The organism is Bryocella sp. (assembly GCF_058498515.1).
Genome location: NZ_JBMHYI010000002.1, coordinates 1 through 56,318, shown reverse-complemented (window position 1 = coordinate 56,318; position 56,318 = coordinate 1). Strand labels below are relative to the sequence as shown.

Here is a 56,318-nt window from a genome sequence, read left to right as displayed (position 1 = left end):
GAACCGGCGTGGGGACATTTTCTACGGCTGCACGCGGTATCCGAAGTGCGACTTCACCAGCAACCAGAAGCTGGTGAGCGAAACGTGCCCGAAGTGCGAGTCGGCCTACCTGGTGGAGTATGCCAACAGCGAGGGGACGTTCCTGGTGTGCCCGAACAACCGCGAGATGCTGCCCAAGCGGCGCAGCCGCAAGGGCGACGAGGCGGAAGCGAACCTTCCGCCGGAGTGTGGGTACTCGAAGCTGGTTGGGCCGCCGAAGGCGAAGGAGAAGCCTGCGGAGTTGAAGCGGCCAGATGCGGACAAGACGCGTCCGGTGGTGGAAGCGGTGGCTTGATTGGCCGCTGGCGTGGAACGGACACAGCCTGCCCAAGCGGCAGGCTGTGTCGTCTCCCGTTCGGAGAAATCGTGATGAAGATCACGGGAAGTCTACAAGCTTCTGTAGGGACACGGGCGGGGACTTCCCATTTCCAGTAGGTTTGTGGCATACTTAGGGCAAGCCGCTGGGCAAAACCCGGCTCCGGCTTGTACCAGGATGTCAGCACCGCGGCTGACGCCATCAACTTATTGGAGAGATGGAAGGGGAGAATGGCCAAAGCAATTTGGAATGGACAGACACTGGCTGAGAGCGATCAGATTCAGACCGTTGAGGGGAACGTCTTCTTTCCGGAAGAGGCTGTAAACAGGGTATTTCTTCGGCCCAGCTCCACCAGCTCGACCCACCCGATGAAGGGTCTGGCTCGCTACTACACTCTGCTGGTCGACGGCCAGGAGAATCCCGATGCGGCGTGGTACTACCCGGATCCCAAGCCGGGCGCTCGCAAGGTAAAGCACCATGTCGCCTTTTGGCGCGGTGTGGAGATCGTCACGACGTAGGGCCCCGCAAGTTTCTGGATCTAAAGCAAAAAACGCCCCGAGTCCGGGGCGTTTTCCTTTTGCGCTGAAGGTGTTATTGAGCGAGCGACAGAACGATCTTGCCGAAGTGGGAGCCGGCCTGCATGTGCTCGAAGGCGGCGCGGTAGTCGGCGAGCGGGAAGACGCGGTCGATGACGGGCTGGATGTGGTTGGCTTCGATGGCGGCGAGCATGCGCTCGAACATGCCTCGGCTGCCGACGTAGATGCCGTTTAGGCGGATGGATTTGGCGACGATCGGGGTGGGGTCGATAGTGGATCCCTTGCCGGTGAGGACGCCGATGAGGGCGACGTTGCCGCCGGGGGTGACGGCCTTGAGCGATTGCGGCAGGGTGCCGGCGCCGCCGACTTCAACGACATGGTCCACGCCGCGCTTGCCGGTGAGGCGGAAGACTTTCGCGTCCCAGGCTGGAGTGGAGCGGTAGTTGATGGTGGCAGACGCTCCCATCGCCGTGGCGCGGGCGAGTTTTTCGTCGGAGGAGCTGGTGGCGATGACGCGCGCTCCCATGGCCGAGGCGAACTGCATGGCGAAGAGCGAGACGCCTCCGGTGCCGAGGGTGAGGACGGTCTGGCCGGCGTAGAGGCCGCCGCGCTCGATGAGGGCGTTCCAGGCGGTGAGGGCGGCGCAGGGGAGCGTGGCGGCCTGCTCGTACGTCAGCGAGTCGGGGATGCGGATGAGACCGCGCTCGGGGAGGATGCGCTCGGTGGCGAAGACGCCGTCGATGGGCCCGCCGAGGGCGGACTTGCCGGTGCTGGGCTGGATGGGGCCGTCCTGCCAGTCCTGGAAGAAGAGCGAGGCGACGCGGGCGCCGGGCTTGAGGGAGGTGACGGCGGAACCGGTGGCGAGGACCTCGCCGGCAGCGTCGGAGCCGGGGATGCGCGGCATCTCGAGCTTGGGGTTGTACTCGCCGCGGACGACCATGAGGTCGCGGTAGTTGAGCGAGGCGGCGTGGAAGCGGACGTGGACGTCGTTAGGGCCGAGGATGGGAAGGACGATGTCTACGAGCTTGAGGTTGTCGAGACCGAAGGCGGAGAGGCGAAGGGCTTGGGGCATTGAGCGGACTCCTACTCCGCGATTATCCCCCTTGGGGCGTCAGGGTTGTGCGTTGGGCGGAAGGTAGCGCTGCCACTCGGAGGACTCGGCGACGCGCTTGATGATCGCGTTGCGTTCGCGGAGGAGGCCGAGCATGTAGCGACGCAGGAAGAGATGCTCGGCGAGCGGGCCGAGGATTGGGAGTGGAGCTGCGATGCGGAAGATGTCCTTCATCTCGGTGAGAGTGGGCGAGAGGGAGCGGAAGATGTGGTCGGCCTGCATGAACTGGAAGATGCCTTCGACCATGGTGACCTGAAAGTAGGTGGGAGCATCGAGCGCGGTGGTCTCACTGGTGAGGTTTTGCCAGATGCCGAAGTGCTTTGCGCGCCAGGTAACGCGCTGGTGGAGGCCGACGAGCCCGGTGATGACGCCGTCCGTGGCGAGAGCCTGCTCACCGGAGTGGATGTTGGAGAGGAGGTGCACCTCGACACTGCGGGAGAGGTCAAAGCAGCGCTCGATGGGGGCGTGGATGAGGGTGGTCTCTTCGATGTGGATCATGGCGCCTCCGGCGTGCGTCGTCCATTTTTTTGAACGTGTTCAAATAGTAGGGTTGATGTTGTACGGAGTCAAGATGCGTCCATGCGGCTAGCGAAAGTCGCATTGGCAACCCAGTCAACGATCTGGATCGAATGTGGCAAGGAGGCTATGCTGAACACCTATGCATGTGAACTGGCTGGTTGTCGGCGTTGGGGACATTACGCGGAAGCGGGTGATCCCTGCGATTTTGGGTGAGCCCCGCAGCGTTCTTGCGGGCGTAGTGACGCGCGACGTGAGCAAGGCGGCGGCGTATCCGGGAGTGGCGGCGTGGACGACGCTGGACGCTGCGCTGGCGGCGGATTCGTTACTGCCGAGCTTCGATGCGGTGTACATCGCGACGCCGGTGGCGATGCATGCGGAGCAGGCGATCGCCGCGTTGGATGCGGGCAAGCATGTGCTGTGCGAGAAGCCGGTGGCGATGAATTTCGCGGAGGCGCAGGCTATCGTCGCCGCTGCCGATCGCAGCGGGAAGCTGTTTGGCGTGAGTTACTATCGGCGGCTTTATCCGAAGCTGGCGCGAGCGAAGGAGCTCATTGCCGAGGGTGTGATTGGCAAGCCGGTGTTTGCTGAGGGGATCTATCACGGCTGGTTGGAGAGCGAGGAGCGTGGCTGGCTGCGCGATCCTAAGATGGCTGGCGGCGGCCCGCTGTACGACGTGGCTTCGCATCGGATCGATGCGTTGAACTTTCTCTTCGGCAAGCCAGAGCGGGCGGTGGGGATGCGGTCGAATGCGCTGCACGAGCTGGCGGTGGAGGATTCGGCGACGGCGGTGATCGGGTACGCCGCTGGCGTACACGCCGTAGTTGATGCGCGATGGAACTCGCGGGTACCACGGGATGAGTTTCGTATCGTCGGTGTGGAGGGTGAGTTGAACCTGACGCCGCTGAATGGGCCGACGCTGCGCTGGCCGGGCGGCGAAGAGACGCTACCCACGGCGGAGAATACGCATCTGCCATTGATTGCAGATTTTGTCGCGGCGGTTTTGGAGGGAAAGCCGCTGGTTGCTCCGGGGCGTGAGGCGATCTGGACGGACTGGGTGACGGAGCAGGTGATGAAGAAAGCGTGAGGCGCTTCCGGTGTGTCGCGCCGTTGGCGCTCAGATCATTTCCGGGCTCGAACACTTGCCGCGGCGCGATCATCCTGCGAACCCACATCTCAGAATCGAGATGTGGGGCACCCGACTTGCGCCGGCGGGAGAGTCGTCAGGCGCGTTGGGCGTTGAGCATCAGGAAGTCCATGGGCCAGCCGGGATCGACCCCGGCCTGTCGCACCAGTGTGGCTAACTGTGCGTAGTGACGGATGCCGTGCATGAGCATGTGGATGAGGATGTCGCGGCGTGTGGAACGCAGGCGGCCCATGGTGATGGTCTGGAACTCGAGGGGCTCGATCCAGGGATATGAGTCATCGGTGAGCAGCGGTTGGATGAGCGCCATTGCCTGGGTATGTGCGGCGAAGATCTCATTTGTTGTCGAGCAGGGAATTGCGCTGTAGTCGGTCTCCGGTTGCGATGCGAGGCGCTCGGCATAGCGGAGTTCTACGGCGACGATATGCTGCAGCACGCGGTTGACTTTCTCGGAGCTGCGGATGTCCGTAGGCAGCTCGAGCAACTCAGGATGCTGGTTGATCAGGTCCATCCAGCGTGCGTGGGTGGTCTCGTTCCAGAGAACGAGTTCGTCAACAGGAAGATTCAACATTGGATTTGTCCTTGGTGAAGATGAACCGCGAAGGTCAGGTCGCAGCTGCCTCGACGAGGGGCGTTACCGCGGCGAGGTTTTTTAGCAAGTCCGCGGGGATGCTGTGGCGCGAAGCAAGATATTCGGGCGTGTTGATCGCGAGGTAACTGTTGCCGTCGGCAGCTTCCCAGGCGAGTGCCTTGAGTGGGAGGTCGATTGCGCTGGTGGGCGCGGCTAACATCACCGGCGTGCCGGCTTTGGGATTGCCGAAGATGAGTACGGCGCAGGGTGGCATGTGGAGGCCCGCTTCGGCGGCGAGCTGGCTGTGTTCGATGCGTGCGAAGATGCGGACGCCATGCTGCTCGAGTGCGGCGGCGAGGCGGTCGAGGGTTTCTTTGGGAGGGTAGTGGCTCGGGATCGTGAGTAGACCATTGTCCTGAATGGGTGTCATGCAATGTTCTCCTGCAACGCGGCGGATCGGACCATCTTCGTTGTGAGGCACCTGATGCGGGCAAAAGAACAAAGAGACGCGATCGAGTTTCGAGCCGGGAGCTTTAGGTCGTGAGCTTGTTCGTCGCGGATCTTTGAATCAGACGCCAGCTGCGAGTTTGCCAGATGCCAGCGTGGTGTTAAGCGGGAACCCGGGTCCGAGAATCCGGACCCGGGCACGCGCGCATTGCTGTGATTATGCCTTAACGACGGTGCCGTTCTCGACCTTGACGGGATCGAGGAAGGGCATGGCCTTGCGGAGCTCGGCGCCGACCTTTTCGATGGGGTGGTTGCGGTCCTGCTGGCGGAAGGCTTCGAACTCCTTGCGGCCGTTGTTCTGGTCGTCGATGAAGCGCTTCGCGAACGCGCCGGAGCGGATGTCATCGAGCAGGCTGACCATCGCCTTCTTGGTGTCGGCCGTGACGATGCGGGGACCAGCGACGTAGTCGCCCCACTCGGCGGTGTCGGAGATGGAGTGACGCATGTACTCGAGGCCGCCGCGATACATGAGGTCGACGATGAGCTTGAGTTCATGCAGGACCTCGAAGTAAGCGAGCTCGGGTTGATAGCCAGCCTCGGTGAGGACCTCGAAGCCGCACTTGACGAGGGCTGCGGTTCCGCCGCAGAGGACAGCCTGCTCGCCGAAGAGATCGGTTTCGGTCTCTTCGGTGAAGGTGGTTTCGAGCACGCCGGCGCGTGTGCAGCCGATGCCCTTGGCGTAGGAGAGTGCGTTGGCGAGAGCCTTGCCGCTGGCATCCTGCTCGACCGCAACGAGGCCCGGGACGCCGCCACCTTCGGTGAAGACCTCACGTACGCGATGGCCGGGGGACTTGGGAGCGACGAGTGAGACGTCGACCGTCGACGGAGGGGTGATGGTGCGGAAGCGGATGTTGAAGCCGTGCGCGAACATCAGCGTCTTGGGCTCGCCATCCGAGCCTTTGAAGGCGAGCGCAGGTGCGATCTCTTCGTAGACCTTGGCGGCGGTCTGGTCGGGAACGAGCACCATGATGGTGTCGGCCCACTGCGCGGCGTCGGCCACGGAGACGACTTCGAGGCCGGCGTTCTCAGCCTTCTTGGCGTTGGCGGAGCCGGGGCGAAGGCCAACCTTGACCTGCACGCCTGAGTCCTTGAGGTTGAGCGCGTGGGCGTGGCCCTGGGAGCCATAGCCGATGATGGCCACTTTTTTGGATTGGATGAGGGAGAGGTCTGCGTCTTGATCGTGATACGTCTTTGCCATGTTCGCTTCGTCTTCTTTCTTCTGGGTTGAATCTATTGTCTCGTCCGCGCTGCCTGGTGGTAAAGGCGGCGGCTAGTCGAATTCGGTGGGGAGCTTGTCGTCGTCGGGCAGGGCATCGGGATCGAGGTCGAGGAGATCGGGACCTTCGTCGTTGAGATCGCGAGCGTCGGCCTTGGTGCCGAGGGCCTTGAGCACGCGGCTGGTGTGCATGCCGCGGCGCATGGCCATGCGACCGGTGCGGGAGACCTCGAGGACTTCGTAGCCGGTCTCGCGCAGGACTTGCAGGAGGCCTTCGATCTTGGAGGCGGAGCCGGTCATCTCGAGCATGATGGACTCAGGCGCGAGGTCGACGACGCGGGCGCGAAAGACGGTGGCGAGCTCGAAGATTTGCGAGCGTGAGTGCACACCGTGCGGATGGTTGGGGCCGGCGGCGACCTTGATGAGGCAGAGTTCGCGCACGACGGCTTCGGCGCGATTGACCTCATCGACGTCGATGGTGGTTTCGAGCTTATAGAGCGATGCGCGGATGCGGTGGGCGGCGTTCTCCGGCGCTTCGCAGACGATGGTCATGCGCGAGGCGTCGGGGCGTTCGCTTTCGCCGACGGTGAGCGAGACGATGTTGATGCTGAGGCGGCGAAAGAGAGAGGCAACGCGCGTGAGCACGCCGGGCTTATCGTCAACGAGGGCTACGAAGGTATGCAGCATAGAGACAGGGTCCAGGGGTTAGGGATTAGGGATTAGAAAAGCCGATGGTGCTCAGGGCTGGTTCGAGTCCCACAGTTCGGTTTGGTGGTTTTCGTCGTGGACGAGGGCGCCTATGGTGTGGTCTTTGTCATGGAAGCCGCCGAGGGTGAACTCGCCGGCGACGTGGTAGGACGCGCCGCAGGGGAGCGGCCCCTTGGTGAACTTTTCGCTGGCGCACTTTGCGCCGCGATAGATGTGGAACCACTCGATAGGATCGCGGGCATCGACGAGCTTTTGTGAGATATGGAGCTTGTCGAAGGTGTGGGCTTGCGCGGCATCGCGCAGTTGCCAGACGATGGCTTCGATCTGATCGTCGGTGGAGTTTTCAGGCGCGACGAGGGTGATGCCCATGGCGTCCTGATGGAAGACTTTGAAGGCGGGCGGTGCGATGGTGGGGCGCGCGGGGTAGCTGACGGTGGGCTTCGTGGGCATTGCAGGCTTGTTTGCTGCCGGAGGCGCGGAGCTGCAACCAGCAATGATCATCGTTGCGAGGGCGAGTGATGTGATCGCGAGTTGGTGATGTAAGCGAGTCATGCGTTAGAGAGTGATGCCATAGAGAACGTGACGGCGGCAGGCGCCTTCGGGGACGAGAGGATGATCGAAGTCGAGCTCGGGACGGTGGGTCATACCGAGCTTGATCATGACGTGGCGTGAGGGCTGGTTGGCGGGGATAGTGATCGCGACGACCTCGTGTAATGTGCCGAGGCCGCGGAGATGATCCATGATCGCCTGTGCGCCTTCGGTGGCGAGTCCTTTGCCGTGCGCGCTGGCGGCGAGGCGCCAGCCTACTTCGACGGCGGGCTGTGCGAGGCCGGGCACGGCGATGCGCATGACTTGTGCGCCGAGTACGCCGAGTAACTCGCCGGTGGCGCGGTCCTCGGTGGCGAATAGGGTGAAGCCATCGCGGGCGAGTTGCATGTTGTAGCGATCCATCGCGTCGCGGGTCTCTTGTTCACTAAAGGGCGCGTGGAAGTAGCGCATGACCACCGGGTCGGTGTTGATGGCGTGGAACGGCGCGAAGTCGCGCGGCTCCCAGGGGCGGAGGAGTAGGCGATCGGTGGCGAGTTGGAGGGTGGTGGGCAATGGGAGGCGCCTACTCGTCTTCCGCTGTTTCGAGGAGGGGGTCGTGTTTGGCTTGTGGGCGGCGAACCATCTCATGCAGGGCTGCGCCGGGGGCGATCATGGGGTAGACGCCGTCTTCTTTTTCTACGGCGAAGTTGATGAGGAAAGGTTTGCCGCTGGTGCGGGATTTGGTCACGGTGGGAGTTACTTCGGCGCGGGTGCTGACGCTGGTGGCGGCGATGCCGTGCGCGTTGGCGAGCATGACGAAGTCGGGCGAAAGGATGGGCGAGGCAGAGTAGTTCTTGTCGTAGAAGGTCTCCTGCCATTGGCGGACCATGCCGAGGAAGCCGTTGTTGATGATGGCGATGTTGATGGCGAGCTGCTCCTGCACGATGGTGGAGAGCTCGGAGGCGGTCATCTGGAAGCCGCCGTCGCCGGCGATGACCCAGACGTCCTTCTCGGGGCAGGCCATCTGTGCGCCGATGGCGGCGGGCAGAGCGAAGCCCATGGTGCCGAGGCCGCCGGAGGTGACGAGCGAGCGGGGCGACTCGTGCTTGAAGTATTGCGCCTCCCACATCTGGTGCTGGCCTACGTCGGTGACGATGATGGTCTGTTCGAGACGGCCTGCGGCCTGGGCCTCGCGCCAGATGTCGTGGATGACGTGGGCGGCGTAGAGGTGGCCGTTGTCGGGCAGGTTGATGATGTCGCGCACCGCGGCGTTGCCCTTGCTGGCGTTGATCTCCTTGATCCAGGCGATGTGGTCGGCTTTGAGTTCGCCGATCTCGGCGGTCATGAGCGGGAAGAGGAGGTTGAGGACTTCCTTGAGGTCGCCGATGAGGGCGACGTCGGCGCGTACGTTCTTGTTGATCTCGCTGGGGTCGATCTCAACGTGGATCTTCTTTGAGTTGGGCGAGTAGTGCGCGAGGTTGCCGGTGACGCGGTCGTCGAAGCGCATGCCGAAGGCGAGCAGGAGGTCGGCCTGCTGGATGGCGTTGTTGACCCAGCTCTCACCGTGCATGCCCATCATGCCGAGCGAGAGCGGATGGCCGGCGGGGATGGCTCCGAGGCCAAGCAGTGTGCTGGCGATGGGAATTTGGAGTGACTCTGCAAACTCGATGACTTCGCGCTCGGCGCCACTTTCGATGATGCCGTGGCCCGCGAGGATGACGGGCCGCTTGGCGGCCTTCACGAGTGCGAGTGCGTCGCGGATGGAGGTGTCCTCGGCGCTGAGCATGGGGTGGGGGCGATAGGGTTTGGGCTTGCACATCTCGAAGTCGAAGACAGCGGAGGCTTGCTGCGCGTCCTTGGTGATGTCGACGAGGACTGGCCCAGGGCGACCACTGCGAGCGATCTGAAAGGCGAGACGCACGGTGGGCGCAATGTCCTCGGCCTTGGTGACGAGGAAGTTGTGCTTGGTGATGGGCAGCGTGATGCCGGTGATGTCGACTTCCTGGAAGGCATCGGAGCCGAGCACCTTGGAGGAGACCTGGCCGGTGATGGCGACCATGGGGATGCTGTCGAGCATGGCGGTGGCGAGGCCGGTGACGAGGTTGGTGGCGCCGGGGCCGCTGGTGGCCATGCAGACGCCGACCTTGCCCGAGGCGCGCGCGTAGCCATCGGCCATGTGAGAGGCGCCTTGTTCATGGCGCACGAGTACATGGTGGATGGTGGGAAACTTGCGCAGCGCGTCGTAGATGGGCAGGATGGCTCCGCCGGGATAGCCGAAGACGGTGGTGGCGCCTTCGCCTGCGAGCGTGGCCCAGAGGATCTCGGAGCCGGTGAGGGTGGGGTGTTGGTTCGAGTTCGTCATGGTATTCCTCCGAGGGTGTCGGATAGCTTGATGTGCTCGGTCGGACTGCTGACGTTGATTACCCGTCGACGGCCTGGTTCAGATCGAAGTTGGCGATGGCTTCTTCGAGGGTGGCGTAGACCTTCGCGTGTGGACTTTCGAGCTCGGTGAACACCTTGTGCCGAAGCGTGACGTCTTCCATGTGCTCGCTCATGAAGTTCCAGTTGCGATGCACTGCGGCGTAAGGGCAGACGAAGCCGCCGTCAGGAATGCGTTCGAAGCACTCGAAGATGTAGAAGTGACCATCGTTCGTGGCTCTCCACACGCGGATTTCTTTGAAGCTGGTTTGATTGAATGTCATCGATCGCTTTCCCTAACTGGTGATGGCGCCGAGCGATGCGCTGGAGACCGTGTTCGCATACTTGGCGAAGACACCACGTTTGAAGCGTGGCTCGGGGGCTTTGAAGTCTTTTAGGCGTGCGGCTAGTTCTTCGTCGGAGATGTTGAGTGTGAGCTTGCGGTTGGGGATGTCGAAGGTGATGGTGTCGCCTTCGTGCACGGCGGCGATAGGGCCGCCCATGAAGGCTTCTGGGGCGACGTGGCCGGCCATGAGGCCGCGGGTGGCTCCGGAGAAGCGGCCATCGGTGAGCAGGGCGACGGAGTCGCTCAACTCTGGAATGCCCTTGATGGCGGCGGTGACGGCGAGCATCTCTCGCATGCCGGGGCCGCCTTTGGGGCCTTCGTAGCGGATGACGCAGACGTCGCCGGGGTTGATCTTGCCGTCGTTCACCGCGGCGAAGCAGAGGTCTTCGCTACCGAAGACGCGAGCGGTGCCGGTGTGGTGGATGCGCTCGTGGCCGGCGACCTTGACGACGCAGCCATCGGGCGCGAGGTTACCGCGCAGGATGACGAGGCCGCCGGTGGGCTTGAGGGGCTTCTCCCAGGTGTGGATGACGGGCTGGTTGGGTGTTTCGACGGCGTGTGCGGCTTCTTCGAAGAGCGTCTTGCCCGTGACGGTGGGAATGTTGTGCAGCGAGCCTCGGTCCATCAGGCGTTTGGCGAGCACGCGGGAGCCGCCGGCTTCCTGGTAGTCCTTGGCGTTGTACTTGCCACCGGGGGAGAGGTCGCAGATGAAGGGTGTGCGCTCGGAGATCTGGTCGAAGTCTTCCATCGAGAGCGGGATGTTGAGCTCGTGCGCGATGGCGATGAGATGGAGGACGGCGTTGGTGGAACCGCCTGAAGCGCAGACGGCGGTGATGGCGTTCTCGAGGGCTTCGCGGGTGAGGATGTCGCGGGGCTTGATCTGCTTGCGGGCTAACTCCATGACGAGCTTGCCGGCTTCGCGCGACGCGTGGTGTTTCTCGGGACTCATGGCGGGGACACCGGTGATCTCGATGGGCGAGATGCCGAGGAACTCGCCGGCCATGGCCATGGTGTTGGCGGTGAACTGGCCGCCGCAGGCTCCGGGGCCGGGGCAGGCTGCGGCTTCGACGGCTTCGAGTTGATCGTCGGTGATGCGGCCGGCGGAGTGCGAGCCGATGGCTTCGAAGACGTTGAGGATGGTGATTTCTTTGCTGGAGCCGTCGGCCTGCGGCAGTTTGCCGGGCATGATGGAGCCGCCGTAGAGCATGAGCCCCGGGATGTTGAGGCGCGCGAGCGCCATGATGGCGGCGGGCATGTTCTTGTCGCAGCCGGCGATGCAGACGAGGCCGTCGAAGGAGTTACCGCGAGTTACTAACTCGATCGAGTCGGCGATGACTTCGCGCGAGATCAGTGAGGCCTTCATGCCCTCGGTGCCCATGGTGATGCCGTCGGAGATGGTGACGGTGTTGAACTCCATGGGCGTGCCACCGGCTTCGCGGATGCCTTGCTTGACAGCCTCGGCGACCTGGCGGAGGTGGAAGTTGCAGGGGCCGATCTCGGTCCAGGTGTTGGCGATGCCGATGATGGGCTTGTGCAGGTCTTCTTTGCTGAAACCGACGCCGCGGAGGTAGGAGCGGGCAGCGGCGCGCGAGGGGCCTTCGGTGAGGGCGATGGAGTTGGTTTTGCCTGCGGGGATGTTGCTCACTGCGGAGTTTCCTTCCAATGCTTGCGTTGATAGGGCGCTAAAACGGGGAGTGGGCGACAGAGTGATTCTTTGGAGGAGTGGTGGATGTCAGGACATCGAAGTCGTTGATCAGCGCGGCGACGGTGTCGTCGAGGTTGTGGTCGCGATTCTTCTGGAGGAGGGCGTAGTTGCTGCGCTCGGTGAGGGACCACAGGATGATGTGGTGCTGAGGCTCGATCATGAGGACGCGAAACTGGCGGGGCGCGTTGGCGCTGGATGGTCCGTTAACGCCGGCACCGAGCGAGAATTCATAGTGCAGCTCGAGGACCAGGTCGGCCTGGTTGGGGTCGGTGACGAGATCGAAGCGCTTGAGGCCGACGAGGCCGGCGTAGAAGTCGTTGTAAGCGCGCAGGCAGTCAGCGTTTTCCTGATCGCCTGCATTGCCGAGGAAGAGCTTGTGCGCGGTGGCGAGAGCGGCGGGCAGGGGCGAGCTCGGTGGCGTTTGTGCGGCGCACGAAGCGGCGCCGAGCAGCGCGAGGGTGCAGAACGAAGTTGTTTTGCTGAGGGGGTTGCGCATCGTGTGGTACCTCAGCGGCTAAAGCCGCGGCTCTTGTGGTGGTTGAATGTCACGGCTGGAGCCGTGACCTGCCGGTCCTGCTGGTCTTATATGTCGGGCCTTCAGCCCTCTGATTCCTTCTCATGTCTGATCTAGGGCTTCGCCCTAGGCTGATATATGTCGCGCCGTTGGCGCTGGATGCTGCCGCGAGTAGCGAGAAGCAGATTCCCTTCGGGAATGACAACAAGAAACGCAATGGCAACACCAAAGGCGAATACAGGGGTTCCTCGGCTGCGCGTCGGAATGACGGTGAAAGCGGTTATGCGGCTTTGTCGGACTTGGGGCTGAGCCAGAACTCTTCGTTGTGTTTCTCTTCAAACTTGTCGAGGTCGGACTCGTGGCGGAGGGTGAGGCCGATGTCGTCGAGGCCGTTCAGGAGGCAGTATTTGCGGAAGGGATCGATCTCGAAGGTGGCATGGAAACCGTCGTTGTCGGTGACGGTCTGGGCTTCGAGGTTGATCGTTAGCTGATGCTTGGGATTCGCGGTGCACTTCTGGATGAGCGTCTCGGTCTCTTCTTCGGTGAGGCGGACGAGGATGATGCCGTTCTTGCCGGCGTTGGAGAAGAAGATGTCGGCGAAGGAGGGCGCGATGACGGCGAGGAAGCCGTACTGGTTGATGGCCCAGGCGGCGTGCTCGCGGGAGCTGCCGCAGCCGAAGTTCTTTTCGGCGATGAGGATCTGCGAGCCCTTGTACTCAGGCTTGTTGAGGACGAAGTCTTTCTTCTCCTCAACGTGGTCGGGGATGTCGAGCTCGTAGCGCCAGTCGTAAAACAAGAAGTCGCCGTAGCCGGTGCGCTCGATGCGCTTGAGGAACTGCTTGGGGATGATCTGGTCGGTGTCGATGTTGGGCAGCGGGAGGGGGACGGCGGTGGAGGTGAGGATGTTGATGGGGATCATAGAGGCTAGCTCCTGGCTGTTAGCTTCTAGCTGCTAGCTAGAGGCTGATTCGTGGCGGCGAAAACGGCGCGGGACTGCCGAAGGATGAGCTAATAGCTAGAAGCTAGGAGCTAACAGCTGTCTCTTCAAACTTCCAGTTGCGGACGTCGGTGAGGTGGCCGGTTACGGCTGCTGCGGCGGCCATCTCGGGGGAGAGGAGGTGGGTGCGGCCTCCGCGCCCTTGTCTACCCTCGAAGTTTCTGTTGGAGGTAGACGCGCAGCGTTCGCCTGGCTGCAGGATGTCGGGGTTCATGCCGAGGCACATGGAGCAGCCGGGTTCGCGCCACTCGAAGCCTGCGGACTTGAAGACGAGGTCGAGGCCTTCTTCCTCGGCCTGCGCCTTGACGGCTTGCGAGCCGGGGACGACCATCGCGCGGACGGTGGTGGCGACCTTGTGGCCCTTGACGACAGTAGCGGCGGCGCGGAGGTCTTCGATGCGCCCGTTGGTGCAGGAGCCGATGAAGACGGTGTCGATGGCAACCTCTTCCATGGGCATGCCAGGAGTGAGCGCCATATACTCGTAGGCTCGCTCGAAGCCTTTGCGATCGGCGTCGTCCTTGGCGTCGGTGAGCACGGGGACGGTGCCGTCGATGGTGGTGACCATGCCGGGGGAGGTGCCCCAGGTGACGGAGGGTGCGAGCTTCGTGGCGTCGATGGTGAGTTCGCGATCGAAGGTTGCGCCTTCGTCGGTGACGAGGGCTTGCCATTGTTCGACGGCCAGGTTCCATGCGGCTTCGTCCGTGCAGTTGTACGTTCTACGTTCTGCGTTGTACGTGGAGCCCAGCGAGAAGCGGCGGCCTTTGAGGTAGGCGTAGGTTTTTTCGTCGGGAGCGATCATGCCGGCTCGGGCGCCGGCTTCGATGCTCATGTTGCAGATGGTCATGCGGCCCTCCATCGAGAGGGCGCGAATGGCGGAGCCTGCGTATTCGACGGCGTAACCGGTGGCTCCGGCGGTGCCGATGCGGCCGATGATGTCGAGGATGATGTCCTTGGCGGTGACGCCGTAGGGCAGGTCGCCTTCGATATTAATGCGGAAGGTTTTGGGCTTGGATTGCGGGAGCGTTTGGGTGGCCATGACGTGCTCGACTTCGGAGGTGCCGATGCCGAAGGCGAGTGCGCCGAACGCGCCGTGGGTGCTGGTGTGCGAGTCGCCGCAGACGATGGTCATGCCGGGCTTGGTGGCTCCGAGTTCGGGTCCGATCATGTGGACGATGCCTTGCGAGCGATCCTGCACGTCGAAGAACTCGATGCCGAACTCAGCGCAGTTCTTGCGAAGGGCGTTGACTTGGGCGGCGGCGATCTGGTCGACGATGTGGAGGCGCGCTTCGACCGAGGACGTGGGGACGTTGTGGTCGACCGTGGCGATGTGGCGTGCGGGATTGCGCAGCTTGCGGCCGGCGAGACGGAGGCCGTCGAAGGCCTGGGGCGACGTGACTTCGTGCACGAGCTGGAGGTCGATGTAGAGGATCGTGGGCTCGCCTTCGGGGGAGACGACGACGTGGTTGTCCCAGACTTTTTCGAACATCGTGCGGGGCTTGAGAGATTGCGGGTTGTCGATAGTAGCCATGTTTGGTTGCTCGTGTTCTGTACAGCGATGAGGTCTTCAGCTATGAGCTAAGAGGTAGAGCTTCCGTCGGGAGGTTGCGGAGGAAGCGTGTTGGCTCCGGCGTTAGCGGGATCGACGGGTTGTGCGGAGCCGTCGGGTGCTACGAGTACGGCGCGGTTGATGTGGGGCACGAGGCGATGGTTCATCGCGAGGCGGGCGTCCCAGTGGGAGATGGCGTTGCGCAGTGCGAGCGGGAGGGAATCGGCGGAGAGGTCGCGGCTGGCGAAGAGCCAGAGCGTGTAATCAGCGGCGGCGGAGTCGGTGGTGTGGTTCTGGGCGGACCAGGTGACGCCGGCGAAGACGATGAGTGGGGTCTTGAGGCCGAGGTCGGCCCAGAGCATGCCGTGGGCGGGACAGAAGTCGGGGACGCAGCCGTCGATGGAGATAAAGCGGTTGGCATCGGAGGTGACTTCGCCGTTGGCGGTGAGGAAGAGCGGGATGACCTGGGCCAGTGCGGGGGGCTGTGTGATGTCGGAGTTCCACATGGCCTGCGGCTGCTTGAAGGTGGACTCGAGCAGGGCCTTGAAGCGGGCGTCGTAGCGGAGGGCGGTGGGATCGCCGGAGGGTGCGGGCTTGGCGTACTTCCACATCCACTGCAGGTCGTTGAGCGGGGCCTGATCGTAGTGGTGGGCGGGGTTGCGCGGTGGTTGCGCGATGAGGTGGTTGGGGTCTTCGATCTGCGCGTGGGCGCACGTCGCTGCCGTGCTCAGGAGAGCGAGGGCGGCGGCGAGTTGGAGTGAGGTGCGCATTGGGAGTGAATAGTGAGTAGTGAATAGTGAAGTAAAGCGGGTCCTTCGCCTTCGGCTCAGGAAGACAACAAAAAGGCTATGTGGTGGCTAACTGCTTAGCTAACTCGTCGAGGACATACTGGCCCATCTGGGTGGTGCTGGTGTTGGCGGTGGCTCCGCCTTTGGCGATGTCGGCGGTGCGGTGGCCGGCGGCGAGGACGGCGTTGACGGCCTTCTCGATGGCCAGGGCTTCCTGCTCGAGATGGGCGGAGTGGCGGAGTACCATGGCGGCGGTGAGGATGGCGCCGAGGGGGTTGGCCTTGCCCTGGCCGGCGATGTCGGGCGCGGAGCCGTGGACGGGCTCGTAGAGGTTGACCTTGCCGCCGATGGTGGCCGAGGGCAGCATGCCGAGCGAGCCGGTGATGACGCCGGACTCGTCGGAGAGGATGTCGCCGAAGAGGTTCTCGGTGAGGACGACGTCGTAGGCCTTGGGCTGGTTCATCAGGAGGATGGCCATGGAGTCGACGAGCTGGTGCTCGACGGTGACGTCGGGATACTGGGGCTTGAGTTCTTCCACGGTGGCGCGCCACAGCTGGGAGCACTCGAGGACGTTGGCCTTGTCGACCTGGGTGAGCTTCTTCTTGCGCTTCTGGGCGAGCTGGAAGCCGATGTGGGCGACGCGGACGACTTCTTCCTTGGTGTAGACCATGGTGTTGATGGCGAGGCCGGTCTCTTTGTTCCAGCTGCGGGGCTGGCCGAAGTAGAGGCCGCCGAGGAGTTCGCGGACGAAGAGGATGTCGACGCCTTCGATGACCTCCGGTTTGAGGACGGAGTTGTTGGAGAGCGCGGCGAAGGCGAGGCAGGGGCGGAGGTTCGCAAAGCCGCCGAGGTGCTGGCGAATGGCGAGCAGGCCGGCTTCGGGGCGCTTGTCTGGCGACAGCGCGTTGAACTTGTTGTCGCCGACGGCGCCGAGGAGAACGGCGTCGGAGGCCAGTGAGATGTCGATGGTCTTCTGCGGCAGGGGGGTGCCTTCGGCGGTGATGGCGACGCCACCGATGAGGGCTTCGGTGAAGGTGAAGTCGTGGCCGCCAGCGACGGCGATGGCCTTGAGGACCTTGACGGCTTCGCCCGTGACTTCGGGCCCGATGCCGTCACCGGCGAGGATGGCGATGTTGAGGTTCATAGACACCAGTGAATAGTGAGTAGTGAATAGTGAAAAACGGACTTGAAGCAGATCCCTGCGGGGATGACGACAAGAAAAGCAAAAGCAAGAACAACGGCAACTGCGAACGCGGAGGCCGCAACGGACGCGGAGTTACGCGGCGTTGTTCGGGGGGCGGAGTTATGGCACGGTGGCGGTTTCGGCTACCGGGGCATGCAGAAGGCCGATGAGGTCCTGGTCGTAGATGTCTTTCTTGCGGTCGGCTAGGTCAGTGAAGCGTTCGTAGACGAGGAGGAGCTGTTCTTTGTCGAGTGGGTGGCCGAGTTTGGTGAGGCGTTCGGCGAGGGCGGCGCGGCCGGAGTGCTTGGTGAGCACGAGCGAGTTCGCGGGGACGCCGACGGACTCGGGCGTCATGATCTCGTAGGTGAGCGGGTTGGCGATGACGCCGTGCTGATGGATGCCGGCGGCATGGGCGAAGGCGTTGGCTCCGACGATGGCCTTGTTGGGCGCGGCGCCGAAGCTGATGCACTCGGCGAGCATCTGGCTGGTGGGGTAGAGCTCCTTGAGCACGATGCTGTGGTCGTAGGGGAGCTTGTCATGGCGGACGGTGAGGATGACGGCGAGCTCTTCAAGGGAGGCGTTGCCGGCGCGTTCGCCGATGCCGTTGATGGCGCACTCGACCTGGCGGACACCGGCTTCGATGGCGGCGAGGGAGTTGGCGACGGCGAGGCCGAGGTCGTCGTGGCAGTGCGCGGAAAGGATGATGCCGTCGCGGTCGATCTGCGGGATGCGCTCGCGGACCATGCGGAACATGGCGGCGTAGTCGGCCGGGATGCAGTAGCCGACGGTGTCGGGGAGGTTGAGGGTGGTGGCTCCGGCCTGGATGGCGACTTCGAGGGCCTTGATGAGGAAGTCGGGATCGGTGCGAGTGGCGTCCTCGGGGGAGAACTCGACGTCGTCGGCGAGGGTGCGGGCGTAGGCGACCATCTCGGCGATCTGGTCGAGGGCCTGCTCGCGCGTGATCTTCAGCTTGGCCGCGAGATGGAGGTCGGAGGTGGAGAGGAAGGTGTGGATGCGGCTGCGGTCGGCGGGCTCGACGGCGCGGGCGACGGCTTCGATGTCGGGGCGGCGGCAGCGGGCGAGGCCAGCGATCTTCGGAGCACCATTGCCGCGGCCGATGGTGGAGGCGATGGCCTTCACACTGTCAAAGTCGCCATGCGAGGCGATGGGGAAGCCGGCCTCGATGATGTCGACGCCGAGCCTGGCGAGCTGGGCGGCCATACGGAGTTTCTCGGCGTGGTGCATGGTGCAGCCGGGGGACTGTTCCCCGTCGCGCAGCGTGGTGTCGAAGAAGACGATGTGGTTCGAGAGTGCCATGTTCCGAGACCTTTCGTGCCGGTGACGATCAGGTGCTTTCGCTACCCTTCGTCTCTGGACTAAAGCATAACCTGCCCTTATGCTCTGAGCGAGGCGTATCAAAACTTCTAATGCCAGCATAGGAGGCCAAAGGCATTAGACAGAAAGGGTACGACAGGCGGGGGATCACTGGGAATAGGGAATCGGAAGAGGTTTCAGGGATCGCACGCCGTGCGAAGGCACAGTGAACGCCGGGTAACGAAGCAATGAATTGCGCCGCAGCGGCGCCGGATGGGGAGTATGGACCTATTTCAGTTGGAGACGTTTCTGGCGGTGGCGGAGGAGCGGAGCTTCTCGCGAGCGGCGACGCGGCTGCACAGGACACAGCCGGCGGTGAGCCAGGTGATCGCAAAGCTGGAGGCGGAGCTGGGCGAGACGCTGCTGGAGCGGACCTCGCGCGATGGGCGCCTGACGGATGCGGGCGAGGTGCTCCGCGAGCACGCGCAGAAGATGTTGAACCTGCGGGCCGATGCGGAGGCTGCGCTGGTCGAGCTGCGGTCGCTGCATACGGGGAAGCTGCGGCTGGCGGCGAACGAGTACACCTGCCTGTACCTGCTGCCGGTGCTGGATGCGTATCGGCGGGCGCATCCTCGGGTGAAGATCGAGGTGCAGCGGGCGCTGGCGAGCCGGATCTCGGACGAGGTGCTGCAGCACTCGGTGGAGGTAGGGGTGGTGAGCTTCCGGCCGGACGACCCGGCGGTGCGGTCGATTGTGGTGTATCGCGACGAGCTGGTGTGCGTGGTGGGACCGCAGCATGAGCTGGCGCGGGGCAATGGGGCGAACAGCCAGGCGCCGGTGCCGATCCAGCGGCTGGGGCGGGAGCTGTTCGTCGCGCACAATGTGGCGTCGCCGATGCGACAGAAGGTGATCCAGGCGTTCAAGCGGTACAAGACACCGCTGAATATTGAGGTCGAGCTGCCTTCGCTGGAGGCGATCAAGCGGTTCGTGGCTCAGGGGAATGGCGTGGCGCTGGTGCCGAAGCTGACGGTGGAGCCGGATCTGGCGTCAGGGGCGTTGGTGGCGATCAAGGTTCCGGAGCTGGAGATGGAGCGGCGGCTGCGGCTGGTGTACCGGCGGCAGGCGGCGCTGAGCCACGCGGCGCGGGCGTTCCTGAAGGTGGTGGAGGAGCGGGCGGCCAGCGGCGATCCGTTCTGTTACGTGACAGACAGAACGGGCGGGGCGTAGGATTCCCGCGGTTCGGCGGCCGGGGTTGCAAAGTGACGAATCTTTACATGGCGGATCGGAACTTTGCGGAGTTTGAGCCGTCTCTGCACGGTAGCTGCGCCCGGTCTGGACCGGCGGCTATGCTCGCCTGCGAACTGCTGGCGCGGCTGGGCTGAATCAAGGTTTACGAGATGAGGAGACGATCTATGAAGCGGACAATCGGACGTATGGCAATGGTGCTGCTGTGTTGCGCCGGATTTGTGGCGGCAGCGGGAGCGCAGGATACGCCGCCTCAGGGCGGCGGGCGCGGCATGATGGATCCGGCCAGGCGCGCGGAGATGATGCAGAAGCAGCTGGGGCTCTCCGACGATCAGACGACGCAGGTGAAGGCTGTTCTGACGGCGGATTCGGACAAGATGAAGGCGGCTCGCGACAGCGGCGGATCGCAGGAGGACATGCGGGCGCAGATGATGGCGATCCGCAAGGATGAGCAGGACAAGCTGAAGACGATCCTGACGGCGGACCAGTGGACCAAGTACCAGGCGATGATGGAGCAGATGCGGGGACGCATGGGCGGCGGCGGTGGCAATCCTCCGCCTCCTCCTCCGCAGCAGTAGTCCGATAGCGGCAGGATAGGAGCGGCGAAGGCCGGCAGCGGGGTCCCAAGATGGGGCTCCGCTGTTTTTGCGTGGAGGGTCGATTCCGAAATCGCGGGGCCGTCGTCTATCCCTCATCGACCATCGGTGATGTATCGGGTATCGCGAGTATCCCTGAGCTATCGGGCATTTCGAGCCGCACATGGGGCGGAGAAGGTACAATCAGGAGCAAGCGCGAGGCGTCAGGAAGATAGAGGCCTGTTCCACCCTAGGGACCAAGGACGGGTGAGGTATTGTCTTTACCGGCGCTGGATGTGAAAGCGAGGGATTCTGGCAAGCATGAAGAAGATGATGTGGCTCGGTGTTCTGCTGTTGAGCGCCGCGACCGTAGCGAACGCTCAGGAGAGCCGGCAGGACGCAAGCATTAGTGTGATCGGCGTCACGGGTTTCGACACCAACGGCCTCCTGGTGCACCCGATGCACCAGACCAATACGCTGGGCGTGCTGGGTAGCTATCGCTATGATCTGACGCCCCGGAGCCAGCTCGAGCTGAACTACAACTTTTCCCAGCACTCGTTCAAGTACAACACGATCGAGGTGAACAGCGGGGAAGTGCATGCGAAGCAGCAGGAGATCTCGGGTGCGTACGTGTACACGCGTTCCTACCGCAGGTGGAACCCCTTCGCGGAGGTCGGCATCGGTGTGAATATGTACACCCCGATCCTCGACACGGGCACCCACCAGTTGGGCGCGAAGTCGAACTCGAACATTGGCGCGATCTTCGGCGGGGGCGTGGCGTATGAGCTGAGCCCGAGCTGGGACGTTCGCGCGGAGTATCGCGGCATGATTCTGAAGACTCCGGACTTCGGCAACAGCGAATTCAAGACCAACAAGTACTTCGTGACGGAGACCCCGTCGATTGGCATCGCGTACCACTTCTAAGCGAGCTGGTTCGAAGGCTGTGAGAAAGGCCCGCCGGTTGGCGGGCCTTTCTGCGTTTGAGGCCGGGTGACGTGCACGCTCGCGCTGATAAACTTGAGTTCTATGCGTAACTTGTCCGGCAACCAGATTCGTGAAGACTTCCTGCGTTTTTTTGAGGGCAAAGGGCACCGTCGCGTGCATTCGTCCTCCCTGGTTCCGGCCAATGATCCGACGCTGCTGTTTACCAATGCGGGGATGAACCAGTTCAAGGATGTCTTCCTGGGTGCGGAGACGCGGTCGTACACGCGGGCGACGACCAGCCAGAAGTGCGTTCGGGCGGGTGGAAAGCATAACGACCTGGAGAATGTTGGGTTCACGCGGCGGCACCATACGTTCTTCGAGATGCTGGGCAACTTCAGCTTCGGCGACTACTTCAAGAAGGATGCGATCGCGTACGCGTGGGAGCTGCTGACGTCGCCGGACTGGTTTGGGATTGATCCGGACAAGCTGTACGTGACGATCTTTGAGGGTGACGCGAAGGTGCCGCGGGATAACGAGGCGGAGGCGTTCTGGATCGCTGCGGGTGTGCCGAAGGAACGGATCTTCGGCATGGGCGCGAAGGACAACTTCTGGCAGATGGGCGATACGGGGCCTTGCGGGCCTTGCTCGGAGATTTATTACGACCTGGGCGTGGTTGCTGCTGAGGTTCCGGGGAAAGATGTGCCGTTTCCTCAGGACGAGCAGCGGTACATGGAGATCTGGAACCTGGTCTTCATGCAGTTTGATCGCTTGACTGATGGGACATTGACGCCACTGCCCAAGCCTTCGATCGATACGGGCATGGGGTTGGAGCGCGTGTCGGCGGTGTTGCAGGGGAAGCTTTCGAACTATGAGAGCGATTTGTTTACGCCGCTGATTGCGGCGGCGGCGCGGCTGACGGGGTTTGAGGGCGGCGAGTTAGCGAGTGAGCGAGTCAGCGAGCTGGCGCTTTCTGATGAGAAGGGTGCGCCTTCGTTGCGCATCATCGCGGACCATGCGCGTTGTTCGACGTTCCTGATCGGCGATGGTGTGCTGCCGGCGAATGAAGGCCGTGGGTATGTGCTGCGCAAGATCATGCGCCGGGCGATTCGTCATGGGCGTTTGCTGGGTCAGGAGCAGCCGTTCCTGTACAAGATGGTCGATGCGGTGCGTGACGAGATGAGCGCGGCGTATCCGGAGCTAAAGGAGTCGGCGGAGCGCGTGGCGAAGGTGGTGCTTGCGGAAGAGCAGCAGTTTGCTCGGGTCATGGAGGTCGGTGCCGAACAGCTTGAAAAGGAAATTTATCGAACGCGTGAGACATGGATAACGACTGTGTATCATGACGTGTTTTATCCAGAAAATAGACTGAAGGCCGAAGAGTTCTTCAAGCTTGTCTCTGTGCTTACCCCAAAGCAAACGGCAGCAGAGATGGTCAGCTTGATTACGGGTATCGACTCGTCTGCAGACTCCGGTCTCGTCAGCCAGTTTGTTAGTCGCTTGAAAAGTACCGGCCCGGTACTATTGGGGATTCAAGCATTCCGACTCTATGAAACGTATGGGCTGCCTAAGGATTACATCTCTGACTCGGCACGCGACGCTGAGGTTGTTTTCGATGATGAAGGCTTTGAGGCCGCGAAGGTTGAGGAGCAGCAGCGGGCTCGTGCTTCGTGGAAGGGTGGATCGCAGAAGTCTGCGGCGCCGGTGTATCGCGAGATTGCGCAGACGAATTTTATTGGCTACACCGCGTTGAGGGCCGAGGGCGCGACTGTGATTGCGCTGGTGAAGGATGGCGTGGGTGTGCAGGCGCTGCAGCCGGGCGAGACGGGCGAGGTGGTGCTCGATACGACGAGCTTCTATGCGGACTCGGGCGGGCAGGTGGGCGATGTGGGTTGGCTGTATGCGGACAATCATGGCACGTTGGTGGCTGAGGTGAGTGGTTGCAGGAAGCCGGTGCAGGGCGTCTTCGCGCACCAGGTGACGGCGAAGGAGACCATCGCGGTGGGCGATGTGGTGGATACGGTCGTGAATGGCGAGGTGCGGTCGGCGACGATGCGCAACCATACGGCGACGCACCTGTTGCATGCTGCGCTGCGGCAGACGCTGGGGACGCATGTGAAGCAGGCTGGATCGCTGAATGATCGCTCGCGGCTGCGGTTCGATTTCTCGCACTTTACCGGCGTGGCCGAGGAAGAGCTGCAGGAGATCGAGGACATTGTGAACGCGCAGGTGCTGGCGAACAGCAAGGTGGAGACGCTGGTGGATGTGCCGATCGACGTGGCGGTGCATGAGCTGGGCGCGATGGCGCTGTTCGGCGAGAAGTATGGCGACAAGGTGCGCGTGGTGAAGATCGGGGACTTCTCGACCGAGCTTTGCGGTGGAACGCACATTGGAGCGACGGGTGAGATTGGGCTGATCAAGCTGGTGGGTGAGGGCGCGGTGGCGAGCGGCGTGCGTCGTGTGGAGGCTGTGACCGGTACGGGATCGCTGGGGCTGTTCCGGCGTGATGCGGATGTGGCGAAGGTTGCGGCGCAGTTTATTGGCTCGGGCGATGCGTCGGCGGATGCGTTGCGGGTTCGCGTGACTGCGCAGGAAGAGGAGATGAAGAAGCTGCGCCGCGAGCTGGAGCAGATGCGGGCGAAGTCGGCCAGTGCGGCGACGGCGAATGCCGCGGAGAGCGCGGTCGAGGTGAAGGGTGTGAAGGTGATTGCGCAGCGCGTGGACGCGCTGGATAAGGCGCAGATGCGGAACCTCGTCGATGAGCTGCGCGGGAAGCTGGGCTCGGGCGTAGTGGTGCTGGGGGCGGCTACGGATGAGGGCAAGGTGTCGCTGATTGCGGGCGTGACCAAGGACCTGACAGGCAAGGTGCAGGCGGGCAAGATCGTGAGCGCGCTGGCTGCGAAGGTTGGCGGCAAGGGCGGTGGACGGCCGGACCTTGCGGAGGCAGGCGGGTCGGATGTGGCGGCGCTGGATGGTGCGCTGGCTGGTGCGGCTGAGGTGGTGGGTGGGCTGCTGGGGTAGGGTCGGCACCCTGCGAACCCGCCTCTCAAAATCGAAAGGTGGGGCACCCGGTAGAGGTTCGTTCGTGGCGACTCCTGAGGTTGGGTGGAAGTTCGGGAGAAGAAAGTCGATCGAGTTGTGAGCTGTGGGTTTGGAGTTTTGAGTCCTTCCGGCACGATAAATGAGAACGGCCTCCTGACGGAGGCCGTTCGCGTTTGCGTGCGTGCGATTGTTCAGTCGAGCGCGGCGAAGATTTCGGTCATGTCGAGATGGATGGGCGTGTTGGGCACGTGCAGGTTGGCGGCATCTGCGTGATGCAGGCCCTGCGCGTCATAGGTGTGTGCTGAGCGGCGGATGGGGTCGATGAGCCAGATGTTCTCGACGCCCATCGCGAGATAGTCGGCGAGTCGCTTCTCTACGCGAGGGATGCGGTCCTCGGGCGAGAGCACTTCGATGCAGATCAGGGGCGGTGTCTGAGTGACGCTCTCGCGGGGAACGTCGGCGCGGAGGACGGCGACGTCAGCGATGCGGACGCGGGTGGGTGTGACGCGGATGCGTTGTTCAACGATTGTGTCGGTGTGCCATGCTTTTGCGTTCACGGTAAAGATGGACGCGATGATGGTCTGGATCTTTGCGTGTTCGTATTCGCCCAAGTGCCGCTCCTCGATCTCGCCGTCTACGTAATCGGCGTCGGGCTCATAGCTGGTGCGCAGGTAGGCCTCGATGGGGAGCAGGGATGGTGTGGTCGCCATGGTCGTTACCTCGCTGCAAATAGAATGCGCCTGCGGCCGGGGGGGCTGCAAGCGCATTGTGGGGATGCTGTAGAGGCGCGATGTCTTCAGGTTTCGAGGTGCGAGGTTGCGTCGCAGGGGACTGCAGAGAGACGAGGTGCCGAGCTATGAGTGACGAGGAAAGTCGTTGCGCTACTTCTTACCGAAGACGTCGCCCATGCGGCGGATCTGGGCACCTACGCCACGGAGTTTTTCTTCCATGCGCTCATAGCCGCGGTCGAGGTGATAGACGCGGTCGAGGATGGATTCGCCGTCGGCTACGAGGGCTGCGAGGACTAGAGCTGCGCTGGCGCGGAGGTCCGAGCACATGACGGCGGCGGACTGCAGCGGGGTGCCGCCGCGGACGGTCGCTGTGCGGCCGTTGACGCTGATGTTTGCGCCCATGCGGTTGAGCTCCGAGACGTGCATGAAGCGGTTCTCGAAGATGTTCTCCGTGATGGTGCTGGTGCCCTGGCACTGGGTTGTGAGAGCCATGTACTGGGCCTGCATGTCGGTGGGGAAGCCGGGGTACTCTTCGGTGATCATGTCGGCGGCCTTGAGGGCTTGTGCGCCTTCGCTACGCACGCGGATGGAGTCGACGCCGATCTCGAGTTTGACGCCGCATTCTTCGAGCTTGGAGAGCAGAGCGCCCTGATGCGCGGGGTTGAGGCAATCAACCATGAGGTCGCCGCCGGTGATGGCTCCTGCGATGAGGAAGGTGCCGGCCTCGATGCGATCGGGGTTGATGCGGTGGCGCGTGCCGTGGAGTTTCTCGACGCCGGTGATCTTCATCGTTGAGGTGCCGGCGCCTTCGATCTTCGCGCCCATGGAGTTGAGCATGGCGGCGAGGTCGGTGACCTCGGGCTCGCGGGCGCAGTTCTCGAAGAGGGACTCGCCTTCGGCCATCACGGCGGCCATGAGGAGGTCTTCGGTGCCAGTGACGGTGATCTTGTCGAAGACGATGTGGGCGGCCTTGAGGCGGTTGGAACCGTTGCCGGGGCTGCGGGCTTCGAGGTAGCCGTGCTCCTGGGTGATGGTGGCGCCCATGGACTCGAGACCCTTGATGTGGAGGTCGATAGGACGGCCGCCGATGGCGCAGCCACCGGGCATGGCGACGCGAGCCATACCGGTGCGGGCGATGAGCGGGCCGAGCACGAGCGATGAGGCACGCATGGTCTTGACGATCTCGTACTTGGCGACGGGGTCGGAGAGCACAGCGCACTTGATGGTGGTGCGGTGCTGGGCGCGGCCGTAGCCGAGTTCGACTTCGGCGCCCATGGATTCAAGGAGCTTGCGCTCGGTCTCGATGTCGCGCACCTGCGGGATGTTTTCGAGGACGACCTCATCCTCGGTGAGGATGGCCGCGGCCATGCAGGGCAGCGCGGAGTTCTTTGCGCCAGAGACTTTGACGGTACCGAGCAGCGGATTGCCGCCGCGAACGACAAACTTGTCCATGCAAGAAGTGTAGCTGCGCGGACGGTTTGGAAAAGGAGATCGGGGAGACGTGCCTCCGGGGTTAAGGCCCTGGGCTAGCGAGCGGGTGTCATGGGATCAAACACAGTCCGCGTGCGGGAAAGACTCCTATCGTCCCGCGCTGGGGACTCTCTCGATGCGATGCACGCGCCAGATAGTCTCCGTATCTTTCTCGCGGCGGAATGTCCCGACACGGTCGATCACGAAGGCGGGATCGCTCTTGATCCTGCGGGTGAACCAGAGTTTGTCGGGATCGGACACGACCAAAAAGTCGGGGGTGGACGAGAGGAACGCTGCAGAGTCCTGGATGCTGGAGGCGTAGTAGCCCGCACGCTTCCAGTTTTCCATCTCGTGATAGCCGGAGACATCGCCCCGCGGCGCGGCGGGATCGACGGCGGTGTCCCAGTCGAGTAGGTAACGGAGCTGGACCTGAGGTTCGAGAACGCGGCTTTCGGCGAAGACATCCACCCGTTCGACGACGACAGGAAGGTCTCGTGGGAGCTGCGAGCTCATGGCTGAGGTGTAGGCGTGGGGTGGCAGGACGAAGAAGGCCGGCATGTCCCATACCGCGCCGTAGATCGTGCCCCCAAAGGTTGCGCAGACGGCGAAGGCCAGGAGCCAATTTTGCCAAGGCGTGCGTTGCGCAGGGATGAGGCGCTGCAGGGTCGCGCAAAGCAGCAGCGCGGCTCCAACGATGGTGGGAGTGAGGTAACGGTCGGCGAAGAAGGATGTTCCGCGCTGCGAGACGAGCCAAAGGGCGGGAATGACTGCGATGAGCGCGAAGCCGGCGAGAATGGCATCTCGATCGCCGGTGGACGGAACGGACGGCTTCGACGCCTCCCTGGAATGTTGCAGGGCAAAGCGTAGGAGAAGAGCGAAGATGAGAAAGAGCCCAAGGTACAGGATTTGATCGGTCCAGAAGATCAGCGCATCGATAAGGTCGGCGGGGATTGGAGTCGTGGTCCAGAAGTGGGGCTTGCCGACTGCGGCGGATGCGAGCATAGCGGCGCGGGAAGGAATGAGCATCCACCATCCGGCGACCCCGGCCAGATAGAGCGCGGGCCGAAACCTATGGTGCGCGAGATCCGCGAGGAACGTTGCGGTCAGGATCGGTGCGCTGAAGACCAGGCCGAAGGGATGGATTCCTACGAGGAACGTGTGCGCGGCGAAGGTCGCGACCAGGTGACTGGTCTTCGGAGCAGTGCTGTGGGCGGTCCACGCGAAGGTGTAGACGGCGGCTGCAACGGCGGCGATCAGTGGGCCGTAGAAGCGGCCGATCGCCAGTTGCTGTAGGACGGAGTGGGCCGTGAACCAACAGAGGGGTATGGCAATCGCGACCACTTCCAGGCGATACCAGCGTCGGGCGGCGCCCCAGGCGAAGGCGATACCCAGTCCCATGGCGGAGGCGTTGAGGAAGCGAAGTGCCATGGCGGATTGGCCAAAAAGGTGAAGCCAGGTGCGGGCGATGAGGTAGAAGAGGATGCCCCCGCCATCAGCACCTATGCGCCAGGCGGCGACCATGTGGTGCAGTGAGGGATCGCGCGCGAGCATCCAGCCGAAGATCTCGTCGCTCCAGAATTGACGGCCGGAGGTGAGACGCGAGCACTCCGCGAGCGTTGCGACGAACCAGAAGATGAGCCAGTACGCGTCGCGGCGATGCAGGCCGTGCTTTTCCTTGTTCGTCACCAACCAATCGTAAAGCAGGGGGTGCCCAGGGCGAGACGTGGCGGCCGGTCTCCGGATCTCCGGAGGCCCGCAACGTCAATAGCGCCGCCTTTCGGGGAGAAGGCGGCGCTCTCGAATTGGTGAGGAGTTGCGTTCAGGCGGCGGGAGGAGCGGAGGGCTGCTGCTGGCCCCATTGGCCGTGTCCACGGTGGTCGTGGCGCATGGCCTTCATTTGCTGGAGCTGGTCGGGCGTGAGGACGGTGGCGAGCTGCTGCTCGGTGGTCTGGTGGATGGTCTTCATCTGCTCGCGGCGGTCCTGCGGGGCGAGCTGCTGGTTCTGGAAGACGGCCTGCAGTTGCTGATCGCGGTTGGCAAGGATCGGCTCGAGCTTGGAGGACTGGTCAGGGGTCAGGTTGAGCACCTTGGAGAGGTGCGCGACCTCACGCTGGGGGTCCGCGCGGCGGTGATGCATGGGACGATCGCCCTGCTGCGGCGGTGCGTCCTGCTGGGCGAAGGCGGCTGCGCCGGTGAGGCTGAGGAGAAGAGCTGCGGAGACGAGAATACGCTTCATGGATCGACACTCCCTGGCAGCGCGGGGAGGATCTCGCTGCCTACTGTGCAATCAAACACTCCGGGGGACGAATGTTGCGGGTCGCGGAGCGGGCTTCTGGTCACATTGTGTAACGAGTTCCGGGTGCGCGTACAAATCTCTTTCGATGGCGCTTCAAGCTGCGTCGGCCGGTGTGACGGCGGGCCAGGGCTGTACGGCCGTGAGGAGCAGAACGGCGGCGATGAGGACCGAGGCGAGCGGACCGGTGGGGGTGATGCCGAGATAGCTTAGCGCGGGGAGAGGCAGCATGAGCGCGAGCAGAAGGGCCAGCGCGAGGATGCCGCTGGCGGGCGGACGGCGGCTGACGAGGGCCGAGATCAGGAGCAGCAGCGGCAGCTCGAGATGGATGAGCGTGTAGGAGAAGGAGACGGGTGGGAGCGAGACCATCGCCGCAACGAGGAAGACTGTGCCGTTGAGGAACGGAAGCGTCCGCACGCGGAGGAAGAGGAGCAGCGCGGCGCTGCCGGCGACGAGGTAGTACGTGACGCGCCACGGAGCGGGGCTGGTGTGATGCAGGACCGCGAGGTACTTGAAGGGCGAGAAGAGGCAATGGTCGAAGGCGATCTCGACCTTGCTGACGGCATCGACGTAGTGGGTCTGGAAGCGGCTGACGTCGGTGAAGAAGCCCTGTCCGGCGATGGCGAAGGTTGGACCGGCGTGAGCGATGGCGGCTCCCATGGCGACGATCGCGGTGACGATGCCGATGAGGAAGGCGGGAAGGTCGCGGCGGCGGCGCAGGAATAGGCCAAGCAGGAGGATGGGGTAGAGCTTGATCGCGAAACCGATGCCGAAGAGGATGGCGGCGGGGATCGACCACCCACGCCAGGCGCAGAGGATGCCCGCGGCGACGATGACCCAAAGGATGAGCTCGATGTTGCCGCGCTGGATGAGGAAGACGACAGGGAACGATAGCGCGAGAGCTAGGGGCGCGGCGAGACGAAGAGCACCGACGCGGGAGAGCAGCCAGAAGGCGATGCCGGTGGCGGTGAGCACGCAGCCCGCGGCGAGGTACTGGAAGGTGGTGACGGGTGCGGGGAGTTTGTAGAGGAACTCGTAGATGACTGCTGCACCGGCGGGGTAGGCGAAGCCGGAGTATGCCTTCGAGGTGAAGAAGCGGGCGGAGTGGTAGAGCGCGAAGCGACCCTTGTAGACGGTGATGTCGACGAAGTTGGGGCCGGGTGGGAAGACGATGCTGTGGGGCGCGAGCCAGGCGGCAAGCCACAGCAGGGCGGCAACGCCGGCGGCGGTGTAGACGAGCAGGACGACTGTGGTGGGGAGGGCTCTCGAGCGCCCGGCGAACGGCATAGCCAAAGGGTACGCGGTGGGGCGGGTGATCGAGTTAATGTTGCAGGTTCGAGGGAGAGACACGCTTGTGGATGCGGGCGTCGGTCCACCTGCTCGGGGGCTTCGAGGTTGCCGAACCGGGTGCTACAGCTCCAGGCGGGAGTCCTCGATGGCGAGGCGGACGTTGCCGTCGGATTTCTGGAGGCGGCGGACGGCTTCCATCTTGTCGACGTTGGCCTTGAGCATGACCACGGCGATGGGGATCGACTTGCCGGAGGACTTGATGGTCCGGATGGCGGTCTCGCGGTCGATGTTGCAGACCTTCATCAGCACACGGATGCCACGCTCGACGAGCTTGGCGTTCTTCATGTGCACGTTGACCATGAGGTTGTCGTAGACGTAGCCCAGGCGGGTCATCGCGCCCGTGGTGATCATGTTGAGGATCATCTTCTGGGCGGTGGAGGCCTTCATGCGGGTGGAGCCGGAGACGACCTCGGGGCCGACTTCGGCGCAGACGGTGATGTCGGCGACGCGGGAGAGGTCGGAGTCCGGATTGCAGGTGATGGCGGCGGTGCGGGCTCCGCGAGCGCGGGCGTATTCGGTGGCTCCGATGACGTACGGCGTGCGGCCCGAGGCGGAGACGCCGATGATGATGTCCTTGCGGGTGGGACGGCGCTTGGCGACGTCACGCTGCCCGAGCTCGGGGGAGTCTTCGTTGACGTCGGAGGCTGAGGCGAGGGCCTTGGGGCCGCCGGCCATGATGTATTGGACCTGCTGCGGCGCGGTGGAGAAGGTCGGCGGGCACTCGGAGGCGTCGAGGGCTGCGATGCGGCCTGAGCTGCCGGCGCCGACGTAGATCAGCCGGCCGCCGTCGCGAAGGCAGCGAGCGACCGTGTCGATCACCATGGCGATCTCGGGCAGGGCCTTTTTGACCGCTGCGGCGACCTTGGCGTCGTCCTGATTGATGATGCGCGCGATCTCAATGGCCGACTTGGTGTCGAGACCATGGGCGGCTTCGTTCAGCTGCTCGGTCGTGAGACTCTGAAGGTCGGCCGATTTACTCGCGCCTTGTGGATCAAGAGCTGTCGGAGATGACATGGTGAGCGTGGCCATAGCCTAAATGGTACTGGGCTCATTCTAGCTCATTCCATCATGGGAAACTGCCCGGGGAATGCCCGGGGTCGTCATCCGGCGAAGGTATTGGAGGATCAAACGTTGAACCGCCTTACAAAGTGGATGCGCTGGCTGACGCCTGGGGTGATGGCCTGCCTGACAGGAGCGGCTTTGGCTGCGCAGGGTCAGGCTAGCGCAGTGCAGGCTGATGTCGAGGCTTTGGCTGCCTCCCACCAGGGCAAGGTGGGCGTGTATGCGCGCCAGCTGAACACTGGAACGACCATCGCGCTGAACGCCGATGAGCCGGTGCAGACGGCTTCGGTGATCAAGCTGGGCATTTTGTACGAGGCGATCATCGAGGTGCGCGAGGGCAAGGCGCACTGGGACGAGAAGATACCGGTTCCGGCGAACTACACGGTGGGCGGGTCGGGGTTCCTGCAGTTCTTCGACGCGCCGATGACGCTGACGCTGAAGGATGTGCTGTCGCTGATGGTGATCGTGAGCGACAACTCGGCGACGGACCTGGCGATTGACCGGTTCGGTGTTGACGCTGTGAACCGGCGGATGACGCAGCTGGGGCTGAAGAATACGTGGCTGTACAAGCGGATCGGCAAGCCCGCCGTGGGGACGATGCCGGCGGATCAGCCGAAGTTCGGCCTGGGCAAGACGACGCCGCGCGAGATGGCGATCCTAATGGAGACGATCGGCCGGTGTGAGCTGCATCCGCAGGGTTTGGCTGATGCTGCGGGCAAAGAGGCCTTTGGGCCGGTCGACGAGCAGGACCGTGCGGTCTGCAAGGTCGCTCTTCACATGCTCTCCAGCCAGTTCTACCGGACGACCGTGCCGCGGTACCTGGACACGGTGGACACCAGCGAGCATGGCAGCGGGATTGCGAGCAAGACGGGCTCGCTGAATGCGGTGCGCAACGATGTGGCGATTGTGGCTGGGAAGACCGGGCCGATCGTGCTCTCGATCTTCACGCACGACAACAAGGATCAGAGCTGGACGGTGGACAACACGGCCGAGGTACTGGTCGCGAAGATTGCGAAGGCGGTGGTCACCGCGTGGTCGCCAGCGGGCATCGATGACAAGTATCTTGTGCCGGGATTGGATCTTGAGCCGGGTGGAGCGTTTGCGCCAAAGTGAGGCACTGGGGGAGCGGGTGAGCCGAAACTCTCTATGGATCGTCTACATTAACCGAGTAGGTTCCCCGCGCGAAAGCGGTAACGGGGAGTCGTCCTGAGAGCAGGACGGCACCTCATCTGGCGATGATCGAGAGCGAGCAACAGGAAACGATGGAAGAGCAGACTCCCGGGGATCCGGTAAACACCCCGGCCGAGACAGAGACACGCAAGGCGGCTCGCGACGAGTCGATTCAGGACGTGGTGCGGGCGCAGGCTGGTGGCTGGCGCGCGTGGACGCGCGACCTGGTGATTGCGGTGGCGATCTCGGTGTTCATCATCCTGTTCCTCTACCAGCCGGTACGGGTGGAGGGGACGAGCATGCTGCCGGTGCTGGAGGACCAGGACCGGCTGTTCATCAACAAGTTTGCGTATCGCTTCGACAGCATCCATCGCGGCGACGTGGTGGTGTTCCTGTATCCGAACGACCACACGAAGAGCTATATCAAGCGCGTCATCGCGTTGCCGGGCGACGACCTGCGGATCGAGCACGGACGGGTGTACGTCAACGGAGTTCGGCTGAAAGAGCCGTACGTTCCGGGAAGGTTTGCGGACGATCGTTCGCAACCGGAGATGACCGTGGCGCCAGGGGAGTACTTCGTCATGGGCGACCATCGCTCGATCTCGAGCGACAGCCGGGACTTTGGCACGGTGCCGCGCGGGCTGATCTATGGCCGGGCTGCGTTTGTGTACTGGCCGGTGGACCAGGCTGGGATCGTGCGCTAGGCCAGGTCTGATCGAGTTTCGAACATTCTCTCAGTGGGCTGAAGCCGCAACGTTGCCGCGACCCTGATGGCGGGACTGAAGTCGCGCCCTGACAAAGCGGGACGTGTGCAGAGGCGTCTTAGATCGATTGCACTGGCTACTCGTACTTCAAAATTTTTGCGAAGCTGTGGGGGTCGAGCGAAGCTCCGCCGACCAGAGCTCCGTCGATGTCGGGCTCACTCATCAGGGTGTCGATGTTGTCCGGCTTGACGGAGCCCCCGTAAAGGATGCGGGTTACGGCGGCGAGCTCCGCGCCACAGCAGGCGGCGAGCTCGTCGCGCACGATCTGGTGGGCCGCCTGCGCGACGTCCGGCGTGGCGGTGCGGCCGGTGCCGATGGCCCAGATGGGCTCGTAGGCGAGGATCAGGTGCTTGCCTTCCGCGGGCGTGACGTTGCGCAGCAGGGTGTTGACCTGCCGGCGCAGCGCCTCCTCGGTTTTGCCGTCCTCGCGCTCGGAGAGCTGCTCGCCGATGCAGACGATGGGGGTGAGGCCGTGCGTGACCGCGGCCTTGAACTTGAGGTTGACGCGCTCGTAGGTTTCGCCGAAGTAGAGCCTCTGCTCGGAGTGGCCGAGCAGGACGTGCCCGCAGCCGAGTGCGTTGAGCATGGCAGGCGAAGTCTCGCCGGTGAAGGCGCCTTCGTTGAGCCAATGCATCGTCTGCGCGCCGGCGCGAACGTTGCTGCCCGAAGTAGCGTCCAGTGCCGCGCTGAGGGAGGTAATCGACGGGAAGAGGAAGATCTCATCGCGCGTGTGGCCGGCGACCAGCGGGAGAAACGCTTCGAGGTAGGCGAGCGACTCCTGCGGGGTTTTGTACATCTTCCAGTTGCCGGCGATTACGGGTTTGCGCATGGGGTGAAGGTCTTCCTTCGCTCGAGAGTCGACCCTTTGAGGCTACGTTTGGCGATGGAGAGCTGACAAGGGATGCGGTCGCTAATCGGGTGTCCGGGGCGAGGCCCGTAGGGCGAAGGTCCCAGACGCCAGATCCCAGTTTGCCAGTTACCAGTTGAGATCTGGCAGACTGGCAGCTGGCAACTGAATCTCGAAACATGTTGAGAGGTATGAGATGCAGGACTTTCGCAAGGTCGTCGCGTGGCAGAAGGCGCACGCGCTGGTGTTGAAGCTTTATCAGCAGACGGCGTCGTTTCCGCGAGAGGAGACTTTCGGAGTCACGATGCAGCTACGTCGGGGCGCTATGGGTATCGCAATGCAGATTGCCGAGGGAGCTGGTCGTCCGAACAATGGCGAGTTCTCGACGGACCTGCGCAAAGCGGCCTCGGGATGCAATGAGCTGGAATATCTCGTTATGCTTGCTGGAGATCTTGGCTACTGGGATGCCGAAGCTTGTGATGGTCTGACCGAGCAGGTGAGTGAAGTGCGCAGGATTATCTTCGGCCTCCTGCGCACCTTCTGACTACTTGTCGGTCAGCGCCGCCACACCTGGCAGGACCTTGCCTTCGAGGAACTCGAGCGAGGCTCCGCCGCCGGTGGAGATGTGGCTGATCTTGTCGGCCACGCCGGAGTTGTGGAGCGCGGCTACCGAGTCTCCGCCGCCCACAATCGAGATGCAGTCCTCGTTCTTCGCGATGGCCTTGGCGACGGCGTTGGTGCCCTTGGCAAAGGGCGTGAGCTCGGCGACACCCATGGGGCCGTTCCACACGATGGTGACCGCGTCGGCGATTTCGGCTGCGAAGAGCTTGATGGTTTCGGGGCCGATGTCGAGCGCCATCCAGTCTTCAGGGAAGGGACCGTCGCCGGAGAAGATCTGGGTCTTGGCGTCGGCGGCGAATTTGTTGGCGAGCACGTGGTCGACGGGCAGGAGGAACTTCACCTCGCGGGCTTCGGCCTTCGCCATCGCGGCTCGCGCGACGTCGAGCTTGTCCATCTCCACCAGGCTCTTGCCGGTGGTCTGGCCCTTCGCGTTGAGGAAGGTGTAGGCCATGGCCCCGCCGATGAGCAGGGCATCGACCTTGCTGAGCAGGGAGTTGATGACCTCGATCTTGTCCGAGACCTTGGCGCCGCCGATGATGGCGACGAAGGGACGATTGGGGTCGCCGACGGCGCGGCCGAGGTAGTCGAGTTCCTTCTCCATCAGCAGGCCGGTGGCGGACTGGGCGACGTGGTGCGTGATGCCTTCGGTGGAGGCGTGGGCGCGATGGGCGGCGCCGAAGGCATCGTTCACGTAGACGTCGCAGAGCTTGGCGAGCTGCGCGGCGAAGGCAGGATCGTTGGCTTCCTCTTCGGGGTGGAAGCGGAGGTTTTCGAGCAGCAGCGTCTGGCCGGGCTCGAGGTTGTCGGCGAGTTCCTCTGCGATGGGGCCGACGCAGTCCGGCGAGAAGGCCACGTTGGCTTCTTCGTCCAGGACGGCGTCCAGGAGCCGGCGCAAGCGGTCGACGACGGGGCGCAGGCTCATCGAGTCGACTCGCTTGCCCTTGGGACGGCCGAGGTGAGCCGCCAGGATCACGCGCGCTTTGCGGCGCAGGGCGTACTCGATGGTCGGGATCGTCTCGCGGATCCGGGTGTCGTCGGTGATTTGCCCTTCTTTGGAGAGGGGAACGTTGAAGTCGACACGGATGAAGACGCGCTTGCCCGCCAAATCGAGATCTCGGATAGACAGTTTGTTCATTTCGAAGCAAGCATACCCGAGTCGCGGCGGATAGACGAAGAAGTGGAACGTTGGCGGGGAGAAAAACGGTGGACGGGCGGCCTGTGGGCGGTCGCCCGTACCGGCTAAATAGGGCTATTCGGGGGCAGGAAGGGCCTTTTCGGGCTCGGGCAGGGGTCGGCCCTCGGGAACGACCGCTTCGGCCTCGATTTCGACGGCCCAGAGGGGGTTCAGGAGTTTGGCTCCGACCATGGTCGCGGCCGGGCGAATGCTGCCGAAGAACTCGCCATGGGCGCGGCCGACGGCCTCCCAGTCTTCGGTCTTGGCGAGGTAGATGCGTGTGCGGACGACGTCGGCGAAGGTCGCGCCGGCCTGGTGCAGCGCTCCCTCGATGATCTTGAGGACGTGCCGGGTCTGTTCGGCGGCGGCCATGTCTTCGGCTCCCACCGGGCCGGTGCCCGAGACGTGCACCACGTTGCCAATGCGCACCGCTCGGGAGAAGCCGATGACGGGCTCGTAGGGGGAAGCTCCGGGGATATTCGTGCGGGGGAGAAGCTGCGAGGTATCCATGATGGTGGATTGTATCGGGTGAGGCGGCACGATCGTTTTGCAGGGAGGAATCCTGCCGGAGCTCGAGGGCTGGAGATCATGGCTTCAGTTTGTGGCCACGATGCGGTGGGCTCGGTGCTGGACGTGAGAGGACCCTGAGCAGGCTTTGGATTTCTTCTTTAGCGCTACCTTTTGTCTTACCAATTTGGAGAGATGTAAGAGCGCTTGAGCGGGGAAAGTTTCTGCTTGACCATGTGCGGGACAAACGCTTAGCTTCTTCTCGCTTCGCAAACAAGACATGGGATTGCGCTGAAGTTTGAACGAGGCAGTAATTATCTTGGGGAGGCTGTACGTAAATGGTTCTATCTTCAAACAAAATAAGGTTCCGGGAGACATTCGCAATGGCGAAGCCCTCCGGTGAGAGCGCGGCACAGGCCGTGCGGTATGAACATTTCCGGCCAGTGAGCTGGGTGGGATTCGTGCTTTGCACCCTCGCACTGATGTTTGGTGCGACGACAGCGCTGGCGCAGCAGATTACCGGCACGATCGCCGGAACTGTCAGTGATAGCCAAGGGGCGGTTGTTCCCAGCGCGGCGGTGAAGGCCGTCAACAGCGAGACCGGCTTCGCGCGCTCGACGGTGAGCGATTCGGCCGGCAACTACACGCTGCCTTATCTTCCGGTCGGCAATTACTCGGTCGAAGTCGCGGCCAACGGTTTCAAGAAGACACTGCAGAAGAACATCGTGGTTAGCGTGGACACGACGCAGTCGTATAACCCTGCGCTGACGGTGGGCGCGATCGATGAGACGATCACAGTGACGACGGCGCCACCGCTGGTGAACGTCTCGTCGGAGACGCTGGGTCGCACGATTTCGCCGGACGAGATCAACAACCTTCCGCTGGTGAACCGCAATGCGTACACCGAACTCACGCTGACGCCCGGCGTGCAGTCCAACAGCGCCAGCTCGCAGACCAACCCGAATGGCACACCGAACTTCGTTATCGGTGTTCCATCGACGCAGGTGATCGTGAATGGCGGCATCGACGGCGGCGTGCCGATGGTGAGCTTCTACCTGGATGGCGGCTTCAACATGACGGGCCTGCGCAACTACGGCAACGCTCTGCCCAATCCCGACGCGCTGGAAGAGTTCCGAGTGGAGACCAGCAACTTCGCGGCGCAGTACGGCCGTATGTCCGGCGCGGTGGTCACGGCCGTCACTAAGTCAGGTACGAATTCCTTCCATGGCTCGGTGTTCGAGTTCATCCGCAACACGGCGCTGAATGACTATTCCTGGGTGCCGACCGGTGCGCAGAACCCGACGACCCAAATTCGTCTTCCGCTGCACCGCAACCAGTATGGTGTGACGGTTGGCGGTCCTATTAAGCGCGATCGTGCGTTCTTCTTCTTCAGCTACGGCGGACTACGTCAAACCAGCGGCCAGTTGCTGACGGGCGGCATTGTGCCGACGCCGATCGAGCGGCAGGGCGACTTCACGAAGTCGCCGGTGAGGCCGAACAATCCATCGACGAGCACAGTTTGGACGGGAACGAACAGCTCCACCAACTGCCTCGCTTCAACAGCTGGGTGCATTCCGCAAGCAAGCCTCGATGCAACGGCTGCGAATTTGACGGCGAAGTTGGTTCCGTTGCCGAACACGAACGTCTGCGTAAAGAACTCAACGATCACGAACCCCAACGTCGTGACGGACGGAAATCCGAACGACTGTACAAACTTCCTCGAGGGCTACACCGGCGCTTACACTACGCCGACCACGGAGGATGAATACCTCGGCAAGTACGACCAGCAGATTGGCAAGAACGATCACCTGTTCGGAAGCTACTTCACGATCAAGTCGGTGAGCGGCGCCTATGGCGGCGGCAATATTCCGTACATGGTCAACCAATCGAACGCGCGCCAGCAGGATTTGAATATCAGCGACGTTCACACGATCGGCTCCACGAAGGCCAACCAGGTCTGGCTCACGGTCACGCGGGTCGCCGGCGGCCGTATCAACCTTCCTGCAACGGACCTGAGCTCCTTCGGATCGAACTTTACGATCCAGGGGCCGAAGGCTCTTCCGCAGTTGGCGATCTCATCGGGCTTCAGCGCTGGTGGCTCGCTTGCCGGTCCTGTAAGCAACACGAACTTCTATGGCCTGCGCGATGTGTTCACGTTTACGGTTGGCCACCACGCGTTGAATGTCGGCGGCGAATTCTCGTTGGAGAAGGACGCGGTGCAGGGCAATCTGTACAACTTCGGCGTCTTCAACTTCCAGACGTCGGGTCCGACCTCCACGAAGAACAGCGCGATGGCCGACTATATCGCCGGCCTGGTCGCGTCGATGGAGCAGGACACGCCGTACCACTCGCTCACGAGCTACTTCTTCGGCGCTGGCTTCCTTCAAGACGCGTGGAAGATCACACCCCGGCTGACGGCAAACCTTGGCCTGCGCTATGACATTGAGCAGGCCCCGGTGGAGTCTCAGAACCTGACTGCGGGCTTTGTTCCTGGCCAGCAGTCCACCGTCGTTCCTTCGGCTCCTCTGGGAGTCGTGTTCCCGGGCGACAAGGGCATTTCGCGTGGTATCGCGCAGACGTCGAAGGATCACCTCTCGCCGCGTCTCGGCCTGGTGTACGACCCGTTCGGCAATGGTAAGACTGCAGTCCGTGCGGGCGCTGGTATGTTCTTCGGCAGCGTCTCGGGGAATGAGTGGAACCAGCCCGCCAATGCACAGCCGTTCGCGATCCGCCAGACGTTCCAGTCGATCACGTCCTTCAGCAATATCTACGGCAATGCCCAGTCGTTCCCGACGGGCGATCCGTTCCCGTACACGTATAACCCGACCGCGCCTCGCTTCCTTCCGGCAGCGGCGGTGGAGGCGATCGATCCGAAGTACAAATGGCCGGTGGCGTACCAGTTGAACGCAGCGGTGGAGCAACAGATGCCGTGGGGCATCAGTTTGCAGACCGCGTATGTGGGCAACTTCGTTCGCCATGTGGCGAATGGTGTCGACGCCAACAACCCGGTGTACGCTGCGGGAGCGTCATCGAGCCAGAGCAGCATCACGGCCCGTCGCCCATACAACAACAACGGCGCGCTGGGACAGGTGATTTTTATTACGTCCAACCAGACGGCGAACTACAACTCGCTGCAGGTGTCGGCGCATAAGTCGCTGACCAGCCACTTCCTTATCAATGGCTACTACGTCTGGAGTCACTCGCTGTGGAGCGCCAACTCGAGCGCGATCGGCATTTCGACCGCGCAGAACTACAGCGCCCTGAACGAAGAGCGTGGACCTTCCGACAACGACAAGCGGAATACGTCGTCGATCTCGGGTGTGTACAAGATCGACTACTACCGCGGCGAAAGCTTCCTGCTGAAGAACCTCTCCAATGGCTGGAAACTGTCGGCGATTTCGTTCTTCAACAGCGGAACGCCGTTCAACATCACGACGGGCTCGGACAAGAACCTGGACGGTTACAACAATGACCGCCCGAACCTGGTTCCGACGGTTCCGATCGTGCTCGACAAGCACCGCAACCGCTTCACGATTGCGAACTCCGGGTGGTTCAATATCGCGGCATTCACGCCGAATGGCCCTGGCCTCGGCATTGGGCCTGGTGGTGCGGACGGCAACGTGCCGCGCGACTTCCTCGTCGGGCCGGGCTTCCGGGATATCGACATGGCCTTGGAGCGTGACTTCAAACTTCCGCACGGCACGGGCTTCGAGTTTCGCGCGGAGGCTACCAACGCCTTCAACATGGTCAGCCTGAATAACCCAACGGCCACGCTGTCGTCGGGCAACTTCAGCAAGATCACTGCCGCTGCTCCGAACCGCATCCTGCAGTTCGGTGGTCGCATCACCTTCTAACGTGGGTACAGACTAAACGAAAGGCCCGCTATGGCGGGCCTTTCGTCATTTCTGCGGGAGTGGTTCGATATGATCAAGGTTCCTTCGGGACAATGGGAGCGACTTCGACGATGTGCTTTTCCGCAACAGCCAACTTTGTCGGCAGTGGCGTTCTCGCCGGACTTGGCGTGGCCACGCTCGTGCAAGTGAAGAACCGCCGCGAGCTCATGTTTGCGTCGCTGCCGGTCCTGTTTGCGGCGCACCAGTTCATCGAGGGCTTCGTGTGGCTGGGGCTGGACGGGTACATGTCCGAGAAGGTGGCGCACAACATGGGAGCAGCCTTCATGCTGTATGCGCAGGGTCTGCTGCCGGCGCTGATCCCGCTGAGCGTGATGCTGGTCGAGAGGACGTTCCAGCGGAGGCGGCGCATGATGCCGTTCGTCGTGCTGGGCGTATGCCTGACGCTCTACACGCTGTGGGCACTGGCGGCCTATCCGACCCAGGTATTCGTCCGGGAGAACAGCATCGTGTACATCAACCCGATGACGAATTTCACGACCGTTGCGGTGCTGTATGTGATCGCCACGTGCGGGTCGCTGTTCTTCTCAGACCGGCGGGACATGATCCTGTTCGGCACGGCGAACCTGGCGCTCGTGCTGATCGTGATGGCGGTGAAACGGTATGCGTTCACGAGCGTGTGGTGCGCGTATGCGGCGGTGGCGAGCGTGATCATCCTGGCGAGCTTCTGGCGGAGCCGGTGGAAGCGGCCGTTCGGGTATACGTTTGCGTGAACGCTCGACTCTGAATGCAGACGGTTCCTTCGTGACGAAGTGGGTTCGGGCCGCACGTCTCACCGTGGGTGTCGATCGGGACAGGTTTGTCCATAGGAGCCCCCGATCTGATTTGGCGTTTGAGGCCGGTGGACTGGACGCGATGAAATGGGCCTTTTCCCTGAGGTAAGAACTCCCGAGCCTGAGTTGTGGCCAGGCAAGGAATTGCGGATCCTGTTCAGCTAGTAGTCGTCGTTTCCCACTTGCTGTGCGGCCCATCTTGCCAGCAGCAGTTGACGCCTGACGGGATAGGGGGCCAGCGTTTCCATGGAGCGGATTCGATCGGTGCGGAAGTTGCGAAAGTCTTGGCGGGTTTCGCACCAGGCGAGGACGACGCCGTCCTCTTCATCGTGCGGGTAGAACTCGATGGGCCAAATATTGCGCCGAGTGTCCGAGCCCTTTCGGTCGCTGTAGGCGATGCAAAGGCTGTGTTCGTTCAGGATGGCTGTATGAATCTCTGTGGCGAGACTGTTGGAAGATGCAGGCGCGCTGGCTTTGCGCTTCCTTGCTTTAGATCCGACGGGCGGCGGAAGTGTTGCCACGAGGCGTTTGATCAACGCTTCTGCGGCGGGAGCCAGGGGCGAGTCATCGTCTAGTTCGATTTGGCAGAGGCCGAGCAGAACGGCATCGATTTCTGTCTCGGTTAGTAGCTGCAGCGTGACCAGAGGTAACGAAGCTTGTTTCTCCATGGAGTCCCGCTGATCTTGGAGTGTATTGTGCGGAGCTTGCAGCGGTACCGGACGGAGAAGACGCGGAGTTCCTCCGGGAATGACAAAGAAGGAAAAGCAACTGCGAACAGATAGGCAGATGCCCATTCGACTTCGCTCAGAGGAGTGATAGACCTAAGGCCAAGCCTGAGCGAATAGTTCAGGCTTGGCCTTAGCTGACTACAGGCCCTTTTCCACGAGGAAGAGGATGAGGTCCTTGACGCGGTTGGAGTAGCCCCATTCGTTGTCGTACCAGCTGATGATCTTGCCGGTGTTGCCGACGACCTTGGTGAGCTTGGAGTCGACGATGGAAGAGAGGGCATTGCCCTTGAAGTCGGAGCTGACGAGCTCTTCCTCGGTGTAGCCGAGGATGCCCTTGAGTTCGCCTTCGCTGGCGGCTTTGAGGGCGGCGTTGATCGACTTCACGTCGATGGGCTTTTCGGCGACGAAGGTGAGGTCGACGACGGAGACGTTGGGGGTCGGGACGCGGATGGCGAAGCCGTCGAGCTTGCCGTCCATCTCCGGGATGACGAGCTTGAGGGCCTTGGCGGCACCGGTCGAAGAGGGAATCATGGACAGGGCAGCGGCGCGGGCGCGGCGCAGGTCCTTGTGTGGCGTGTCGAGGATGACCTGATCGTTGGTGTAGCTGTGGATCGTGGTCATGATGCCGGATGCGATGCCGAAGGTTTCGTGGAGGACCTTGACGACGGGCGCAAGGCAGTTGGTGGTGCAGCTGGCGTTGGAGATGACGTTGTGCTTCGCGGCGTCGTACTTGGCCTGGTTGACGCCGAGGACGAGGGTGATGTCCTCGTTGGTGGCGGGTGCGGAGATGATGACCTTCTTGACGGTGGATCCAAGGTGCGCTTTGGCCTTGGTGGCGTCGGTGAAGAAGCCGGTGGACTCGACGACGATCTCAGCGCCGACCGAGGCCCAATCGAGCTGTGCGGGGTCGCGCTGGGCGAAGACCTTGATGGCCTTGCCGTCGACGATGATGGAGTCCTCGGTGGCGGAGATTTCGTTCTTGAGATTGCCGAGGATCGAGTCGTACTTGAGCAGGTGCGCCAGCGTGGCCGGCGTGGTCAGGTCGTTGACGGCGACGAACTCGATGTCGGGGTTGCCCAGCGCGGAGCGGAAGACGTTGCGACCGATGCGGCCGAAGCCGTTGATACCAACCTTTACTGCCATGAGAGTGCCTTACCTCGTGTGTGTTGTGTGAAGCCGCGACGGTGCGGCTTGGAGAGGGACGGTTTGCGGAGACGTTGCAACTCTTTAACGCTATCAAAGCGCGATTGTGCGCCGCAAACGTGAATCGAGGGCAAACGGTGTCCAAAACGGGCACTGGAAGGGACCGAATGGGTCTCGAATGGGTCCCGAAGGGGTGTCAAGGAGGTTGCACCAGCTTTGCGGCGGGTAGAAGCCGTGTGTTACAAAGCAGGTTATGCGCGACTGGTTGCGCGACACACTCATGAGAAGACGTTCCAAGCGTGGACCGAATGATTCGGAGTCCACGGGCAAGATTGGCCAGGAGATCCCGCAGAATCAGCTGGCTCCTTTACGACCGGAGTATCCGGCCCCCGCAACAGCCGTACCGGCTGAACCTGAGGTAAGCACCCCCGCTGCAGTAGAAGCGGCTCCTGTGGAGGCCATTGCTGCGCCTGTAGAGGCAGCTCCCGCTCCCGAGAAGAAGATTGAGCTGGAGACCCAGCCGGAATCGGTGGGGACGCCTCCGGCGGCCATTCAGCCGGTTCCTGCGAAGTCGCCGCGCGGTTATGTCGTACTGACGATCGGGCTTCCGGGCTCCGGCAAGACGACCTGGTACAAGCGCCGCGGCGTAACACCGCTTTCCAGCGACATGCTGCGCAACATTCTTTTTGACGACATCACGGACCAGCGGTACCAGGGGCTGGTGTTTTCCACACTGCGCAGCCTGCTGCGTGCGCGGTTGATCGCCAAGATGCCGTGGAATTACGTGGATGCCACCAACCTGAGCCCGCACGAACGCCGCCAGTGGATCAAGATGGCGAAGAGCTTCGGGTACGAGGTTCAGGCCGTGTTCTTCGATGTCCCGCTGGCCGTGTGCCTGGAGCGCAATGCGAAGCGCGAGCGCCAGGTGTCGGACGAGGTGATGCAGAAGATGGCGGAGCGCCTGCGTCCGCCGGTATTCAAGGAAGGCTTCGACAAGATCACGGTGGTGCGCGTCAAGGGCGCGGGGCCGACCGTGAAGGTCGAGCCGGACCTGCAGGCGACGAACGTCGATGAGCCAGGCGAGGCTCCCGAGGTTTAGTCCTCAGGACGCTACGGAGTCAAAACGATGGCCGCCCGGGAAGTGGAGTTCGCAACTGTGAGCTTCACCGCCCCGGGCGGCTCTCGCATTTTGAGGGAGATTTCGCTGCGGGTGGAAGTCGGGACGACGACGGCGCTGCTGGGCCGGTCAGGGTCGGGCAAGACGACGCTGCTGCGGACGGTGAATGGCCTGGTGCGGCCGACGTCGGGCCGGGTGCTGGTGGGCGGGCGCGACGTAGGTGCGATGGATGAGGCGGCGACGGTGGCGCTGCGGCGCGCGGTTGGGTACGTCATCCAGGAGACGGGGCTGTTTCCGCACATGACGATCGAGCGCAATGTGGGTATGGCGCTCGAACTTTCGCGGCTGGACAAGGGCGAGGCGGCGGCGCTGTGCGCGGAGATGCTTGCGCTGGTGGGGCTCGATGCGGCGATGGGCTCGCGCTATCCGTGGCAGCTGAGCGGTGGGCAACGGCAGCGGGTGGGACTGGCAAGGGCGCTGGCGGCGGAGCCTTCCGTAATGCTGATGGATGAGCCGTTTGGGGCGCTGGATCCGATTACGCGGGCCGAGATGCAGAGCATGCTTCGGCCGCTGCTGAAGCGGTTGGGCGTGACAACCATCCTGGTCACGCATGATCTGGAGGAGGCGCTGTACCTGGCGGATCGCGTGGTGCTGCTCGAGCAGGGAAGCGTGGTGGCGGAGATGGCCGCCAGCGAGGTGCGGGCGTCGCCAAACGCAGGGATGCAGGCTTACGTGGTTGCGACGACTCGGAAGGAGCTGGCATGAGCGGGTTCCTGCACGAGTATGGCAGCCAGATTGCGCGGCTTACGTTCGAGCACGTGTGGCTGACGGGCATCGCGATGCTGTGCGCTGCGGGGATTGCGATTCCGCTGGGCATCTGGTTGACGCGGCATGAGCGCTGGGCGCGACCGGTGCTGGGCTTTGCCAACGTGCTGCAGGTGATTCCTTCGTTGGCGCTGTTTGGGCTATTGTTGCCGGTGCCGTGGTTGGGCGAGCGGGCGGCGCGACTGGCCATTGTGGCGCTAACGGGGTATGCGTTGCTGCCGATTCTGCGGAATACCTATGCGGGCATTCGTGGCGTCGACCCGGTGCTGATTGACGTGGCGAATGCGCTGGGGATGACGGGGACGCAGCGGCTGCTCAAGGTGGAGCTGCCGCTCTCGGCGAGCGTGATTCTCGCGGGGCTGCGGACGGCGACGGTAACCTGCGTGGGCGTGGCGACCATTGCGGCGGCGATCGGTGCGGGAGGACTGGGGGAGCTGATCTTTCGTGGCGTGGCGAGCGTGGATAATGGGCTGGTGCTGGCGGGAGCGGTGCCGGCGGCGCTGCTGGCGCTTTGTGCGGATGGTGTGCTGGGGATGATCGAGAAGAGGATGGTGGTGCGGCGGTGAAGGAGCTGGCTAGCGAGTCAGCGAATCAGCGAGTCAGCAGCATGGCGTTGGTGATGGCATTGGTGTTGCTGACTGCGTGTGCGCCGCCGCGGTCGTCGCACATTGTGATTGGGTCGAAGAACTTTACGGAGCAGGCGGTGCTGGGCGAGCTGCTGGCGCAGGAGATTGAGGCGTCGGGCGGTGGGACTAGCGGGACTGTGGAGCGGCGGTTCTGGCTGGCGGGGAGTTATCTTTGCCAGCAGGCGCTGGTCGCGGACCGGATCGATGCGTATCCGGAGTACACGGGGACGGCGCTGACGGCGATTCTGAAGCAGCCGCTGCCGAAGCCTGGGACTTGTGATGGGGAATGTGTGCATCAGCGCGTAGCGCAGCTGTATGAGCAGCGGTACAAGGTTCGCGAGGGGCCGGGGTTTGGGTTCGAGGACACGTTTGCGATGGTGGTGCGCGCGGACGATGCTCGGAAGTATGGGCTGAAGAGGATCTCGGATGTAGCGAAGCTGCAGAGCGGAGAAGCAGGTCTCTCCACTGCGGCGGCAAAGGGCGCCGCCTCCGGTCGAGATGACACATCTGATCTGAGATCTAGAGGGTTGCGACTCGGTGTGGGCTATGAGTTTGCGGAGCGGCCGGATGGGTTGCGGGGGCTGAGTGCGGCGTATGGGCTGAAGTTCGGCGATGCTCCGCGGACGATGGAGCTGGGGCTGCTGTATCGCGCGCTGGCGGAGCACCAGGTGGACATTGTGGCGGGGAACTCGACGGACGCGGCGATTGCGGGGCTGGGGTTCGTGGTGCTGGAGGACGATCGGCACTACTTTCCGCCGTACGAGGCGGTGCCGCTGGTGCGCGAGGAGTCGCTCGCGCGTTGGCCGCAGATTGGCGTGGCGATGGAGCGGCTGGCAGGCAAGGTCAGCGCCGAGGATATGCGCGCGATGAACCTGGCGGTCGAGGTGAAGCATCGGGATGTGGGGGACGTGGTGCGAGCGTTTCGGAGCTCGCATGGATTGTAGAGATTCGGCGGGGAGAAGAAACAAGGGATGATTGAGTTGTGAGTCTGGGGTTCCGAGTTTTCAGTTGCCAGATGCCGGTTTTCCAGATGCCAGTGGAGGAGAGATGGAGAAGCTGGTCGTTGAGCCATGGTTGCGGGGAACGTTGACTGGGGTAGATCCTGTGCTGCGGGCGGTGCTGCATGCTCTGGAGCTGGCTCGAGAGGATGCGGCGCGTTGGGCAGGTGATCTTAGCGATGCTGAAATCCATGCGCGGCCAGCGGGATTGCCGAGTGTGGCGTTTCATCTACGGCACATCGTGCGTTCGCTGGACCGGCTGCTGACGTATGCGGAGGGCCGTCAACTGGATGAGCATCAGCTTGCCGCGCTGAAGACGGAGATGGACGAGGCTGCTACCGCGGAGCAGGTGTGGGCGGAGTTTGTCGTGGGACTGGCTTCTGCAGCGGTGCGCGTGAGGGAGTTTGCGCCGGTGCAGTTTGCGGAGGCTCGCGGTGTGGGTCGCAAGCAGCTTCCGACGACGGTTGCGGGGCTGCTGGTGCATTGCGCGGATCACACGCAGCGGCACTCGGGGCAGATGGTGACGACGGCGAAGGTGGTGCTCGCAGCTCGTTCCGGGGATTAGGCCTGGCGCCCGCCAACGTGTGATACTTTTTGCTGGGCGTTGGCGTTCGGAGGCTCTCCGCGCGCCACGCCGAGGCTGTTGTTTCTTCGCAGTTGGGGGTTTGCCTTGGGCAAGAATATGGTCCCGAACCGCCTGTTTTTCACGAAGGGCGTCGGGAAACACAAGGAGCGTCTGACCTCCTTCGAACTCGCGCTTCGCGACGCTGGAATTGCGGCACAGAACCTCGTGCGCGTGTCTTCGATTTTTCCGCCGAACTGCAAGCTGATTCCTCGCAAGGAAGGCGTGAAGTACCTGAACGCGGGTGAGGTGGTGTTTGCCGTGGTTGCGGAAAATGCGACGCGGGAGGCGCACCGGCTGGTCGCGAGTTCGATTGGTGTGGCGATCCCGACGGACAAAGAAACGTACGGCTACCTGAGCGAGCATCACAGCTTTGGCGAGAGCGAAGAGCAGGCCGGCGACTACGCCGAGGAGCTTGCGGCCGAGATGCTGGCGACGACGCTCGACGTGGAGTTCGACGCCGAGAAGAGCTGGGACGAGAAGAAGGAGATCTACCGGATCTCGAACAAGATTGTGCGCACGGCGAATGTGACGCAGTCGGCGGTGGGCGATAAGAATGGCCGCTGGACGACGACGATCGCGGCGGCGATCATGCTCTTCGACGATCCTGCGTAGCCTGCGCTGGAAGATGAAAGTTCGTGAAAGGCGCTGGCTGTCCGCAGCGCCTTTCCTGTGTGTGAAGCATCTGTTTTAAGGAAAGGAAATTGAATTTCATGGCAAAGACAAAGGTGGCTCTGATCCAGATGTCGTGCGAGCCTTCGGTGGACGCTAACCTGGCCAAGGCGGTGGCGCGTGTGCGCGAGGCTGCGCAGGCTGGAGCGAAGCTGATCTGCCTGCCGGAGCTGTTCCGCGCGCAGTACTTCTGCCAGCGCGAGGACCATGCGCTGTTCGACGTGGCTGAGTCGATTCCGGGGCCTTCGACGGCGGCGCTGGCCGAGGTGGTGCGCGAGTACAAGCTGGTGGTCGTGGCGAGCCTGTTCGAGCGGCGCGCCGCGGGGCTGTATCACAACACCGCGGCCATTCTGGACCATGCGAGCGACAAGCCGGACAACATCACGGCTATCTACCGCAAGATGCATATCCCGGACGATCCGCTGTACTACGAGAAGTTCTACTTCACGCCGGGCGACCTGGGGTTTGACTCGCAACGGACGTCGGCGGGGCCGATTGGCACGCTGGTGTGCTGGGACCAGTGGTACCCGGAAGGAGCGCGGCTGACGGCGCTGCGTGGCGCGGAGACGCTGTTCTTCCCGACGGCGATTGGCTGGCATCCGAGCGAGAAGGAAGAGTTTGGCGAGCGGCAGTATGACGCGTGGCAGACGATCCAGCGGGCTCATGCGATCGCGAATGGCGTGTGGGTGTGCGCGGTGAACCGCGTGGGCCACGAGCAGGGAGACGTCGAGATGAACGGCGAGTACCTGAAGGGACCGGAGGGTGCGGGCCTGCAGTTCTGGGGCGGCAGCTTTATCGCCGATCCGTTTGGGCGCATCATCGCGAAGGCGTCGCACGACAAGGAAGAGATCCTGTACGCAGAGCTCGATTCGAAGGAAGTAGAAGTGACGCGGCAGCACTGGCCGTTCCTCCGCGACCGTCGGATCGATGCGTATGAGGGCATCACGAAACGCTTTCTCGACTAGGATTCTGTCTATGGGGATTTTGCTTTCTCTGCTGTTGGCTCTCCTGCCGATGCAGGCCGCTCCGGCGGCGGATGCGACGGCTGCTCCTGCCGGGGCGGTCGTGGTGACGACGGTCATCGGCAGCGGCGTGCAGATCTATGCGTGCCAGGTTCAGGATGAGAAGCCGCAGTGGGTGTTTCAATCGCCCGCGGCGGATCTGTTCGATCCGCAGACGCGACAGCGTGTGGGCGTGCATGCGGCGGGACCGAGCTGGACGTGGGCCGACGGCAGCGCGCTGACGGGTACGGTGAAGGCGAAGCAGGCCTCGCCGGATGTGAACGCGATTCCGTGGCTGCTGCTCGAGGTGCATTCGACCGGAAGCGATGGCATGCTGAGCCATGTGGCGTGGGTGCGGCGGTCCGAGACGCAGGCGGGGCAAGCGCCGGCAACGGGCTGCGATGCCAGCCAGGTGGGGACGAAGATCAACGTGCCGTACCAGGCGCGGTATACGTTCTATCGCGCGGCGCCATAGGCCACGCCCGGGTCTGGCGTACAGTCCAGAGGGCCGTGATTCGGAGCGGCGGGGGAGTCTTCGCGGGCTTGACGATTCTTTAGGGAAACAATTTCCAAACGATGGGCGTCTCCTGTATAAATCCATCGCCGGAAAAATGCATCGTTCTGCGTCGGTCTAGTGTCGACGGATGGGTGCCACCGGCAGGAGACAACCGATGTACCGCAACCTCCGCAATCTCGTTCCTACGCTTGCACTCGCGCTGCTTCCCGCTGCTTTTGCCCAGACGCCGGCGCCGATGAAGCCCTCGCCCAGCGGCCAGGTTCCGCCTCGGACCTGGGTGGATAAGGATACCGGCCACCGGGTGTGGCGGCTGACCGACGAGCCGGGGTCGTCGGGTTTTTACTTCAACGTGAATGCCTACACGCCGGACCTGAAGACGATGGTCTACACGGCTCCGGACGGCATCCATGGCTACGACCTTGCGACGCATAAGTCGTGGCTGATTGTGCCGAATCCTCCGCGGCCTGAGAACCCGAGCTATGACTTTCGCTTTGGAGGCGTGCATGCGATCATCGCCGGCCGGGTGACGAACTCGGTGTTCTACTCGCAGGCCGATCCGCAGACGCGGGTGGTGACGTTGTACAAGGCTGACGTGTACACGAAGAAGATCACCCGCCTGTGCGATCTGCCGAAGGGCATGAGTGTCGCGACCATCAACGCCGATGAAACGCTGGGTGCCGGCACGATCAACGACTCGCAGGATACCTCGCAGGACTACGGCGCACAGCGGCGCAACCCCGCGGGGCAGGCCGGGCCGCTGGTACAGCCGCTGAACAAGGGCCAGATGATGGAGCAGCGGCTGGCGTCGCGCATTCCGCTGACGCTGTTCACCATCGAGCTGACGACAGGGAAGCTGCATCCTCTGCTGCACTCGACGGACTGGGTGAACCACCTGCTGTTCTCGCCCACGGACCCGACGCTGCTGATGTACTGCCACGAAGGGCCGTGGCAGAAGGTGGATCGGATCTGGATGATCCACACGGATGCAACGCATAACACGTTGATCCACAAGCGACGCATCGCGATGGAGATTGCGGGCCACGAGTTCTGGGGTCTCGACGGCAAGACGATCTGGTACGACTGGCAGCCGATCAAGGGACAGGACTTTTATCTTGCGGGCTATGACCTGGCGACGGGCAAGCGGACGGCGTTCCACATGGACCGCAACGACTGGTCGATCCACTTCAACCTGACGAAGGACCTCGATCTTTTCTGCGGAGATGGCGGGGATGTGGGGCAGGTGGCGAAGGCTCCGGATGGCCAGTGGATCGAACTCTTCCATCCGCACATGGTGAACACGACGGGCGCTCTGAACGATCCGGACTTCTTCCAGCCGGGGTATTTCACGGCGGAGCACCTGGTGAATATGAAGTGGCACGACTATCACCTGGAGCCGAACGTGCGGTTCTCGCCGGACAAGTCGCTGGTGATCTTTACCAGCAACATGTTTGGGCCGGGATATGTGATTGGGGTGGAGACGGCGAAGGCTACGGACGTAAAGCCGGGCGAGCTGATCGCTACGCCGGACCTTGCGGCGAAGTACAACCCGCGCCTGCCGAAAGATACGGGAGCGATCGCAAAGTAGGCGGCCTCGATCGCTTAGACAGTCCTTCTTCTCACAAACCCGTAACGCGATGCGGCTGCATCGCGTTACGGGTCTCTGCGAGAATAAGAAGGAATGTCTGAGCAGAATGTAACCCGTTATCGCATGCCTGCCGAGTGGGCGCCGCACTCCGCCACGTGGATCGCGTGGCCTCACAATCCTGAAGACTGGCCGGGCAAGTTTCAGCCGATTCCGTGGGTGTACTGCGAGATCGTGCGGCATTTGTCGCGGGTTGAGGATGTGCACATCCTCGTCAATGACGAGGTCGCGGAGAAGCGCGCCACGAACATGCTGCGGCGGCAGGGAGCGAACCTGGCGCGACTGCACTTCCACTGCTGGCGCACGGATCGCGTGTGGCTGCGGGATTCGGGGCCGATCTTTGTAAAGAACGGCAACGAGGTCGCGCTCACGAACTGGAAGTTCAACGCGTGGGCCAAGTATGACAACTGGCGCAATGATGACCTGATCCCCAGCCATGTGGAGAAGCTCTATGGGATGAAGGCGTTCGAGCCGAAGGTGAAGCTGGCCGATGGCTCGGAGCATCGGCTGGTGCTGGAGGGTGGGTCGATCGACACGAACGGCGCGGGTATCCTGCTGACCACGGAAGAGTGTCTGCTGAGCGAGGTGCAGCAACGCAATCCTGGCGTGAGCAAGGAGCAGCTTGAGGCTGCGTTCGGCGAGTACCTGGGCATTGAGAGGGTCGTATGGCTGAACCGCGGCTGCGCAGGCGATGACACGCATGGGCACGTGGATGACATCACGCGGTTTGTTGGGGAGAACACGATTCTCACGGCGGTTGAAAGCAACACTGCCGACGAGAACCACCTGCCGCTGGCGGAGAACCTGGAGCGGCTGCATGAGGCGCGCAATCTCGAGGGAAAGCCGTTCGTGGTGAAGACACTGCCGATGCCCGCTCCGGTGATCTTCGAGCAGCAGCGTTTGCCGGCGAGCTATGCGAACTTCTATATCGCGAATGGGCTGGTGCTGGTGCCGACGTTCAACGATCCGAATGACCGCCTTGCGCTGAACACGATTGCGGAGTGCTTCCCTGATCGCGTGGTGACAGGCATTCATTGCACGGACTTCATCTGGGGACTGGGTGCACTGCACTGCATGACCCAGCAGGAGCCTGCCTGATGGGATCTTCTGCAGCGAAATGGCCGCCGCCTCCTGATCTCGAGTCCATCCAGCAGCTCGTCCGCGAGGCTGATATTGAAGGACACCTCGCTGAGGGAGCTCCGGAGGATGAGTACGAGCCGGAGGAAGAAGAGCTGTTCGCGGCGCTGTCTCCGCGCGAGACGGAGCACCTGACGGGGGCGCAGATTCTTCCGGTGTTGCTGGAGGTGTGGCGAAAGAGCTTTTCGCTGAGCGATGCGGAGCTGGCGGTTCGTGAGCCGAAGCTGAAGGAGCTGGCGGTGACGATTGAGCGGTTCTTCGGGCCGGATGCGACGCCGCAGGTGCGGGGCGCGTGAGCCTCGTCGCGAGTACGGACTGGCGTGAGCGGCTGATTGCGTATCTTCGCGAGCAGGCGAAACCGGAGCATAAGTTCGGTCATCAGCCGCGGCTGTATGCGCTGACGCAGCAGATTGCGGCCTCGCTGGCTGGGCGGGAATACCAGGACGATGTGGTTTTTGCCGCGGTCTATCTGCATGATCTAGGCGTGTTCGTCGGGCATCGGCCGGAGGATCCAGCGGCGCTCGCGAAGTGGGACAACGTGCGGTATGCCTGCGAGCAGGCGCCACAGGTGCTGGAGCGTATCGGCTTCCCCGCAGAGAAGATTGCGGCGGTCGTGGCGTGTATCGGGCAGCACCTTCCAAAGGATGAGCCGCAGTCGTTGGAGGCTACGGTGCTTCGGGATGCGGACATCCTCGAGCAGCTGGGAGCGATCGGGATTCTGCGGACGGTAACGAAGGTGGGAAGCGATACGCGCTTCCACACGTTTGAGGACGCGCGGGCTAGTTTGCAGAGAGCGCTGGAGACGCTTCCAGGGATGATTCATCTGGACGCTGCCCGGGAGCTGGCGAAGCCGCGGATTGCGGCGATGGAGACCTTCCTCGAATCCTTGAGCGCAGAAGCAAAGGAGCACCTCGGCTGAGGTGCTCGTTGCGTTGATGCTGTATCTGCGAAATCTTACCGCGAAAGGAAATCTTTCACCTTCTGGACGAAGACGTCGCGGCCCATGTCGCTGATGGCCTCGGTAAGGGGAAGGCCCTTGGGGCAGGCTACGACGCAGTTCTGGGCGAAGCCGCACTCCTGGATGCCGCCGTCGCCTGCGAGAGCACGAAGGCGATCTTCCTTGAGCACGGAACCGGCGGGGTCGAGGTTGAAGAGCTTGGCCTGCGCGATGGTGGCGGCGCCGACGAAGCCGGTGGACTCATTGAACTGCGGGCACACCTCCATGCAGCAGCAGCAGGAGATGCAGTTGGAGAGCGGGTAGCGCTCTTCCTGGATCTGCGGGGCCTGCTTGGCGCCGGGGCCGAGGTCGTAGGTGCCGTCGACGGGGACCCAGGCTTTGACGGCCTTGAGGTTCTCGAAGAGGACGGAACGATCGACGGAGAGGTCGCGGACGACTGGGAACTTGGAGAGTGGGGCGAGGGTGATGGTGCCGTTGGAGCCCATGAGCTTGTCGACGAGCGCGGAGCAGGCCATCATGGCCTTGCCGTTGATGAGCATCGCGCAGGACCCGCAGATCTCCTCGAGGCAGTTCGAGTCATAGGTGATCGGCGTGGTCTCTTTGCCGCTGACGTCGACGGGATTGAGCGCGATCTCGCCGAGCAGCGAGGTGATGTTCATGTTCGGGCGATAGGGGATCTCGAAGCGCTCGGTGTGGGCCGGCTGGTCCGGTGCGGCTTGACGCTTGATCTCAACCTTGATGGTGCTGGGAGGCATGCGGGCTCCTTTTTCGGCAAGGCTATGATAGCGCGGCAGCTGAATTGCTGGCCCGGTTAGCGGGCCAGTTGTTCCATTACCGACCGAAGCCTTACCAAAAAGGATGAAGGCCGCCTGAACGGATCAGGCGGCCCTGGGCTTCCGGAGACTTTCGGAGCTATGCGGTCGCTCCGTGGCACTTCTTGAACTTCTTGCCGGAGCCACAGAAGCAGAGGTCGTTGCGACCGATCTCCTTGCCCGCGCGCTGGGGTGCGCTGGCGCCGTTGGCGGAGCCACCGGCCTGGCGGGCGGCTTCGAGCTCACGCTGCTTGCGCAGCTCGAACTCGCGCTCCAGCTTGTCGATCGTGGTCTGCGGGGCAGGGCCGCCCTGTACGGGCGGGGCCTGCTGCGGCTGGCGGGGGAAGCCGCCTGCGACTTCGTGGGTGGAGGTAGGGATGCGCTGCTGCGGCTGCCAGTGGGTCTCGGCAGGTTGAGGCATCTGCGGCGGTGGTGGCGTCTGGGCCAGCCGTTGCTGATGCGACGACTGCAGCAGGGCGAGCTGCTCGGGCGTCTCGATCGGCGTGCCATCCGGAGCAAGGATCTGCATGCGGTAGAGGTGGCGGGCGGTCTGCTCCTGGAAGGCGAGCATCATGGCCTCGAACATCTCGAAGGACTCCTTTTTGTAGGCGACCAGCGGGTCCTGCTGCGCGTAGCCGCGCAGGCCGATGCCTTCCTTGAGGTGGTCCATGTTGAGGAGATGCTCCTTCCACAGGCCGTCGAGGACGCTGAGCATGACGACGCGCTCGTGGTAGCGCATCTGGGCCTCGCCGAGGATCTGCTCCTTGACCTTGTAGCGCTCGCCGAGGTGCTCGAAGATGGTCTCGCCGAGATCGTGGCGGGTGAGGGAATCGGCGTTGATGGCGTTCGGGCCCTCGTTGAGCCTGGCGCCGAAGACCTCGTAGACCTGCTCCCAGAGCTTCTCGAGATCCCACTGCTCGGGGTGCGCCTTGACCGGGATGGTTTGATCGAGGACGGTGGAGAGGATGGTCGCGGTGTAGTCGTCGACGATGAGCTCGCGCTGTTCGACGCCTTCGAGCAGCTGGCGGCGGAGGCTGTAGACGGCCTCGCGCTGCTTGTTCATCACGTCGTCGTACTCCAGGACGTGCTTGCGGGCTTCGAAGTTCTGGCCTTCGACCTGCTCCTGCGCCTTCTCGATGCGGTTCGAGATCATCTTGCTCTCGATGGGCACGCCTTCTTCCATGCCGAGGCGTTGGAGGAGGGTGGAGATCCACTCGCGCGCGAAGATGCGCATGAGATCGTCTTCGAGCGAGAGGAAGAAGCGCGAGGAACCGGGATCGCCCTGGCGGCCGGCGCGGCCACGGAGCTGGTTGTCGACGCGGCGGGACTCGTGGCGCTCGGTGCCGAGGATGTGGAGGCCGCCGACGGTGACGACCTCGTCGCGCTCGGACTTGGTGGCGCCGGCGTGTGCGGCGAAGGTGTCGGCCCAGAGCTGCTCGGGGACTTCGAACTCCTGGCCCTGGTAGTAGAAGCGGGTGAAGCCGGCGGCGGCGACGGGATGGATGGCGCCTTCGGCCGGAGAGACGACACGAGCGAGATTGCGCTTGACGAGGTCCTGGCGGGCCATGAACTCGGCGTTGCCGCCGAGCAGGATGTCCGTACCGCGGCCGGCCATGTTGGTGGCGATGGTGACCATGCCGAGGCGGCCGGCCTGCGCGACGATCTCGGCTTCCTTCTCGTGGAACTTGGCGTTCAGCACGACGTGGCGGACGCCCTTGCGGCGGAGGATGTCGGAGAGCAGTTCGGACTTTTCGATGGAGGTGGTACCGACGAGTACCGGCTGCTTGGCGGCGTGGAGGCGATCAATCTCTTCGGCGACGGCGAAGTACTTTTCCTGCGCGGTGCGGTAGACGACGTCGGGGTTCTCGATGCGCAGCATGGCGCGATTGGTGGGGATGACGACGATCTCGAGCTTGTAGATCTTCTCGAACTCAGCGGCCTCGGTCTCGGCGGTGCCGGTCATGCCGGAGAGCTTCTTGTAGAGGCGGAAGTAGTTCTGGAAGGTGATGGTGGCGAGGGTCTGGTCTTCCTTGCGGACCTCGACACCTTCTTTGGCTTCGACGGCCTGATGTAACCCGTCCGACCAGCGACGGCCGGGCATCAGGCGGCCGGTGAAGGTGTCGACGATGATGACTTCGCCGTCCTTGACCACGTACTCCACGTCGCGCTTGTAGAGGTTGTGAGCCTTGATCGCGGTCTCGACGTGGTGCTTCATGTCCCAGTTTTCGGGGTCGGCGATGTTGCCGATGCCGAGCAGCTTCTCGATCTTCAGCCAGCCATCGTCGGTGACGGTGATGGCGCGGGCCTTCTCGTCGATGACGTAGTCGCCGGTCCAGACCTTGGACTGCGAGTCGAAGTCCTCAATCAGCTCACCCTCTTCGAGCTTGGGGATGAGCGCGTCGGCGATGCCGTACTTGTCGGTGGTGCGGTCGGTGGGGCCGGAGATGATGAGCGGGGTGCGGGCCTCGTCGATGAGGATGGAGTCGACTTCGTCGACGATGCAGTAGTAGTGCTCGCGCTGCACCATGTCCTTGAGGTCGAACTTCATGTTGTCGCGCAGGTAGTCGAAGCCGAACTCGTTGTTCGTGCCGTAGGTGATGTCGGAGGCATAAGCGTCGCGTCGCTGCTGGTCTGAGAGATCATGCACGATCACGCCAACGCTCAGTCCGAGGAAGCCGTAGATCTTGCCCATCCATTCGGCGTCGCGCTTGGCAAGATAATCGTTCACCGTGACGACGTGAACACCATGCCCCGCGAGTGCGTTTAGATAGCAGGGAAGCGTGGCGACGAGCGTTTTGCCTTCACCGGTCTTCATCTCGGCAATCTTGCCGGAGTGCAGCACCATACCGCCGATCATCTGCACATCAAAGTGGCGCATGCCAACAACACGGCGGCCCGCTTCGCGTACTACGGCGAAAGCCTCGGGCAGCAGGTCATCCAGCACGGCCTTCTCGGTGGCAACGATCTGCTCCTCGTCGGTCAGGCCTTCGAGCGCCTTGGCGATACGTGCGCGAAACTCAACGGTCTTGGCAGTAAGCTGCTCATCGGTGAGAGCCTTCAGGCC

54 protein-coding genes (1 of these 54 running past the window's edge) are annotated in these 56,318 nt (G+C 63.0%); 24 read left to right on the top strand and 30 right to left on the bottom strand.

Annotated features, from left to right (window positions below; genetic code table 11):
- Positions 1-334 carry the final stretch of a type I DNA topoisomerase gene (gene topA / locus AC5E6W_RS00670; protein ID WP_491750323.1) on the top strand. Its footprint begins 2,606 nt before the window's first position, so 334 of the gene's 2,940 nt are visible here — the last part of the coding sequence; its start codon lies beyond the left edge, outside the window; its stop codon occupies positions 332-334.
- A gap of 251 nt (positions 335-585) precedes the next feature.
- Positions 586-873 (top strand): DUF427 domain-containing protein, encoded by a 288-nt coding sequence (locus AC5E6W_RS00665; protein ID WP_491750322.1) that lies wholly within the window; start codon positions 586-588, stop codon positions 871-873.
- 73 nt (positions 874-946) lie between these two features.
- Here the strand turns inward: AC5E6W_RS00665 and AC5E6W_RS00660 are convergent, their stop codons facing one another.
- Together AC5E6W_RS00660 and AC5E6W_RS00655 are read right to left on the bottom strand one after the other, a co-directional pair.
- On the bottom strand, positions 947-1,963 hold the full coding sequence (locus AC5E6W_RS00660) for a zinc-dependent alcohol dehydrogenase family protein (protein ID WP_491750321.1): 1,017 nt from the start codon (positions 1,961-1,963) through the stop codon (positions 947-949).
- Between the two features lie 39 nt (positions 1,964-2,002).
- Entirely contained in the window at positions 2,003-2,500 is a 498-nt protein-coding gene (locus AC5E6W_RS00655; RefSeq protein ID WP_491750320.1) for an SRPBCC family protein, read from the bottom strand.
- Positions 2,501-2,660: 160 nt separating this feature from the next.
- Between AC5E6W_RS00655 and AC5E6W_RS00650 the strand changes: the two genes are divergently transcribed.
- Positions 2,661-3,605, top strand: coding sequence for a Gfo/Idh/MocA family protein (locus AC5E6W_RS00650; RefSeq protein ID WP_491750319.1), 945 nt, complete (start codon positions 2,661-2,663; stop codon positions 3,603-3,605).
- A gap of 136 nt (positions 3,606-3,741) precedes the next feature.
- Here the strand turns inward: AC5E6W_RS00650 and AC5E6W_RS00645 are convergent, their stop codons facing one another.
- The 15 genes from AC5E6W_RS00645 to AC5E6W_RS00575 all read right to left on the bottom strand — a co-directional run bounded on the left by AC5E6W_RS00645 (position 3,742) and on the right by AC5E6W_RS00575 (position 18,006).
- Complete coding sequence (locus AC5E6W_RS00645; protein WP_491750318.1) at positions 3,742-4,233, bottom strand: DinB family protein; 492 nt, start codon at positions 4,231-4,233, stop codon at positions 3,742-3,744.
- 34 nt (positions 4,234-4,267) lie between these two features.
- Positions 4,268-4,663, bottom strand: a complete 396-nt coding sequence (locus AC5E6W_RS00640; RefSeq protein WP_491750317.1) for a DUF302 domain-containing protein — start codon at positions 4,661-4,663, stop codon at positions 4,268-4,270.
- Positions 4,664-4,897: 234 nt separating this feature from the next.
- Positions 4,898-5,938, bottom strand: a complete 1,041-nt coding sequence (ilvC, locus tag AC5E6W_RS00635) for a ketol-acid reductoisomerase (RefSeq protein WP_491750316.1) — start codon at positions 5,936-5,938, stop codon at positions 4,898-4,900.
- Between the two features lie 72 nt (positions 5,939-6,010).
- Positions 6,011-6,643, bottom strand: a complete 633-nt coding sequence (gene ilvN / locus AC5E6W_RS00630) for an acetolactate synthase small subunit (protein WP_491750315.1) — start codon at positions 6,641-6,643, stop codon at positions 6,011-6,013.
- 51 nt (positions 6,644-6,694) lie between these two features.
- On the bottom strand, positions 6,695-7,114 hold the full coding sequence (locus tag AC5E6W_RS00625) for a hypothetical protein (RefSeq protein ID WP_491750314.1): 420 nt from the start codon (positions 7,112-7,114) through the stop codon (positions 6,695-6,697).
- Between the two features lie 105 nt (positions 7,115-7,219).
- Positions 7,220-7,765 (bottom strand): GNAT family N-acetyltransferase, encoded by a 546-nt coding sequence (locus tag AC5E6W_RS00620; protein WP_491750313.1) that lies wholly within the window; start codon positions 7,763-7,765, stop codon positions 7,220-7,222.
- A 10-nt stretch (positions 7,766-7,775) separates the two neighbouring features.
- Positions 7,776-9,554: a biosynthetic-type acetolactate synthase large subunit gene (gene ilvB / locus AC5E6W_RS00615; RefSeq protein ID WP_491750312.1), complete on the bottom strand. Its 1,779-nt coding sequence runs from the start codon at positions 9,552-9,554 to the stop codon at positions 7,776-7,778.
- A gap of 58 nt (positions 9,555-9,612) precedes the next feature.
- Positions 9,613-9,894, bottom strand: a complete 282-nt coding sequence (locus AC5E6W_RS00610; protein WP_491750311.1) for a hypothetical protein — start codon at positions 9,892-9,894, stop codon at positions 9,613-9,615.
- Between the two features lie 12 nt (positions 9,895-9,906).
- Positions 9,907-11,601 (bottom strand): dihydroxy-acid dehydratase, encoded by a 1,695-nt coding sequence (ilvD, locus tag AC5E6W_RS00605; RefSeq protein WP_491750310.1) that lies wholly within the window; start codon positions 11,599-11,601, stop codon positions 9,907-9,909.
- A gap of 37 nt (positions 11,602-11,638) precedes the next feature.
- Positions 11,639-12,157, bottom strand: coding sequence for a hypothetical protein (locus AC5E6W_RS00600; protein ID WP_491750309.1), 519 nt, complete (start codon positions 12,155-12,157; stop codon positions 11,639-11,641).
- A 298-nt stretch (positions 12,158-12,455) separates the two neighbouring features.
- Entirely contained in the window at positions 12,456-13,094 is a 639-nt protein-coding gene (gene leuD, locus AC5E6W_RS00595) for a 3-isopropylmalate dehydratase small subunit (protein ID WP_491750308.1), read from the bottom strand.
- A gap of 103 nt (positions 13,095-13,197) precedes the next feature.
- Entirely contained in the window at positions 13,198-14,700 is a 1,503-nt protein-coding gene (leuC, locus tag AC5E6W_RS00590) for a 3-isopropylmalate dehydratase large subunit (RefSeq protein WP_491750307.1), read from the bottom strand.
- Between the two features lie 47 nt (positions 14,701-14,747).
- Entirely contained in the window at positions 14,748-15,488 is a 741-nt protein-coding gene (locus AC5E6W_RS00585; protein WP_491750306.1) for a hypothetical protein, read from the bottom strand.
- Between the two features lie 76 nt (positions 15,489-15,564).
- Complete coding sequence (leuB, locus tag AC5E6W_RS00580) at positions 15,565-16,650, bottom strand: 3-isopropylmalate dehydrogenase (RefSeq protein ID WP_491750326.1); 1,086 nt, start codon at positions 16,648-16,650, stop codon at positions 15,565-15,567.
- Between the two features lie 159 nt (positions 16,651-16,809).
- Positions 16,810-18,006 (bottom strand): 2-isopropylmalate synthase, encoded by a 1,197-nt coding sequence (locus tag AC5E6W_RS00575; protein WP_491750305.1) that lies wholly within the window; start codon positions 18,004-18,006, stop codon positions 16,810-16,812.
- A gap of 279 nt (positions 18,007-18,285) precedes the next feature.
- On the opposite strand from AC5E6W_RS00575, the gene AC5E6W_RS00570 reads away from it, so the two are divergent.
- From AC5E6W_RS00570 to alaS, 4 genes are all read left to right on the top strand, one after another.
- Positions 18,286-19,230: a LysR family transcriptional regulator gene (locus AC5E6W_RS00570; RefSeq protein ID WP_491750304.1), complete on the top strand. Its 945-nt coding sequence runs from the start codon at positions 18,286-18,288 to the stop codon at positions 19,228-19,230.
- A gap of 185 nt (positions 19,231-19,415) precedes the next feature.
- Positions 19,416-19,826, top strand: a complete 411-nt coding sequence (locus AC5E6W_RS00565; RefSeq protein ID WP_491750303.1) for a DUF4890 domain-containing protein — start codon at positions 19,416-19,418, stop codon at positions 19,824-19,826.
- Positions 19,827-20,144: 318 nt separating this feature from the next.
- Positions 20,145-20,747: an outer membrane beta-barrel protein gene (locus AC5E6W_RS00560; protein ID WP_491750302.1), complete on the top strand. Its 603-nt coding sequence runs from the start codon at positions 20,145-20,147 to the stop codon at positions 20,745-20,747.
- Positions 20,748-20,849: 102 nt separating this feature from the next.
- Positions 20,850-23,762, top strand: a complete 2,913-nt coding sequence (gene alaS, locus AC5E6W_RS00555) for an alanine--tRNA ligase (RefSeq protein WP_491750301.1) — start codon at positions 20,850-20,852, stop codon at positions 23,760-23,762.
- A 212-nt stretch (positions 23,763-23,974) separates the two neighbouring features.
- Here alaS and AC5E6W_RS00550 read toward each other — a convergent pair whose 3' ends face one another.
- The 6 genes from AC5E6W_RS00550 to murQ all read right to left on the bottom strand — a co-directional run bounded on the left by AC5E6W_RS00550 (position 23,975) and on the right by murQ (position 30,641).
- Entirely contained in the window at positions 23,975-24,493 is a 519-nt protein-coding gene (locus tag AC5E6W_RS00550; protein WP_491750300.1) for a Uma2 family endonuclease, read from the bottom strand.
- A 171-nt stretch (positions 24,494-24,664) separates the two neighbouring features.
- The gene (gene murA, locus AC5E6W_RS00545) at positions 24,665-25,966 is read right to left on the bottom strand and encodes a UDP-N-acetylglucosamine 1-carboxyvinyltransferase (RefSeq protein WP_491750299.1); all 1,302 of its coding nucleotides are present in this window, start codon (positions 25,964-25,966) and stop codon (positions 24,665-24,667) included.
- Positions 25,967-26,092: 126 nt separating this feature from the next.
- Positions 26,093-27,670, bottom strand: a complete 1,578-nt coding sequence (locus AC5E6W_RS00540; protein WP_491750298.1) for a hypothetical protein — start codon at positions 27,668-27,670, stop codon at positions 26,093-26,095.
- A gap of 133 nt (positions 27,671-27,803) precedes the next feature.
- Complete coding sequence (locus AC5E6W_RS00535) at positions 27,804-28,220, bottom strand: hypothetical protein (RefSeq protein ID WP_491750297.1); 417 nt, start codon at positions 28,218-28,220, stop codon at positions 27,804-27,806.
- A gap of 153 nt (positions 28,221-28,373) precedes the next feature.
- Entirely contained in the window at positions 28,374-29,627 is a 1,254-nt protein-coding gene (locus tag AC5E6W_RS00530; protein ID WP_491750296.1) for a glycosyltransferase 87 family protein, read from the bottom strand.
- Between the two features lie 60 nt (positions 29,628-29,687).
- The gene (murQ, locus tag AC5E6W_RS00525) at positions 29,688-30,641 is read right to left on the bottom strand and encodes an N-acetylmuramic acid 6-phosphate etherase (protein WP_491750295.1); all 954 of its coding nucleotides are present in this window, start codon (positions 30,639-30,641) and stop codon (positions 29,688-29,690) included.
- A 117-nt stretch (positions 30,642-30,758) separates the two neighbouring features.
- On the opposite strand from murQ, the gene AC5E6W_RS00520 reads away from it, so the two are divergent.
- The gene (locus tag AC5E6W_RS00520; protein WP_491750294.1) at positions 30,759-31,802 is read left to right on the top strand and encodes a serine hydrolase; all 1,044 of its coding nucleotides are present in this window, start codon (positions 30,759-30,761) and stop codon (positions 31,800-31,802) included.
- Between the two features lie 149 nt (positions 31,803-31,951).
- Positions 31,952-32,563 carry a signal peptidase I gene (gene lepB, locus AC5E6W_RS00515; RefSeq protein WP_491750293.1) on the top strand — a complete coding sequence of 204 codons (612 nt, stop codon included), beginning with the start codon at positions 31,952-31,954 and terminating at the stop codon, positions 32,561-32,563.
- A 136-nt stretch (positions 32,564-32,699) separates the two neighbouring features.
- Here the strand turns inward: lepB and tpiA are convergent, their stop codons facing one another.
- Complete coding sequence (gene tpiA / locus AC5E6W_RS00510; RefSeq protein ID WP_491750292.1) at positions 32,700-33,452, bottom strand: triose-phosphate isomerase; 753 nt, start codon at positions 33,450-33,452, stop codon at positions 32,700-32,702.
- 214 nt (positions 33,453-33,666) lie between these two features.
- Here tpiA and AC5E6W_RS00505 point away from each other — a divergent pair, with 214 nt between their 5' ends.
- Complete coding sequence (locus AC5E6W_RS00505) at positions 33,667-34,014, top strand: four helix bundle protein (RefSeq protein WP_491750291.1); 348 nt, start codon at positions 33,667-33,669, stop codon at positions 34,012-34,014.
- Here the strand turns inward: AC5E6W_RS00505 and AC5E6W_RS00500 are convergent, their stop codons facing one another.
- Complete coding sequence (locus AC5E6W_RS00500; protein WP_491750290.1) at positions 34,015-35,226, bottom strand: phosphoglycerate kinase; 1,212 nt, start codon at positions 35,224-35,226, stop codon at positions 34,015-34,017.
- A gap of 114 nt (positions 35,227-35,340) precedes the next feature.
- The gene (locus tag AC5E6W_RS00495; RefSeq protein WP_491750289.1) at positions 35,341-35,775 is read right to left on the bottom strand and encodes a RidA family protein; all 435 of its coding nucleotides are present in this window, start codon (positions 35,773-35,775) and stop codon (positions 35,341-35,343) included.
- Between the two features lie 380 nt (positions 35,776-36,155).
- On the opposite strand from AC5E6W_RS00495, the gene AC5E6W_RS00490 reads away from it, so the two are divergent.
- Complete coding sequence (locus AC5E6W_RS00490; RefSeq protein ID WP_491750288.1) at positions 36,156-39,626, top strand: carboxypeptidase-like regulatory domain-containing protein; 3,471 nt, start codon at positions 36,156-36,158, stop codon at positions 39,624-39,626.
- A 110-nt stretch (positions 39,627-39,736) separates the two neighbouring features.
- On the top strand, positions 39,737-40,396 hold the full coding sequence (locus tag AC5E6W_RS00485; RefSeq protein WP_491750287.1) for a DUF6629 family protein: 660 nt from the start codon (positions 39,737-39,739) through the stop codon (positions 40,394-40,396).
- Positions 40,397-40,617: 221 nt separating this feature from the next.
- Here AC5E6W_RS00485 and AC5E6W_RS00480 read toward each other — a convergent pair whose 3' ends face one another.
- Positions 40,618-41,124 (bottom strand): helix-turn-helix transcriptional regulator, encoded by a 507-nt coding sequence (locus AC5E6W_RS00480; protein ID WP_491750286.1) that lies wholly within the window; start codon positions 41,122-41,124, stop codon positions 40,618-40,620.
- A gap of 198 nt (positions 41,125-41,322) precedes the next feature.
- Positions 41,323-42,327 carry a type I glyceraldehyde-3-phosphate dehydrogenase gene (gene gap, locus AC5E6W_RS00475; RefSeq protein ID WP_491750285.1) on the bottom strand — a complete coding sequence of 335 codons (1,005 nt, stop codon included), beginning with the start codon at positions 42,325-42,327 and terminating at the stop codon, positions 41,323-41,325.
- A 280-nt stretch (positions 42,328-42,607) separates the two neighbouring features.
- Between gap and AC5E6W_RS00470 the strand changes: the two genes are divergently transcribed.
- From AC5E6W_RS00470 to AC5E6W_RS00415, 12 genes are all read left to right on the top strand, one after another.
- A complete protein-coding gene (locus AC5E6W_RS00470; protein WP_491750284.1) occupies positions 42,608-43,426 on the top strand; it encodes an AAA family ATPase in 819 nt (272 codons plus the stop codon).
- 27 nt (positions 43,427-43,453) lie between these two features.
- Positions 43,454-44,209, top strand: a complete 756-nt coding sequence (locus AC5E6W_RS00465; protein WP_491750283.1) for an ATP-binding cassette domain-containing protein — start codon at positions 43,454-43,456, stop codon at positions 44,207-44,209.
- On the top strand, positions 44,206-44,835 hold the full coding sequence (locus AC5E6W_RS00460) for an ABC transporter permease (RefSeq protein WP_491750282.1): 630 nt from the start codon (positions 44,206-44,208) through the stop codon (positions 44,833-44,835). Before AC5E6W_RS00465 ends, AC5E6W_RS00460 begins: the two co-directional genes overlap by 4 nt.
- Entirely contained in the window at positions 44,832-45,839 is a 1,008-nt protein-coding gene (locus tag AC5E6W_RS00455; RefSeq protein ID WP_491750281.1) for a glycine betaine ABC transporter substrate-binding protein, read from the top strand. The genes AC5E6W_RS00460 and AC5E6W_RS00455 overlap by 4 nt, the downstream gene beginning before the upstream one ends.
- A gap of 103 nt (positions 45,840-45,942) precedes the next feature.
- The gene (locus AC5E6W_RS00450; protein ID WP_491750280.1) at positions 45,943-46,458 is read left to right on the top strand and encodes a DinB family protein; all 516 of its coding nucleotides are present in this window, start codon (positions 45,943-45,945) and stop codon (positions 46,456-46,458) included.
- A gap of 117 nt (positions 46,459-46,575) precedes the next feature.
- Positions 46,576-47,130 carry a pyruvoyl-dependent arginine decarboxylase gene (locus tag AC5E6W_RS00445; RefSeq protein ID WP_491750279.1) on the top strand — a complete coding sequence of 185 codons (555 nt, stop codon included), beginning with the start codon at positions 46,576-46,578 and terminating at the stop codon, positions 47,128-47,130.
- Positions 47,131-47,228: 98 nt separating this feature from the next.
- A complete protein-coding gene (locus AC5E6W_RS00440; protein WP_491750278.1) occupies positions 47,229-48,152 on the top strand; it encodes a carbon-nitrogen hydrolase in 924 nt (307 codons plus the stop codon).
- Positions 48,153-48,162: 10 nt separating this feature from the next.
- On the top strand, positions 48,163-48,663 hold the full coding sequence (locus AC5E6W_RS00435) for a DUF3455 domain-containing protein (RefSeq protein WP_491750277.1): 501 nt from the start codon (positions 48,163-48,165) through the stop codon (positions 48,661-48,663).
- Between the two features lie 196 nt (positions 48,664-48,859).
- Positions 48,860-50,290, top strand: coding sequence for an oligogalacturonate lyase family protein (locus tag AC5E6W_RS00430; RefSeq protein WP_491750276.1), 1,431 nt, complete (start codon positions 48,860-48,862; stop codon positions 50,288-50,290).
- A 93-nt stretch (positions 50,291-50,383) separates the two neighbouring features.
- Positions 50,384-51,445 carry an agmatine deiminase family protein gene (locus AC5E6W_RS00425; protein ID WP_491750275.1) on the top strand — a complete coding sequence of 354 codons (1,062 nt, stop codon included), beginning with the start codon at positions 50,384-50,386 and terminating at the stop codon, positions 51,443-51,445.
- Positions 51,445-51,780 (top strand): hypothetical protein, encoded by a 336-nt coding sequence (locus AC5E6W_RS00420; protein WP_491750274.1) that lies wholly within the window; start codon positions 51,445-51,447, stop codon positions 51,778-51,780. Before AC5E6W_RS00425 ends, AC5E6W_RS00420 begins: the two co-directional genes overlap by 1 nt.
- Positions 51,777-52,403, top strand: a complete 627-nt coding sequence (locus tag AC5E6W_RS00415; RefSeq protein ID WP_491750273.1) for an HD domain-containing protein — start codon at positions 51,777-51,779, stop codon at positions 52,401-52,403. Before AC5E6W_RS00420 ends, AC5E6W_RS00415 begins: the two co-directional genes overlap by 4 nt.
- Positions 52,404-52,438: 35 nt before the next feature.
- Here the strand turns inward: AC5E6W_RS00415 and sdhB are convergent, their stop codons facing one another.
- Both sdhB and secA read right to left on the bottom strand, forming a co-directional pair.
- On the bottom strand, positions 52,439-53,197 hold the full coding sequence (gene sdhB, locus AC5E6W_RS00410; RefSeq protein ID WP_491750272.1) for a succinate dehydrogenase iron-sulfur subunit: 759 nt from the start codon (positions 53,195-53,197) through the stop codon (positions 52,439-52,441).
- Between the two features lie 157 nt (positions 53,198-53,354).
- A complete protein-coding gene (gene secA, locus AC5E6W_RS00405) occupies positions 53,355-56,315 on the bottom strand; it encodes a preprotein translocase subunit SecA (protein WP_491750325.1) in 2,961 nt (986 codons plus the stop codon).
- Between the last annotated feature and the right edge of the window lie 3 nt (positions 56,316-56,318).

Excerpts from the sequence above, each read along its gene's own strand:
- AC5E6W_RS00665 (WP_491750322.1), top strand. The coding sequence starts at position 586 with ATGGCCAAAGCAATTTGGAATGGACAGACACTGGCTGAGAGCGATCAG.
- AC5E6W_RS00660 (WP_491750321.1), bottom strand. The coding sequence starts at position 1,963 with ATGCCCCAAGCCCTTCGCCTCTCCGCCTTCGGTCTCGACAACCTCAAG.
- AC5E6W_RS00655 (WP_491750320.1), bottom strand. The coding sequence starts at position 2,500 with ATGATCCACATCGAAGAGACCACCCTCATCCACGCCCCCATCGAGCGC.
- AC5E6W_RS00650 (WP_491750319.1), top strand. The coding sequence starts at position 2,661 with ATGCATGTGAACTGGCTGGTTGTCGGCGTTGGGGACATTACGCGGAAG.
- AC5E6W_RS00645 (WP_491750318.1), bottom strand. The coding sequence starts at position 4,233 with ATGTTGAATCTTCCTGTTGACGAACTCGTTCTCTGGAACGAGACCACC.
- AC5E6W_RS00640 (WP_491750317.1), bottom strand. The coding sequence starts at position 4,663 with ATGACACCCATTCAGGACAATGGTCTACTCACGATCCCGAGCCACTAC.
- ilvC (WP_491750316.1), bottom strand. The coding sequence starts at position 5,938 with ATGGCAAAGACGTATCACGATCAAGACGCAGACCTCTCCCTCATCCAA.
- ilvN (WP_491750315.1), bottom strand. The coding sequence starts at position 6,643 with ATGCTGCATACCTTCGTAGCCCTCGTTGACGATAAGCCCGGCGTGCTC.
- AC5E6W_RS00625 (WP_491750314.1), bottom strand. The coding sequence starts at position 7,114 with ATGCCCACGAAGCCCACCGTCAGCTACCCCGCGCGCCCCACCATCGCA.
- ilvB (WP_491750312.1), bottom strand. The coding sequence starts at position 9,554 with ATGACGAACTCGAACCAACACCCCACCCTCACCGGCTCCGAGATCCTC.
- AC5E6W_RS00610 (WP_491750311.1), bottom strand. The coding sequence starts at position 9,894 with ATGACATTCAATCAAACCAGCTTCAAAGAAATCCGCGTGTGGAGAGCC.
- AC5E6W_RS00600 (WP_491750309.1), bottom strand. The coding sequence starts at position 12,157 with ATGCGCAACCCCCTCAGCAAAACAACTTCGTTCTGCACCCTCGCGCTG.
- leuD (WP_491750308.1), bottom strand. The coding sequence starts at position 13,094 with ATGATCCCCATCAACATCCTCACCTCCACCGCCGTCCCCCTCCCGCTG.
- leuC (WP_491750307.1), bottom strand. The coding sequence starts at position 14,700 with ATGGCTACTATCGACAACCCGCAATCTCTCAAGCCCCGCACGATGTTC.
- AC5E6W_RS00585 (WP_491750306.1), bottom strand. The coding sequence starts at position 15,488 with ATGCGCACCTCACTCCAACTCGCCGCCGCCCTCGCTCTCCTGAGCACG.
- leuB (WP_491750326.1), bottom strand. The coding sequence starts at position 16,650 with ATGAACCTCAACATCGCCATCCTCGCCGGTGACGGCATCGGGCCCGAA.
- AC5E6W_RS00575 (WP_491750305.1), bottom strand. The coding sequence starts at position 18,006 with ATGGCACTCTCGAACCACATCGTCTTCTTCGACACCACGCTGCGCGAC.
- AC5E6W_RS00570 (WP_491750304.1), top strand. The coding sequence starts at position 18,286 with ATGGACCTATTTCAGTTGGAGACGTTTCTGGCGGTGGCGGAGGAGCGG.
- AC5E6W_RS00565 (WP_491750303.1), top strand. The coding sequence starts at position 19,416 with ATGAAGCGGACAATCGGACGTATGGCAATGGTGCTGCTGTGTTGCGCC.
- AC5E6W_RS00560 (WP_491750302.1), top strand. The coding sequence starts at position 20,145 with ATGAAGAAGATGATGTGGCTCGGTGTTCTGCTGTTGAGCGCCGCGACC.
- alaS (WP_491750301.1), top strand. The coding sequence starts at position 20,850 with ATGCGTAACTTGTCCGGCAACCAGATTCGTGAAGACTTCCTGCGTTTT.
- AC5E6W_RS00550 (WP_491750300.1), bottom strand. The coding sequence starts at position 24,493 with ATGGCGACCACACCATCCCTGCTCCCCATCGAGGCCTACCTGCGCACC.
- murA (WP_491750299.1), bottom strand. The coding sequence starts at position 25,966 with ATGGACAAGTTTGTCGTTCGCGGCGGCAATCCGCTGCTCGGTACCGTC.
- AC5E6W_RS00535 (WP_491750297.1), bottom strand. The coding sequence starts at position 28,220 with ATGAAGCGTATTCTCGTCTCCGCAGCTCTTCTCCTCAGCCTCACCGGC.
- murQ (WP_491750295.1), bottom strand. The coding sequence starts at position 30,641 with ATGTCATCTCCGACAGCTCTTGATCCACAAGGCGCGAGTAAATCGGCC.
- lepB (WP_491750293.1), top strand. The coding sequence starts at position 31,952 with ATGGAAGAGCAGACTCCCGGGGATCCGGTAAACACCCCGGCCGAGACA.
- tpiA (WP_491750292.1), bottom strand. The coding sequence starts at position 33,452 with ATGCGCAAACCCGTAATCGCCGGCAACTGGAAGATGTACAAAACCCCG.
- AC5E6W_RS00505 (WP_491750291.1), top strand. The coding sequence starts at position 33,667 with ATGCAGGACTTTCGCAAGGTCGTCGCGTGGCAGAAGGCGCACGCGCTG.
- AC5E6W_RS00500 (WP_491750290.1), bottom strand. The coding sequence starts at position 35,226 with ATGAACAAACTGTCTATCCGAGATCTCGATTTGGCGGGCAAGCGCGTC.
- AC5E6W_RS00495 (WP_491750289.1), bottom strand. The coding sequence starts at position 35,775 with ATGGATACCTCGCAGCTTCTCCCCCGCACGAATATCCCCGGAGCTTCC.
- AC5E6W_RS00490 (WP_491750288.1), top strand. The coding sequence starts at position 36,156 with ATGGCGAAGCCCTCCGGTGAGAGCGCGGCACAGGCCGTGCGGTATGAA.
- AC5E6W_RS00485 (WP_491750287.1), top strand. The coding sequence starts at position 39,737 with ATGTGCTTTTCCGCAACAGCCAACTTTGTCGGCAGTGGCGTTCTCGCC.
- AC5E6W_RS00480 (WP_491750286.1), bottom strand. The coding sequence starts at position 41,124 with ATGGAGAAACAAGCTTCGTTACCTCTGGTCACGCTGCAGCTACTAACC.
- gap (WP_491750285.1), bottom strand. The coding sequence starts at position 42,327 with ATGGCAGTAAAGGTTGGTATCAACGGCTTCGGCCGCATCGGTCGCAAC.
- AC5E6W_RS00470 (WP_491750284.1), top strand. The coding sequence starts at position 42,608 with ATGAGAAGACGTTCCAAGCGTGGACCGAATGATTCGGAGTCCACGGGC.
- AC5E6W_RS00465 (WP_491750283.1), top strand. The coding sequence starts at position 43,454 with ATGGCCGCCCGGGAAGTGGAGTTCGCAACTGTGAGCTTCACCGCCCCG.
- AC5E6W_RS00460 (WP_491750282.1), top strand. The coding sequence starts at position 44,206 with ATGAGCGGGTTCCTGCACGAGTATGGCAGCCAGATTGCGCGGCTTACG.
- AC5E6W_RS00450 (WP_491750280.1), top strand. The coding sequence starts at position 45,943 with ATGGAGAAGCTGGTCGTTGAGCCATGGTTGCGGGGAACGTTGACTGGG.
- AC5E6W_RS00445 (WP_491750279.1), top strand. The coding sequence starts at position 46,576 with ATGGTCCCGAACCGCCTGTTTTTCACGAAGGGCGTCGGGAAACACAAG.
- AC5E6W_RS00440 (WP_491750278.1), top strand. The coding sequence starts at position 47,229 with ATGGCAAAGACAAAGGTGGCTCTGATCCAGATGTCGTGCGAGCCTTCG.
- AC5E6W_RS00435 (WP_491750277.1), top strand. The coding sequence starts at position 48,163 with ATGGGGATTTTGCTTTCTCTGCTGTTGGCTCTCCTGCCGATGCAGGCC.
- AC5E6W_RS00430 (WP_491750276.1), top strand. The coding sequence starts at position 48,860 with ATGTACCGCAACCTCCGCAATCTCGTTCCTACGCTTGCACTCGCGCTG.
- AC5E6W_RS00425 (WP_491750275.1), top strand. The coding sequence starts at position 50,384 with ATGTCTGAGCAGAATGTAACCCGTTATCGCATGCCTGCCGAGTGGGCG.
- AC5E6W_RS00420 (WP_491750274.1), top strand. The coding sequence starts at position 51,445 with ATGGGATCTTCTGCAGCGAAATGGCCGCCGCCTCCTGATCTCGAGTCC.
- sdhB (WP_491750272.1), bottom strand. The coding sequence starts at position 53,197 with ATGCCTCCCAGCACCATCAAGGTTGAGATCAAGCGTCAAGCCGCACCG.